This is a genomic window from Paraburkholderia solitsugae (assembly GCF_013177695.1).
GTDB classification, from domain to species: domain Bacteria; phylum Pseudomonadota; class Gammaproteobacteria; order Burkholderiales; family Burkholderiaceae; genus Paraburkholderia; species Paraburkholderia solitsugae.
Genome location: NZ_WOEY01000134.1, coordinates 113,753 through 169,175, shown reverse-complemented (window position 1 = coordinate 169,175; position 55,423 = coordinate 113,753). Strand labels below are relative to the sequence as shown.

55 protein-coding genes and 5 pseudogenes (1 of these 60 only partly in view) are annotated in these 55,423 nt (G+C 58.5%); 16 read left to right on the top strand and 44 right to left on the bottom strand.

Going from position 1 to position 55,423, the window contains the following annotated elements:
• From GNZ12_RS35180 to GNZ12_RS35095, 18 genes are all read right to left on the bottom strand, one after another.
• Positions 1–964, bottom strand: the 5' portion of a protein-coding gene (locus tag GNZ12_RS35180) for a PriCT-2 domain-containing protein (protein ID WP_172316565.1). It extends 860 nt beyond the left edge of the window; 964 of the gene's 1,824 nt are visible here — the first part of the coding sequence; it begins with the start codon at positions 962–964; the stop codon falls past the left edge of the window.
• On the bottom strand, positions 961–2,700 hold the full coding sequence (locus GNZ12_RS35175) for a type IV secretory system conjugative DNA transfer family protein (protein WP_172316564.1): 1,740 nt from the start codon (positions 2,698–2,700) through the stop codon (positions 961–963). The genes GNZ12_RS35180 and GNZ12_RS35175 overlap by 4 nt, the downstream gene beginning before the upstream one ends.
• A complete protein-coding gene (locus GNZ12_RS35170) occupies positions 2,697–3,071 on the bottom strand; it encodes a hypothetical protein (RefSeq protein ID WP_172316563.1) in 375 nt (124 codons plus the stop codon). Before GNZ12_RS35170 ends, GNZ12_RS35175 begins: the two co-directional genes overlap by 4 nt.
• A 12-nt stretch (positions 3,072–3,083) precedes the next feature.
• A complete protein-coding gene (virB11, locus tag GNZ12_RS35165; RefSeq protein ID WP_172316562.1) occupies positions 3,084–4,202 on the bottom strand; it encodes a P-type DNA transfer ATPase VirB11 in 1,119 nt (372 codons plus the stop codon).
• Positions 4,199–5,428, bottom strand: a complete 1,230-nt coding sequence (gene virB10, locus GNZ12_RS35160) for a type IV secretion system protein VirB10 (protein WP_172316561.1) — start codon at positions 5,426–5,428, stop codon at positions 4,199–4,201. Before virB10 ends, virB11 begins: the two co-directional genes overlap by 4 nt.
• A complete protein-coding gene (locus GNZ12_RS35155) occupies positions 5,421–6,245 on the bottom strand; it encodes a TrbG/VirB9 family P-type conjugative transfer protein (RefSeq protein WP_172316560.1) in 825 nt (274 codons plus the stop codon). The genes virB10 and GNZ12_RS35155 overlap by 8 nt, the downstream gene beginning before the upstream one ends.
• Positions 6,242–6,958 (bottom strand): virB8 family protein, encoded by a 717-nt coding sequence (locus GNZ12_RS35150; protein ID WP_172316559.1) that lies wholly within the window; start codon positions 6,956–6,958, stop codon positions 6,242–6,244. The genes GNZ12_RS35155 and GNZ12_RS35150 overlap by 4 nt, the downstream gene beginning before the upstream one ends.
• A 228-nt stretch (positions 6,959–7,186) precedes the next feature.
• Positions 7,187–7,882 carry a P-type DNA transfer protein VirB5 gene (gene virB5 / locus GNZ12_RS35145; RefSeq protein ID WP_172316558.1) on the bottom strand — a complete coding sequence of 232 codons (696 nt, stop codon included), beginning with the start codon at positions 7,880–7,882 and terminating at the stop codon, positions 7,187–7,189.
• A 16-nt stretch (positions 7,883–7,898) separates the two neighbouring features.
• On the bottom strand, positions 7,899–9,080 hold the full coding sequence (locus tag GNZ12_RS35140; protein ID WP_172316557.1) for a type IV secretion system protein: 1,182 nt from the start codon (positions 9,078–9,080) through the stop codon (positions 7,899–7,901).
• The gene (locus GNZ12_RS35135) at positions 9,077–11,545 is read right to left on the bottom strand and encodes a VirB4 family type IV secretion/conjugal transfer ATPase (RefSeq protein ID WP_172316556.1); all 2,469 of its coding nucleotides are present in this window, start codon (positions 11,543–11,545) and stop codon (positions 9,077–9,079) included. Before GNZ12_RS35135 ends, GNZ12_RS35140 begins: the two co-directional genes overlap by 4 nt.
• A gap of 1 nt (position 11,546) precedes the next feature.
• Complete coding sequence (locus GNZ12_RS35130) at positions 11,547–11,867, bottom strand: type IV secretion system protein VirB3 (protein ID WP_172316555.1); 321 nt, start codon at positions 11,865–11,867, stop codon at positions 11,547–11,549.
• A 17-nt stretch (positions 11,868–11,884) separates the two neighbouring features.
• Complete coding sequence (locus GNZ12_RS35125) at positions 11,885–12,226, bottom strand: TrbC/VirB2 family protein (RefSeq protein ID WP_172316554.1); 342 nt, start codon at positions 12,224–12,226, stop codon at positions 11,885–11,887.
• Between the two features lie 50 nt (positions 12,227–12,276).
• Complete coding sequence (locus GNZ12_RS35120) at positions 12,277–12,918, bottom strand: lytic transglycosylase domain-containing protein (protein ID WP_172316553.1); 642 nt, start codon at positions 12,916–12,918, stop codon at positions 12,277–12,279.
• A gap of 2 nt (positions 12,919–12,920) precedes the next feature.
• Entirely contained in the window at positions 12,921–13,466 is a 546-nt protein-coding gene (locus tag GNZ12_RS35115; protein WP_235993974.1) for a hypothetical protein, read from the bottom strand.
• A 1-nt stretch (position 13,467) separates the two neighbouring features.
• Complete coding sequence (locus GNZ12_RS35110) at positions 13,468–14,289, bottom strand: ParA family protein (RefSeq protein WP_172316552.1); 822 nt, start codon at positions 14,287–14,289, stop codon at positions 13,468–13,470.
• Between the two features lie 366 nt (positions 14,290–14,655).
• Positions 14,656–14,943, bottom strand: coding sequence for a hypothetical protein (locus tag GNZ12_RS35105; RefSeq protein ID WP_172316551.1), 288 nt, complete (start codon positions 14,941–14,943; stop codon positions 14,656–14,658).
• On the bottom strand, positions 14,930–15,181 hold the full coding sequence (locus tag GNZ12_RS35100; RefSeq protein WP_172316550.1) for a helix-turn-helix transcriptional regulator: 252 nt from the start codon (positions 15,179–15,181) through the stop codon (positions 14,930–14,932). Before GNZ12_RS35100 ends, GNZ12_RS35105 begins: the two co-directional genes overlap by 14 nt.
• A 103-nt stretch (positions 15,182–15,284) precedes the next feature.
• Positions 15,285–15,686: a hypothetical protein gene (locus GNZ12_RS35095; RefSeq protein ID WP_235993973.1), complete on the bottom strand. Its 402-nt coding sequence runs from the start codon at positions 15,684–15,686 to the stop codon at positions 15,285–15,287.
• Between the two features lie 568 nt (positions 15,687–16,254).
• On the opposite strand from GNZ12_RS35095, the gene mnmH reads away from it, so the two are divergent.
• The gene (gene mnmH / locus GNZ12_RS35090) at positions 16,255–17,313 is read left to right on the top strand and encodes a tRNA 2-selenouridine(34) synthase MnmH (RefSeq protein ID WP_172316549.1); all 1,059 of its coding nucleotides are present in this window, start codon (positions 16,255–16,257) and stop codon (positions 17,311–17,313) included.
• On the opposite strand, the gene GNZ12_RS45635 is transcribed toward mnmH, so the two are convergent.
• Together GNZ12_RS45635 and GNZ12_RS35080 are read right to left on the bottom strand one after the other, a co-directional pair.
• Positions 17,239–18,270, bottom strand: a complete 1,032-nt coding sequence (locus GNZ12_RS45635; RefSeq protein WP_172316548.1) for a fatty acid desaturase — start codon at positions 18,268–18,270, stop codon at positions 17,239–17,241. The genes mnmH and GNZ12_RS45635 overlap by 75 nt on opposite strands.
• Positions 18,254–18,994: a helix-turn-helix transcriptional regulator gene (locus GNZ12_RS35080; protein ID WP_172316547.1), complete on the bottom strand. Its 741-nt coding sequence runs from the start codon at positions 18,992–18,994 to the stop codon at positions 18,254–18,256. The genes GNZ12_RS45635 and GNZ12_RS35080 overlap by 17 nt, the downstream gene beginning before the upstream one ends.
• A 1,302-nt stretch (positions 18,995–20,296) precedes the next feature.
• Here GNZ12_RS35080 and GNZ12_RS44710 point away from each other — a divergent pair.
• Positions 20,297–20,638 (top strand): annotated as a pseudogene (locus GNZ12_RS44710) (fatty acid desaturase); the annotation flags it as partial.
• Between the two features lie 190 nt (positions 20,639–20,828).
• On the opposite strand, the pseudogene doeB reads toward GNZ12_RS44710, so the two are convergent.
• The 4 genes and pseudogenes from doeB to GNZ12_RS35060 all read right to left on the bottom strand — a co-directional run bounded on the left by doeB (position 20,829) and on the right by GNZ12_RS35060 (position 25,293).
• Positions 20,829–21,854, bottom strand: a pseudogene (doeB, locus tag GNZ12_RS35075) (N(2)-acetyl-L-2,4-diaminobutanoate deacetylase DoeB).
• Positions 21,855–22,036: 182 nt separating this feature from the next.
• Positions 22,037–23,245, bottom strand: a complete 1,209-nt coding sequence (gene doeA / locus GNZ12_RS35070) for an ectoine hydrolase DoeA (RefSeq protein ID WP_172316546.1) — start codon at positions 23,243–23,245, stop codon at positions 22,037–22,039.
• 152 nt (positions 23,246–23,397) lie between these two features.
• Positions 23,398–24,552, bottom strand: a complete 1,155-nt coding sequence (locus tag GNZ12_RS35065) for a branched-chain amino acid ABC transporter substrate-binding protein (RefSeq protein ID WP_216673471.1) — start codon at positions 24,550–24,552, stop codon at positions 23,398–23,400.
• 171 nt (positions 24,553–24,723) lie between these two features.
• Positions 24,724–25,293 (bottom strand): ureidoglycolate lyase, encoded by a 570-nt coding sequence (locus GNZ12_RS35060; protein WP_172316545.1) that lies wholly within the window; start codon positions 25,291–25,293, stop codon positions 24,724–24,726.
• 703 nt (positions 25,294–25,996) lie between these two features.
• Here GNZ12_RS35060 and GNZ12_RS35055 point away from each other — a divergent pair.
• Positions 25,997–27,475 carry an NAD-dependent succinate-semialdehyde dehydrogenase gene (locus GNZ12_RS35055; protein WP_172316544.1) on the top strand — a complete coding sequence of 493 codons (1,479 nt, stop codon included), beginning with the start codon at positions 25,997–25,999 and terminating at the stop codon, positions 27,473–27,475.
• Between the two features lie 10 nt (positions 27,476–27,485).
• On the top strand, positions 27,486–28,883 hold the full coding sequence (locus GNZ12_RS35050; protein WP_216673470.1) for an aspartate aminotransferase family protein: 1,398 nt from the start codon (positions 27,486–27,488) through the stop codon (positions 28,881–28,883).
• A 278-nt stretch (positions 28,884–29,161) separates the two neighbouring features.
• Here the strand turns inward: GNZ12_RS35050 and GNZ12_RS35045 are convergent, their stop codons facing one another.
• The 7 genes and pseudogenes from GNZ12_RS35045 to GNZ12_RS35015 all read right to left on the bottom strand — a co-directional run.
• Complete coding sequence (locus tag GNZ12_RS35045) at positions 29,162–29,638, bottom strand: Lrp/AsnC family transcriptional regulator (protein WP_172316543.1); 477 nt, start codon at positions 29,636–29,638, stop codon at positions 29,162–29,164.
• A gap of 813 nt (positions 29,639–30,451) precedes the next feature.
• The gene (locus GNZ12_RS35040) at positions 30,452–31,309 is read right to left on the bottom strand and encodes an SDR family NAD(P)-dependent oxidoreductase (RefSeq protein WP_172316542.1); all 858 of its coding nucleotides are present in this window, start codon (positions 31,307–31,309) and stop codon (positions 30,452–30,454) included.
• Between the two features lie 216 nt (positions 31,310–31,525).
• Complete coding sequence (locus GNZ12_RS35035) at positions 31,526–32,371, bottom strand: SDR family NAD(P)-dependent oxidoreductase (RefSeq protein ID WP_172316541.1); 846 nt, start codon at positions 32,369–32,371, stop codon at positions 31,526–31,528.
• A 59-nt stretch (positions 32,372–32,430) separates the two neighbouring features.
• Complete coding sequence (locus GNZ12_RS35030) at positions 32,431–33,000, bottom strand: TetR/AcrR family transcriptional regulator (RefSeq protein ID WP_172316540.1); 570 nt, start codon at positions 32,998–33,000, stop codon at positions 32,431–32,433.
• A 241-nt stretch (positions 33,001–33,241) separates the two neighbouring features.
• Positions 33,242–33,991: a hypothetical protein gene (locus tag GNZ12_RS35025; RefSeq protein ID WP_172316539.1), complete on the bottom strand. Its 750-nt coding sequence runs from the start codon at positions 33,989–33,991 to the stop codon at positions 33,242–33,244.
• Positions 33,992–34,037: 46 nt separating this feature from the next.
• Positions 34,038–34,328 carry a hypothetical protein gene (locus GNZ12_RS35020; protein WP_172316429.1) on the bottom strand — a complete coding sequence of 97 codons (291 nt, stop codon included), beginning with the start codon at positions 34,326–34,328 and terminating at the stop codon, positions 34,038–34,040.
• Positions 34,329–34,435: 107 nt separating this feature from the next.
• Positions 34,436–34,689: pseudogene (locus GNZ12_RS35015) on the bottom strand (DDE-type integrase/transposase/recombinase); the annotation flags it as partial.
• 86 nt (positions 34,690–34,775) lie between these two features.
• On the opposite strand from GNZ12_RS35015, the gene GNZ12_RS35010 reads away from it, so the two are divergent.
• Positions 34,776–35,117, top strand: a complete 342-nt coding sequence (locus GNZ12_RS35010; protein WP_328806108.1) for an adenylate/guanylate cyclase domain-containing protein — start codon at positions 34,776–34,778, stop codon at positions 35,115–35,117.
• A gap of 6 nt (positions 35,118–35,123) precedes the next feature.
• Here GNZ12_RS35010 and GNZ12_RS35005 read toward each other — a convergent pair whose 3' ends face one another.
• Both GNZ12_RS35005 and GNZ12_RS35000 read right to left on the bottom strand, forming a co-directional pair.
• On the bottom strand, positions 35,124–35,909 hold the full coding sequence (locus GNZ12_RS35005) for an anti-sigma factor family protein (protein ID WP_172316538.1): 786 nt from the start codon (positions 35,907–35,909) through the stop codon (positions 35,124–35,126).
• Positions 35,909–36,448, bottom strand: coding sequence for a sigma-70 family RNA polymerase sigma factor (locus tag GNZ12_RS35000; RefSeq protein WP_172316537.1), 540 nt, complete (start codon positions 36,446–36,448; stop codon positions 35,909–35,911). Before GNZ12_RS35000 ends, GNZ12_RS35005 begins: the two co-directional genes overlap by 1 nt.
• Before the next feature lie 595 nt (positions 36,449–37,043).
• On the opposite strand from GNZ12_RS35000, the gene GNZ12_RS34995 reads away from it, so the two are divergent.
• Both GNZ12_RS34995 and GNZ12_RS34990 read left to right on the top strand, forming a co-directional pair.
• Positions 37,044–37,289: a DUF4148 domain-containing protein gene (locus GNZ12_RS34995; RefSeq protein WP_172316536.1), complete on the top strand. Its 246-nt coding sequence runs from the start codon at positions 37,044–37,046 to the stop codon at positions 37,287–37,289.
• Between the two features lie 139 nt (positions 37,290–37,428).
• On the top strand, positions 37,429–37,749 hold the full coding sequence (locus tag GNZ12_RS34990; RefSeq protein ID WP_172316535.1) for a DUF4148 domain-containing protein: 321 nt from the start codon (positions 37,429–37,431) through the stop codon (positions 37,747–37,749).
• Positions 37,750–37,891: 142 nt separating this feature from the next.
• Here GNZ12_RS34990 and GNZ12_RS34985 read toward each other — a convergent pair whose 3' ends face one another.
• From GNZ12_RS34985 to GNZ12_RS34970, 4 genes are all read right to left on the bottom strand, one after another.
• Positions 37,892–38,236: a cupredoxin domain-containing protein gene (locus tag GNZ12_RS34985; RefSeq protein ID WP_172316534.1), complete on the bottom strand. Its 345-nt coding sequence runs from the start codon at positions 38,234–38,236 to the stop codon at positions 37,892–37,894.
• Between the two features lie 35 nt (positions 38,237–38,271).
• The gene (locus GNZ12_RS34980) at positions 38,272–39,216 is read right to left on the bottom strand and encodes a metallophosphoesterase family protein (RefSeq protein ID WP_172316533.1); all 945 of its coding nucleotides are present in this window, start codon (positions 39,214–39,216) and stop codon (positions 38,272–38,274) included.
• 368 nt (positions 39,217–39,584) lie between these two features.
• Positions 39,585–40,049, bottom strand: coding sequence for a hypothetical protein (locus tag GNZ12_RS34975; protein WP_172316532.1), 465 nt, complete (start codon positions 40,047–40,049; stop codon positions 39,585–39,587).
• A 375-nt stretch (positions 40,050–40,424) separates the two neighbouring features.
• A complete protein-coding gene (locus tag GNZ12_RS34970; protein WP_172316531.1) occupies positions 40,425–40,742 on the bottom strand; it encodes a DUF4148 domain-containing protein in 318 nt (105 codons plus the stop codon).
• Between the two features lie 731 nt (positions 40,743–41,473).
• Between GNZ12_RS34970 and GNZ12_RS34965 the strand changes: the two genes are divergently transcribed.
• From GNZ12_RS34965 to GNZ12_RS34955, 3 genes and pseudogenes are all read left to right on the top strand, one after another.
• The gene (locus tag GNZ12_RS34965) at positions 41,474–41,776 is read left to right on the top strand and encodes a hypothetical protein (protein WP_235993980.1); all 303 of its coding nucleotides are present in this window, start codon (positions 41,474–41,476) and stop codon (positions 41,774–41,776) included.
• Positions 41,777–41,982: 206 nt separating this feature from the next.
• Positions 41,983–42,714, top strand: a complete 732-nt coding sequence (locus tag GNZ12_RS34960; protein ID WP_172316529.1) for a YceI family protein — start codon at positions 41,983–41,985, stop codon at positions 42,712–42,714.
• 316 nt (positions 42,715–43,030) lie between these two features.
• Positions 43,031–43,381, top strand: a pseudogene (locus GNZ12_RS34955) (patatin-like phospholipase family protein); the annotation flags it as partial.
• Positions 43,382–43,700: 319 nt separating this feature from the next.
• Here the strand turns inward: GNZ12_RS34955 and GNZ12_RS34950 are convergent.
• Entirely contained in the window at positions 43,701–44,078 is a 378-nt protein-coding gene (locus GNZ12_RS34950) for a copper resistance CopC family protein (RefSeq protein WP_172316528.1), read from the bottom strand.
• Between the two features lie 504 nt (positions 44,079–44,582).
• A complete protein-coding gene (locus tag GNZ12_RS34945; protein WP_172316527.1) occupies positions 44,583–45,752 on the bottom strand; it encodes a porin in 1,170 nt (389 codons plus the stop codon).
• A 77-nt stretch (positions 45,753–45,829) separates the two neighbouring features.
• Here GNZ12_RS34945 and GNZ12_RS34940 point away from each other — a divergent pair, with 77 nt between their 5' ends.
• Together GNZ12_RS34940 and GNZ12_RS34935 are read left to right on the top strand one after the other, a co-directional pair.
• On the top strand, positions 45,830–46,162 hold the full coding sequence (locus GNZ12_RS34940) for a hypothetical protein (protein WP_172316526.1): 333 nt from the start codon (positions 45,830–45,832) through the stop codon (positions 46,160–46,162).
• A gap of 110 nt (positions 46,163–46,272) precedes the next feature.
• Complete coding sequence (locus GNZ12_RS34935; protein ID WP_172316525.1) at positions 46,273–46,593, top strand: DUF4148 domain-containing protein; 321 nt, start codon at positions 46,273–46,275, stop codon at positions 46,591–46,593.
• A 659-nt stretch (positions 46,594–47,252) separates the two neighbouring features.
• On the opposite strand, the gene GNZ12_RS34930 is transcribed toward GNZ12_RS34935, so the two are convergent.
• Entirely contained in the window at positions 47,253–47,762 is a 510-nt protein-coding gene (locus GNZ12_RS34930; protein ID WP_172316524.1) for a DUF1269 domain-containing protein, read from the bottom strand.
• A gap of 364 nt (positions 47,763–48,126) precedes the next feature.
• Here GNZ12_RS34930 and GNZ12_RS34925 point away from each other — a divergent pair, with 364 nt between their 5' ends.
• From GNZ12_RS34925 to GNZ12_RS34915, 3 genes are all read left to right on the top strand, one after another.
• On the top strand, positions 48,127–48,666 hold the full coding sequence (locus tag GNZ12_RS34925) for a cytochrome b (protein WP_172316523.1): 540 nt from the start codon (positions 48,127–48,129) through the stop codon (positions 48,664–48,666).
• Positions 48,667–49,518: 852 nt separating this feature from the next.
• The gene (locus GNZ12_RS34920; protein ID WP_216673479.1) at positions 49,519–49,845 is read left to right on the top strand and encodes a DUF4148 domain-containing protein; all 327 of its coding nucleotides are present in this window, start codon (positions 49,519–49,521) and stop codon (positions 49,843–49,845) included.
• Between the two features lie 67 nt (positions 49,846–49,912).
• Entirely contained in the window at positions 49,913–50,293 is a 381-nt protein-coding gene (locus GNZ12_RS34915) for a DUF4148 domain-containing protein (RefSeq protein ID WP_172316521.1), read from the top strand.
• 202 nt (positions 50,294–50,495) lie between these two features.
• Here GNZ12_RS34915 and GNZ12_RS34910 read toward each other — a convergent pair.
• Positions 50,496–50,741, bottom strand: a pseudogene (locus tag GNZ12_RS34910) (IS3 family transposase); the annotation flags it as partial.
• A gap of 1,031 nt (positions 50,742–51,772) precedes the next feature.
• Between GNZ12_RS34910 and GNZ12_RS34905 the strand changes: the two are divergent.
• Entirely contained in the window at positions 51,773–52,942 is a 1,170-nt protein-coding gene (locus GNZ12_RS34905; RefSeq protein ID WP_172316520.1) for a porin, read from the top strand.
• 389 nt (positions 52,943–53,331) lie between these two features.
• On the opposite strand, the gene GNZ12_RS34900 is transcribed toward GNZ12_RS34905, so the two are convergent.
• The 3 genes from GNZ12_RS34900 to GNZ12_RS34890 form a co-directional block, all read right to left on the bottom strand.
• Positions 53,332–53,691 (bottom strand): DUF4148 domain-containing protein, encoded by a 360-nt coding sequence (locus tag GNZ12_RS34900; protein ID WP_172316620.1) that lies wholly within the window; start codon positions 53,689–53,691, stop codon positions 53,332–53,334.
• Positions 53,692–54,051: 360 nt separating this feature from the next.
• Entirely contained in the window at positions 54,052–54,261 is a 210-nt protein-coding gene (locus GNZ12_RS34895; RefSeq protein ID WP_171925975.1) for a hypothetical protein, read from the bottom strand.
• Positions 54,262–54,406: 145 nt separating this feature from the next.
• Entirely contained in the window at positions 54,407–54,733 is a 327-nt protein-coding gene (locus tag GNZ12_RS34890) for a DUF3331 domain-containing protein (protein WP_172316519.1), read from the bottom strand.
• Between the last annotated feature and the right edge of the window lie 690 nt (positions 54,734–55,423).

The following is a 55,423-nucleotide window of genomic DNA, read 5'->3' as shown; positions in this document are numbered from 1 at the left end:
TCGGCACCTTGCCGTTGATACGCTTGTCTTTGGTAAAGACCGGCCAGGCCAGATGCGCCATTGCACCTTCTGCCGCCCGCCGTGCATCCGCTTCACCCCGCCCTAGTTCGCCAAGCACTATCAGATCGCTATCGGGAAACCGCTCACGCAAGGAGGCGGCGACCTGTCCGAGATTCCCACTCGAGAGTGCCGCCGCCGCAAACCAGCCCGTCGCACGGTATGTGGAAAGAGCCGTCGCCATGCCCTCACCGATCAGGATCGGTGTGGATGCCTCCTCCGGAGTCGGCGCAGATCCGGTCGTCCAATACCCGCCCTTCTTCGCGCCCCCCGCCAGCGACGATTTCCGGCCGTTCTCGTCGATCAACTCCAGCGTGGAGATTGCATTGATCCAGACCGGCACAATCAGGACGCGCCCGACCAGCGGCTCTTCCTCGCTCATTGGCGCGTATCCAAGAAGCGAGCGTAGCTCCTGCGCATCCAGTTCACGTAAGGTCTCGACCGGATCGAGGCGCTTGCGCGTCAGGTAAGGATGTTGCGGCCCCACTGGACGCGACCACTGCCAGAGTGCGTCCGCCTCGCGGGCCACCGCGACATGACGGGCACGCCTGCGTTCTTCCTCGCGCGTGCGGCGCTCGAGCACCTCGGGGGAAGGCACGGGGGCAGTTGCCATCCGGTCCGGGTACTGCGAACGCTTCAGATCGAAACCGTGCTGGCGCGCGAGCCAGAACAACGAGGCAAGGGTCTTGCCGCCTGATGCATCGGCTGAGCGCCACGTGGTGCGCGCGGCACGTTCGCTATAGTTACCAGCGGTGCGGCTCCACTCATCCCAGATCTCGAAGCCCTCGTCGCCGAATCCCTGCTTGAGCGCGAACGCCATGTCCACCCACGTCCCGTAATCGTCCGCAGGAATTACCGCTAGGGCTGCGCGTGCGCGTGCCGCCTCATCTACATGTGGCGCGTTCATTGACCGCCTCCCTGGATCGGCACAACGTTCTCAGGCACGCGCCGCGCAAACATGCGGCGGGTTCGTGATGGTTCAACCGTGGCAAGCTCCGCCGCATCGAGATCGGCAACCGACAGGCGGCGGGCGGCCTTCCGGACCCTTTCGGCAGGCACCCCAAGCAGCATAAAATGCCGCTCCACATACGCCACGGCATCGTCTTCACTGATGTCCGCGAGGCTCGGCGGGAGATCGCGAGGATCCCATGCCTCCAATACTTCCAGATACTCGGCGGCTGGATTAATGAGCCCTGTGCCTTCCGGATCGATCTCGTCTGTCCGCAGATCGCGCAGCCGTCGTTCGACCACGACGCTGAAGCGCGCCAGATTCATGGCTGGCACCGAGGGTGCCGCCATCACACGCGAAACAAACTCGGGATCGCGCCAGTAGCAGATCTTGTCAGCCAGGATCGGCTTGGTGTTTTCGAGCACGATGATTTCCTTTTCGCGCCCCAGCTCCTTCAGTTCCTGCGGCAGCAGGAGCGGCCGGCGCTGCTCGGACACGCTTTCGCTCGACCCACCGCGACCACCGAAGATCGCGTGCGAGCGGCTGACGCTGCGTGCCTGGTCGGTAAACGTGCCGAGCATCTCCGAATAGTCGTTCGCGTCCTTCTGCTCACGCGGCGCGTAGAGAATCTGCATTGCATGATTAGTGACGAAGGTGCGCGCGTCGGAACGGCCGTAGACGGATTCGAGTTGCGCGATCGACTGGACGATAGACAGCAGGCGCAGGTTATATCCCGACATGTAGGCAACTGCTCGCGCGATGATGTGGATTTTTCCGATCGCCGTCATTTCGTCAAGCAGGACCAAGCACTGGAATTTCAGCGTGGGATCGGCCTCGGGCAACTGCTTCGTATTGAGATTGACGAGTTGCGAGAACACGAGATTTACGAGCAGCGCAGCCTCCGACAGATGATCGGGCGTGATGCCGATATAGACCGACATGCGGCGTTTGCGCACATCACGCAGATCGAAATCGTTGGCGCTCGTCGCCGCGTCGACGATGGGATTAGCCCAGATTGTCAGCGGTGCATTGAAGGTCGCGAGAACGCTGGCGAGAACCTTATCGTCGTTCGAGAGAAAACGGTTCAGCGCATCGACACACGGTCCGGTCAGCAGACTACGATGCTGAACGAGTGCCCGCTGAAGATAGGCTTTCACTGGCATGCCATTGCCCGAAGACTGCCGCAACACCTCCCCCATCGTGACTGGATAGTCCAGAGTCGACGCTCCCTTGCCAGCGCGGCGCGCATCACGCCACTCGCACAGCAACAGCACGATGCCAAGGAAAAGATTCCTTGCCTGATCCTTCCAGAAATCGTCGTGCCCACCAGGCGGATAGAGGGCGTAACCAATCGCGAGAATTTCACCAACGCGGAACAATCCATCCGAGATCGCCGACAGCGGGTTGTACCGATGCGTGCGACAATCTTCCGCGAACGGGTTGAATAGATAGACGTCCTGCCCGCACGCATGCCTGAAACCCGCGGTGATGGCGTAATTTTCCTGCTTGACGTCGAGCACCACCACCGAATCCGGGAAACTGAGCAGATTCGGGATCACAATGCCAACGCCCTTGCCTGAACGCGCGGGTGCCGCAAGCAGGACGAACTGCTGACCGGTGAATCGCAGATAACGTCCACGCCAAACACCAACAACAATGGCAGGCGTCGATTCCATGCTTGCGAGCGTGCTCATAGCAGCCCTGCATTGCGGATTTCCGCGTCGCTGGCAAACCGCGCACTGCCATAGAGGCGCCGCCGGCCGGACCGCTCCCACAAAGCATGCAGGCCGAACGCCGGCCCACCGAACGCCAGCAAAACGCCGAAGATAGCCGCACCGGCCAGTCGTCGGCCGTCATTCGGTATCAGACCGTCGTGTCTCGCGAGTGCCGCGTCGAGCCACCCCCACAAGCCAGCATGCAAGGGATTGATCCGCAGGCTAGCGTACAGGAAAAACGACGCCAGCCAGAGAGCGGCGGCCAAGCCTCCGAGCAGGATTGCCAGCACGGTCACCGTGATTACGGCCGTTCGCACTTGATGGGAGATGAAAAGAGATAGCTTCGTCATGACCGTTACCTCCTACGCAAACGCTGTCCGGACCCTGCGAACCGGATCGAACCAGATTTCGGTCATGCCCCAACGCTTGCCAGTCTGCTCACCTGCCCCGTTGAAAATCGGCTGCGCTTCCATGTGCGCGACGATATCGATGGTGAGAAAAAGCAAACGCTTCAGCGCGGCATCGTCGTAGACCGCAGCCTCGGGGTGTTCCTTCGCCATCAATGCAAAGCGCTCAATCGCGACCGTCGCATTCGAGGCGTGATAGCTCGTAATCGAACCAGCGTGCCCCGTCGTCAGGAGCTTGAGGAAGTCGTAGGCTTCAGCGCCGCGCAGTTCGGCCAGCAGCACGCGATCAGGGCGCATGCGCATCGTGCTCGCGATCAGATCGGCCGGCGTGACGCGCGCCTGACCTTGACCGCCCTTGCTGTACAGCAGGTGCACACAGTTTTCGATGTGCCGGATAAAAAGCTCGCGGACATCCTCGATCGTCACGATCCGTTCGGTCCGCGGGATAAAGCGGGAAAGGGTCTTTATGAAACTGGTCTTGCCACAACCCGTGTTACCGACGATTACGATATTCAGTCGCCCGGTGACGGCCAGTTCAAAGAATGCTCCCCAATCCCGTGCCTCCAGGCACTCCACGAGTCTGCTATCCCCGGGCCGCAGCAAAGGCAACGCATCGTCGAACCCGTTTGGGCGATGCCATACCGTTTCGTCGAACAGTCCCTCGTCACGGTACGTGCCGATGGTCTTTTCCTCCGCGGACGGCCGACGGATTGTGATCGAGACCGTGCGCGGCGGCACAACCGGCGGCACTACAATTTGGATCCGTGCGTCGCCTGGCAACAGCGCCGAGAGCACAGGATGCAGGGCTGAAACCTCTTGGTTTGTGAGCGTGGCCACTGCCACCGCAAACGACATCAGGCGTTCGAAATCGAGCTCCCGATAGTCGTGACCATGCCAGCCACGATGTGTCTCGACCAGCACGCGCTGTGGCCGGTTGATGACGAGTTCGGTCACATCCGCGTCGTCGAGCAGCGGCGCGAACGGGCGCATCAGCTCCCGCACCGACGCATCGTCGGGCAGGCGCGCCAGCACGGCGTCAGTTGCCCGATTCGATCTGTCCGTGCAGGCATTCATGGTGCAAACTCCGGCTGCAGCGCATAGACCGAACCGAAATCCAGATCGCGTGCGATCACGATCGTGAACTCCGCGCCCTGGTTCTTGGTCAGCGTCGGCGGGATGTTGATCGTGCTGTCGAGCACGCGCGTGGCCATGTCATTGCCCTGCTGCTGCGTGTTCGCGTAGACAACCGAACCGTTGCTGTTCCCGCCGCGTGTGGCTAGATAGCCGATCGCATCCTGGGTGATGCCAAGCGTCACCGCGGCACCGACGCGTGGCCTCCAATGATTGTCGACAAAGCCATCGATGCCCATGCGCCCGAGCGCATCGGCTACTGGCGAATCGATCTCAACCGTCACGCCTAACGGCGTCTTGACCAGTGCCGACAAGACGAAGATCCGTTTCTGGCCCGGCGAAAGATTCGAGCGGTACTCACTGTTGATCTGCGAGCCTCGTTCGATCAGCACAACCCGGCCATCGTCGGAATACACGTTCTTCGTCACCGTGCAGGTAGACATGCCCGCATCTGTGGAATCGAACGCCGTATCGCCCACGCAATCAATCTTGGCGCCCTGCGCGAGCATGAAGCTGCGATTCCCCAGCATCCCAGCGCGCACGCGCGGTGTGGCGGTCGGCAACAGCGCCTGCGCCAATGCGCCGCCTGCCTGAGCCAGCCTCTCTCCTGATGGCTCGATTCCACCAGAGACAGTGGCCACGACCGACGACGCAACACCCGAAACCTCGGCCGCCGCGTCCTGACTGCCCGCGCCGCCTACTGCGAGCAACGGTGCATCGTAATAGCTGCGCCGTGCCCCAATGTGCACGGCGCCGACCGGCTCCGGTGCTGTGCCCGGCCCCGGAACATGTACGGGATGCACGGCAATGGCGCTTGCAGCAATGGACGCGACGGCGGCGACACCCACCGCGGGGGCGGGACCATCCTTGAACACACGCCCCTGGGTCGACGTGTCGGCCTCCGCATCGCGGTGCGCCTTCGCATCTGCGTCGTGACGCGCAAGGAAACCATGCACGGTCCACACCGCGCCGGCGCCGACCATGAGAACGATCACAATCGGCGTCAGCCACCAGACACGCGGGCGAGCTCTGCGGTATTGGCCCAGCGCCGGCATGCCACGGTCCGCGCCCATCCCTGGCGAATTGATACCGCCCATTTCCAGACCGGACTGCGCACGATCTGACGGGCCATCGGGCTCAATCGTATTGCGAGGCGTGTCGTCATTCATCGCCGTGACTCCGCAAGACGCGTTTCACGCCGCTGGCAGTCGTGCCGCCTTGGGGCGGGACGCCATCCATGTCATAAGCGTCGTTCCAGATTCCGACAACTTCGTCCGCGAGCCGCAGCACGAAGCGCTTCGCGACCTCGTGCACGACGATCGTGTCGCCCTGCACGTGTTTGTCCACAACGCTCTCCGTACCGTCATCGGCCACCCGGAAAACCGCCGGCATTCGCCGGTTGTTCGGGATACGGAGGTAGGTGAAACGTCCGTCATCCCACGCCGCGGTCGGCGCAATGTCATCGGAGTGCGGTGTCACCTCCATCGAGTAGTGGGCGTTGCGCACCACCGGCGGCTGCGCGAGACGTTGCTCAACCAGCGCAGCATCCGTGTTCGCACGTGCCAGCGCCTTCACTTCATCCGGATAGGTGAAGGTCACCCGGTACATTACGTCGTAGTTGCCGAACTTCGCCTTGAGCGGCAACACCACCAGATCGAAGCTGTAGCTGCGGCGGTCAGTACGGATTTCCAGATTCGAATCGTGCGCAGCGAGTTGCGGTTTCAGGTACACGTCGTGATCGCCTTTGTTCGCCACAACCTGCCAGCCATCTCGATCACCAGGTGCTACCACCAGGATCCGTTCGTGCGGGTCGAGAGCGATATGGGTGGCAATGCCCCGTTGTGCCTGAATACGAACGACATCGTCCGGCTCGTACACCACCTGCCGCACGCGCGAATCGACGAACCAGCCCGGCAAATCGGCAGCACTCACGGAGTAGGTGAGCAGCAGCCCCACGAGCGCGACACCATGAGCGAGCGCTTTCATGGGGTGCCTCCCGCCGTCGAGGCTGGAGCTAGAGAGGCAGCCGGCGGCGTATATTCGAGATCACGGCTGTAGGCTGTCACCTTGAACCCGAACGGATTGGCGATCGCAACGCTCTCGCGCGTGAATACGGGTGGCCGGTAAGTAAAGGCGAGCGTGATCACGAAACGCTGCGTCGGCTCCGCGTTCGCGACCCCGCTCCTGAACGACGTGCGCTCGATGTGCACGACGGCATGCCCGGGTTGATCGGGCGGCAGCGTGGTCGAGAGAATGCGGATGCGCCGCTCGATGCCCGGCCCCAGTTGCCGGTCCAGTGCATCCGGACCGCCATAGATGCTGCGAAAATCGCGCGCAACCACGTCATCGCTCATGACAAGCACGCTGTCGTAGTCCATCTGCAGCAGCCCCCAGTCATACCGCTCGCGCGAACGCACATATGCCTCGACCCAGTGCTTATCCTGGATATCCTTCGTGCGTACGTGGCGGGCATCCAGTACGTCGATCATCTGGGATTCGCCGGTCAGGCGATCGACCTCGATCGGTAGCGGCACGACGCGATAGAACGGCACCATCAGCGCAAGCGCCGCGGCGCTCAATACGGCGACCGCGAGCGCCGCATAGGCAACATGCCACGCGCGCCGCTCGGATCGCTCCTGCAGGTAGGTCAACGATGCCTCGATATCGAGCACGCGCCCATAGTCGTGCGGTGCGCTCATGATCGGGCTCCTGCGCCCGACGGCACGGGCAGAGCTTGGGAAGCCGGCGCTGCAGGTGCCGGGGGCACAGAAGTTGGGACTTCAGGCACCGGCAGAATGCGGTTGACGGGCACGCGGTGCAGACCGTCCGGCAATACGGGCTTTGACAGCCCGCTGCTGCAGGCCGCCAGACTCCAGGCTAGGCACCCCGCAAGGACGATGGAGGTAAGCGCAGGCATGGCATCCTCCTCAGTTCCCGAACGATGCAGGCACCATCTGGTCCTGCAATCGGGCCGTGTTGCCAGCCCGAGTCAGTGCCAGTTCACTTTGTTGCTCGGCCACAAGCTTGTCCTCAGAATCGGCCAGCATCCGGAAGAGCTGCAGCTTCGTCATCTCGTTGCCGACCGTCGTGGTCTCAGCCTGGATACGCGCCTGCAACTCGGCCACCCCCTTGGGGTCCTGCGTCACGTCGATCTGTTGCATCAAGCTCTGGATCTGGTTCAGCTCATGCAGTTCGGTCTGGTACGCCTGAAGGCCGAACGCCTTGTCCTGAAACGGCTTGTTCAGCATGCGCTGGCATACCTGCTGGTCAATGCCGGTCTGGTCCTGGCAGTTGTAGATCTGGTTCGCCGAGCGCAACTCCTGGGCGCTGCCCGTCAAGCCCGCGTAGCCACCGTTCTGGATCGCCGTATAGACGCTCTGCCAGTTCGAAGGCAGCGAGCTGGCGACAACCGGATTGCCTAGCAGCGCACCGAAGCCACGCGTGCCGACCGTCGACTGATAGATCTGGATTTCCTGCTGCACCTCCTGCTCAAGCCGGGCAACCGTCGCGATAGCCTGCACCACGTTCTGCGCGTCGAACACCGGAATGCCCTGTGCATGAGCGCCGGAACAGAGCACCACCCACACGATTGCGGCCCTCGCCAATCTGGTTTGTCCTGTCATGGTCACCACCTCACATTCATTCGCCCTGCCGACCCAGGTTTGCGCGCGCTGCGCGCTGGTAAGCGGGCATGGGTCCGTTCGCCGAACCCCCTCCGCCTGATCCGCTGCTGCCGCCACCACTTGAGCCGGTGCTGTTGCGAATCTTTCCGCCAGGCGATGAGCCGCCACCGCTGCGAGAAAACGCCTGAGCGAGTGCGCTGGCCATACGTCGTGCGGCAAAACCCGCCACGAACGCGCCAAACCCGGACAGCGTGGCCCCACCGGAAAGTCCCGATGCAACCGATGGCAACTGCCAGCCGACCATGGCGAGAAAGACCCCGGTTGCGAACAAGCCGATCGCTGCTGCACCCGCCGCGGCATTGTTGAGAGCAGCGGTAATGCCCTGCATCACAGCCGACGGGTCTGCACCGGGTGAAGCACTAGTGGCATTGAGGGGAGTTAGATCGGCAGAGAATGCCGTGAGCGCCATGCCGAGAAAGGCGGCGACGAGCACTTGCAACAAGGCGTAATTGGCGACCTTCGCGGTCCAAGCCTCGAAGAAGCGCGCGGTTGGGGCAAATGCCGCGCAGACAATGAAAATAGGACCAAGCCCAAGCACGAGATCAAGCAGCATCCTCGCCATCGCCACTTCGAAGGCGAGGACGATGAGGAAGATCGAACCACCAAGTGCGGCGATGATCCCGCACAGGAAATCGCCGACGGCTGCGGCAAGTCCACTGACACTGATCCCCTCGTGCGTCGCCTTGTCGAAATAGGCGTCCATCACGAGGTCGATCTGCTGGTCGTAGCAATCGAGCGTCTGGTAGATACTGGTCGCGCTCTGCGCTGTCACGCTGCCGCCGTTGACCGACCCGCATCCTGAATTACCGCCGCCCGACGTATTAGCCGCGTTCTGGATCGTCTGGGCAAGCCCAGCCGTTGCACCATTGATCGCCGTTACGACCCGCTGCTGGTAGATGCCGGCGCTCAGCGCAAACACGAGCGTGATGGCGACCTTTAGCCCCCGCCAAGCAAACGCCGGGACAGCTTCGTGGGCTTCGCCCCGCACCACTGCCAGACCGTAGGCGACAACCCAGATCGTAACGGCCGTGGTCACGACGGGCACGAGCGCGCTGGACAAGGCCGATGACACGTTCGTGATGTAGGTGGACATACCATTTTCGAGAGTGCCACCTACCGCGGTAAAGAGGCCGCTCATCGCAGACCTCCCGCTTCCGGGGGAAACGGCGAACGCAGTCCGCCGTTCGCCGTGCGTCGCCGGGCAAGCTGCTCGTGGAAAACCGGCAACCAGTCCTCCGGTGCATCGCCCACCTGCGCACGGATCGTGTCGAGAAGCTCGACGTTATCGGTCGTACCCGACAGCACGTCGAGTACGTCTCCGAGGCCCGCGAGATCAAGGCGCCCAACGGCCGAGCGATGGCCCTGCTTGACCAGGAACAGCCGACTGTTCTCGCCGAGATTGCGCACGATGTTGAATTCGGCTTCGGTCAGCTTGAAACCACAAACGTAATCGTCGTAATCGGCCCGTGGGTTCGGCAGGAAGAAGAACGTTGCGCTCTGCTCGATCAGCGCACTGGCAATCTCGCTGCGCAGTACGTCCGCAGGCGATTGCGTATCGAAAATCCCGAGGCCATTCTGCTTGCGGATCGTCTTCTGCTTGTTCTTCGCAAAATCGGTGAAAACGGGATCGGAGAGACGCTTCCAGAATTCGGTCATCACGTAGATGAAGCGCCGGCCGTCGATCAGATTTTCGGTCAAGTGCAACAGGTACATCGTGACCGGCGTCGAGACCTCCGCATCGTCAAGCAACTCGGTATCGTCGAATCCGAACAGTCCCGAGCAGGCGAGATCAATACGGTCGGTCGGGTTATCGAATACCCAGCCGAGACGCCCGCCCGCGCACCATTTGGCGAGGCGAGCATGGAGGCTGTTCTCACCCACGGTCGGCAGGAGTTGCCGCACCATTGAAAGCCGTCGCAGCGGCTTGTCCATGCGGGCAACTTCCCGTACGGCGCGCGAGATATCGAGTTCGTCCCTCGCGGGCAGCGGCACGCCGATATCGACGAGCTTGCGCACGAGCCTTTCCCAGAAGTCGAGCACAGCCTCGGTTGGTTCCATCTGGAACGGGTTCAAACCGGTCTGCTCCCCTCGGCGGAACACGGTGTATATGCCGCCCATCGCGCGGATCGCAATCTCGGTACCGCGATCCTTGTCATACAGCACGGCAGTGATGCCGTACTTCATCGCCATTGCGAGTAGGAACAGCTCAAGCACCGTCTTGCCCGCGCCGGCCTGACCGATAATCTGGGTGTTGGCGAGCGCCTTCTCGTCGAGCGAGTCCTTCTTGTCGGGCGTGACGTGGAAATTCAGATAAAGTGGCTGACCACTAGGCGTCTTGACAATCGTGATCGCCTCACCCCACGGATTACCATCACGCTTGCCCGTCGCGAAGTTATGCAGGCATGCCAGTCCGCAGAAGTTCCGCGATGTAAGCTTGGCCTCGCGCGGCCTGTAACGCCAGTTGCCTGGCAGTTGCGCGAACCACGCCGCGTCCGCAACGAGATCGATGAGTGCCGTCTGAAAACCCGCGTCGGCCAGCTGCGTACGCGCCTTCGCCACACTTTTCGAAACTTCATCCAACGTGTCGCCGAGCACAGCGAGCGAATAATGGTATTCGCCCAAGACGAAATCTCCGTTGATCAGGTCGTTAAGCGCCCCTTCCATCGCCTCTACCTGGGACACGGCAACATCCTCGCCGGCAATCAACTGGTTACGCTGACGCTCCAATGCCTCTTTCGCGCTCGGCTTGTCGAGGACGGTGAAGCTCTGCGTCTCGATGTACTCAAAGTCGCCGTACAGCAAGCCGTTGATCATTCCGGGCTCTGTGTCCTCCGGGTAGTCCTTCAAGTCGAGCATCGCGGCAAAGCGGGTCGCGGCCGGCATGCGGATCTCGATCTTCTCGGCCCCAACAAAGAGCCGCGACGTTGGCAGCCCCTCACGGATCGGGCCAGCCGGAACCGGCTCGGGCTCCCATGCAGCGTTCACCAGATAACCAAGCAACTCCAGCGTCGACGAATATCGGCGCGGGCGCCTGGTATAGCTGCTTTGTCTGGTATAGACGCCGAGCGCGATCGGATCGTAGGGCTTTAAACTCGATTCAACCTGGGCGGCCAGTTCTGCTATCGCCTTCAGCGCGTCGTGCTGATCGCATCGGATATCCTCGCGCGTGCGGCGCGCAGCACGGCGAAAGGCGCGACCGAGCTTCGTGCAGTTCGGCCGGTAGACAAGGGTCAGATACAGCTCGTTGGCCATCATGCGATAGCCGGAAAAGCTCGCGTAATAACGCGTCGCCAGCTCCTGGCAGAAGCGGTTGCCGTAGGGCATCGCGAAGTGATCCGACACGCGCCGGCGCAAGCGGTGTGACCAGAGCGCTACGTGGCCGCCAGCGAGCCCGCGCACGAGTTGGTTGAATCCGTCGTGCCGCGCGAGGATGTTGGCCGGATCGGCTGCCTCGAACGCGATGCCGGCAATCCTCCAGATCTGGAGGTAGTCGCCCTCGCGTGTTTTGATAACGTGGTCCGTCACATGCGTCGAGTACGGGATGTAGCCCGCAAGCGGGACTTCACGGTTCGCCAAGGCGACGAGTTGGGGCTCGGATGGCATATCACGCCCTCCTTTTCAGGCGGACGGGCACGTAGGCATGCGCCCCCCAATACCAGCGATTGCGCTGACCGAGCATCATCCGAAGGCGCAGCGCGTACTGAGCGAGGCGCTGATCGTCATGGCGCGTGATCACACGCATCGCCACGAACACCGGAATCATCAGGAAAAGGATGGCGACGCCCAGCGGGGGACTCGCCAGCAGCGCCCAGATGGCCGGAATCAGCATGCCGCCACCGGCCATCAGGAACGGCACAAGGGGTACGCCCCACAGCATCGCAGGACGGGTGCAGCCCTTAAAAACCGGATCCTTGAGGGGGTTCATGATTCGACTCCCAAGGCTCAGCTCGCCGGGATCAGCATGCCAGCGATCACCGTCGCACAGCCGACGAAGAGTCCGCCGATGAAGACGTTCGCAATGTCGCCGAACCGGGCATGCTGGAACATCATCCGGAAACCTGCCCAGATGATGGAAATCGAGCAGATCACACCTCCGACGCCAAGCAGAGTCGTCTGGATTGTGTTCAGTAGCGTATTGACTTGCGAGAGTTGTGCCCACGCCGATGTCGAGAGCAGTAGCGTCGAAGCTGATACGGCAAGTTCCTTCACCAACTGACGCGCCAAGACAATACGACGCAACAACGAGCATTGATGATATGTTTTTTTACGCAATCCTAAATACATGATTTACTCCTTCTCGCCTGCTATCTACCCGCCATCATCTGAATCGCGGTTTAGAACACCACCGCGCTACTGCCCGGCTCACCTCCCTGCTCATCCGTTAATGCACCGTCTCGATCGGGCAACAGCGGTCGGCGAGCCACCGGATATGGCCGGATGGGGTTAGCAGACATTCTTGAATCGGCTGGCAACACCGGGATCGGAGCGATAGAAGGAACCGTGATCGGGAACGTGGGAACGGGCTGCTGCGCGTTCTTCACCACACGTTGTACGTAACCGGTGCGATATCCCGTCGAAAAATCGCCACTCCCATAGCAGGACAGACTTGCCCGAAGCGCCACCTGCGTATTGGCTTGTGCACGATGTGCGAACATGAAACAACGCTGGAGAATTGCGGCGCCGACGGCCACATTGCGGCAGGGCTCGAATGCGTTTTGCTCCGTCAATCCGTACGCGCGCCAATTGGCGTGGTTTACCTGCGCGAGCCCTACGCTAAAATTCCAGCCAGCGGCCTCAAGTGCGCGCATTGTGGCGATCGCTTCGACCCAATTCGATGGTTGCCGAAGCAGCCGGCCATGCACGACGCCAATCGCGAAAGGGTTGAATCCGGACTCCGTGCGCACAAGCGCCGCCATTGTGATCGGGTCAATTTGCGGTGCGCACTGCTGGGCAATTGCCATGAAGTCGATCAGCATTTTCAGTGCCTCCCGCCGAAGCCGTTCTCCTGCTGCTCCGCCTGCTGCAGGAAGAGCGCTGCGGACTTTGTCGGGTTGTAGGACACCTGCGCACTCCCGGCACCATAGAATTCGGTGATTGTCAGCACCTGCCCTCTTACGCCCCACCAGACACGGGTATAGAGCTGATCGTCGATATCGACATTGATTGCGCCGGAAGCGTCACACCGCAGTTCACTCTGCTCTGCTTCGCCCCAGTACAACAGGTCTTCACGGCAATAACCACTGCATGCAAAGGTGTTGGTCGCAAACGTTCCCTGCGAGCTGCCAGCACGGAAATTGCAGGTCGGAAACGGATCGCCGTGACGCAACGCCCGCCATAGTCTCTCGATCGGCGGCACGCATTCGCTGTACTGCTCCGGGCCACCGGGGTTCGACAGACACAGAATCACCTGGCAACCCCAGTCGTCGGCATGAGCGATTCCCGAAGCAAATGCGCAAGCGGCAATAAGCGCGAGCGCAGCGAAGGACCGGTAACTTGCGGCGTGTCGTATCAAAGCGGCGCCCATTTCAGGCCTCCACGTCGCAGGCAATTTCATCGAGACGCAAGTACCCGGTCAGCGCCTGGAAACAAGCCAGCATGGTCTGCCATGCCCTACACGCAGCCGGTTCCCTCCCGACGACCTCCACCACTGGCACACCCTCCGCCTGTGCCCTCTGGACTGCGACGAAGCGTGGAATGCGCAGATACCCGCCCGGTCTCCCCGGATCAGCAATTAGCCAGGGTCCGAACTGGGTCTCGATGGCGCGGGCGTTCGCGCGTCCCAGCGACGTCGCTTCCACCATGTTCGGGAGAAGACCGACGAACTGCAGTGCGGGGTTCAACTTTGCACGTATCTGCCGTACACCATGTGGGCCATTGATCAGGTCCGCGAGGTTGTCAAGCGACTCCCGATTGAGTTGAATTGGGCTCAACATTGCGTCGACTGTCGATTCGATGCAAAGTGCACGCAGATCCGGAAGGGGCGGACTGTCGATCAAGCAGACATCCGCCAGCTTCGCCACAACGAAAAGCAGATGCCGGACATTGGCGTAGTATCGAGCCCCGTCATCGCCAGGCCCCAGCGTCAACGACGGCACGGTACCCGTCGGCAACACCCAGAATCCCGGAGCCTCTACGTCGCCCCGCTCGGATTCTGTGATCGACTTTTCTCCGCGCAACACGACTGCTCTACCCCCCCGCACCAGCGAGGCGGTGCTACATGGCGGCTCGGCCGCGTCGATAACGAGCACCCGCAGGCGCCGCACCCGATGCAGGTAATGGGCGAACTGACACAGCATCGCCGTCTTGCCGGCACCACCCTGTTCGGTGGCGATTAGAAGCGTTTTCATGGTCAGTCACTCGCCTCAGGTGATGCGCCGAACCACCAACCTGTATCTGAGACGACGAACAAGAAGCCCGCGGTGCCGGGAGACAAACCGCGGTTCAAAGGGGAATCTCGAGATGCACTGCGGTAGAACGCAAAAAAGCCTGCGAATGCAGGCTTTTCCCATATTCAGGCAATTACGCCATTGGCAGATAGGTCAGTACTTCGGGGCCGCTAACGCGTACTCGGTCGTGCCATGCACGTTGACCGGGGCAGATTGTTGAGATCAACTTTAGGATGAATCTATCCGTGTTGCAAGACCTCTCGGCCGGTCAGTTTTTTCCTTAACTCCAACCTGCTCCAGATCATTCCGAAACATTCCTAAATATTTTTAGACTCGTTCTTCATGCAGCAATCGAGCGAGCGCGGCCTTCGCTTGCGTGACCTCGAGTTCATATCGGTACCAAGGCCGTTGGGGAATTTTCAAACGCCTGCAAATAACGCCACGACCAGCGCGCCACACGTACGCCATACGCAACAATTCTTGGTGATGTGTTGCAAGCCGACGCCACGCCACCTCCACGCGTGCAGCGTCTGCGGCGTCACTCCAAACCTTGTCCGCATTGGCCCAGTTGCGTAGACGCTCGTCGAGCCGGAGTGCGCCGTCAGTCTCGCTCATGAGTCTTCTCCGCTCCGCCGTTGTCAGATGCCAGTGGCGAACGGTAGCCTGCGGGATCACGCAAAAAGCCATCGATGTCCCCCGCACGCCAGCCCACAGCGCGCGCACCCAGCCGGATAGGCCGAGGAAATGTTCCGTCCTTGATGCGTTGATAGATCGTCGATCGCGACAGCCCCACTTCCCGTTCGACCTGCTTGCGCCGCAAAATCGCAAGCGAATGACGTATTGTTTCGCTCATGACAAACCCTGTTGTTGTCGCCGACGAGGTACCGGCCTACAGGGTTCATTCAAGCAAGGGAATCAAGCGACGGGCAAACCCGTCTTACCGTCTGGGTGACCCGTCAGGTCCGCGACCGCACGTGATGCCGACTGTCGGCTTCCTTGAGCCAGTCTGGCCGAATCGCTGACGCGTACGTTTGTCCGCTGCGCGACGCTTCGCCACCGGGCTGGGCTCTGAGGTTTAAACGTTGGTCGATCGCCTGTGCGACCACAGACGATTTGGGCGGATTGTTCTCGTCATAACCTGACCAGAAAGTGTGCATGACATCGAACATCCCCGAAAGAATTTCGGTAATAAAGGGCAGGTGAACTGTGATCCCGTCGGAATGCTCCGACGGCCCGTCGCTTACGCACGGGCAGATTTTCCACGCCGGAACCATCGCACGCAAAGACTCAAGTTCCTCCTCCTGCCGTTCCTCGATCGCATGATGCAAAGCCACTGTGCGCAAGAGCGCCTTCCCCATTTCGCCTAACTGTCGGTCCTTTCCTCTTAACCGCTCCGTTAGCCGACGAACATCAGCCTCTGCCTGATCAACACGCCGCTGCAATGCGTTGGTGTCAGACGCTGAGGTAGCTCCGTCACGAGCGCCTGGAGGCTGGCATGCGTTATGTGAGTGATCCATGACACGTCCTCATGCAGCGTTACGCCGCATCACTCTTTGCCCCCGATTGCTCTTCGAACCCGTCACGGAATGATCGCAGCGGCTAGCGCCTGCATTGACGGGGCACCGGCCTATCGCATCCTGCGATAACGCGCCCAACGTTTAACTTCTTCCTAGAGATCCGATCCCGTCGGCACAAAACGGACCTATATTCCAAACAAAATATCCACTGCCCCCGACGTCCAATGCCGTACGCTGGGAGCGAAGCGCAACGGCCGTTCCGTCGATACAAAAATTATTGCCAACCCGAACCGAAAGTTGCGGCTATTGGCTGCCCAGTAAGCGAAAGTTTAGTCCGGCATTTCCAGGATCGGGGTAACGCCATCTTGCATTGACTTTCCGCCAGCATCGTGATAAGGGGGAGCCCAACATGTATGATTTGGATGCTCTGAAAAAGTTTGATCTGGTCATCGACGCGCGAAGCCCGCGCGAGTTTGCCGAAGATCATTTGCCGGGAGCCATAAACCTTCCGGTCGTCTTCGACGATGAGTACGCGGAAGTCGGGACTACGCACCGCACCGACCCTATGCGGGCGTATCAGATTGGTGTTGCTTACTCCCTGAAAAACATCGCCCGGCACCTCGAGCTTCCGTTTTTTCGGACCAGTCGGCGAATTTCAATTCTCGTTTATTGTTTTCGCGGTGGAAAACGAAGCAAGCTTTGGACAGACACGCTGGAAACGATCGGCTACAAGGTCGAGCGGCTCCCGGCGGGTTGGAAAGGATATCGAAACTGGGTGCGTCAAAGCCTTGACGAAGTCCCTACGCACTTGCAACTCAACGTGCTCTCCGGCCCCACCGGTTGCGGAAAAACTCGCTTGCTACTTGCGTTAAGGGAGGTTGGTGCGCAGGTCATCGACCTGGAGGCTCTTGCCTCGCACCGCGGGTCAATCATAGGAGCGATTCCAGGTCGAGCGCAGCCAAGTCAAAAATTGTTCGACAGCCTCCTGCTTGCCGAGATAGGTCGTCTAGACCTAGCAAGGCAGGTATGGATTGAAAGTGAAAGCAAGCGAATTGGGCGCGTTCAATTACCAGAAGCGTTGTTTCACAGAATGCATGGCGGACGTCTATTCGCAGTCGAGACTCCAATGCCCGAAAGAATCGCCATGTGGCGCCGCGAGTATCCCCACTTCGAGAGAGACCCCGTAGGTCTGGTCGCTCAACTTGGTCATCTGAAAGCACTCGTAAGCGGAGTGACGTTGGAGAAATGGGTTTCAATGGCTGAACGTCGGGATATCGACGCTCTCTTTAAGAGCATCATGCTGGACTACTACGACCCCGCGTATTTTCGTTCGACGAAGAAAAATTATGTGCATACCGAGCATGCCGTCAAGATCCGACTCGAAACGCTTGACTCAGCGCATCTCATAAACATCGCGCGAGGTCTGATTGCAGAGGCAGACGTTCCGGCGTCGCCACCGCCTGAGTAAGACCTTTGCTCGCCGGTCCATTGTCGAAAACCAAAACGGCGGGAAAAGCGTCAACAACAGCATCTGAAAGTAGCCACCGGGTAAGGTGAATCGTTGCGCGGCAAGGCCCAGAAAGGACACTTCACTGTCCAGATGATGAGCGTTGTGGAATCCGTTGTTCACCAGGAGGCAGTTGGACAACCAGAAGTCAACATCCCACGAAGTGATCGAGGTACGCGAAAGGTCCGGGTCGAACCCGTAATGCTGCATGTACCCAACGGCCTCAACGACAAACACGCTGACAATAGCGTATCCGATGTAGAAAAGAGCGATCCTCCATTGCAGGAACGCGGCCAGCCCCAGCAAAAAAATTGAGAAAAGTGCATTTCGAAAAAGACTACGCGGTACCCTACCGCACGGGTAGGAATGCCGAGAAAACGTTGCTATCAAGGCCGCTGCATAGGAGCGCCCAACATGACGCCAGACCGACGTTCCCAATGACGCCGTCGAGCCGAACTGCGGATTTCCAACGTGTTGATGGTGCAATCGGTGTGCAACCCGGTAATGCGGATAGCCGACGATGACAAATGCTACGTCACTAACGTGTTGCCATATCCTGGCTTGTCGGTGCGTTAACTCGTGGAGGTGTGCCATTGCGGTCGCGCTTAGCATTCCGCACGCGACAGCAAGCCCGATCAGATTTATCCAGGACGCGGCTGACGCACGGTACGCACCGATTGCCACTGCTAAGGCCCAAGTGAGTGCGAACCAGCAGGGTACCTGATCTTCATCTGTCTGCTCGGTGGTTTTCCCCGATCGTGGGGTGCCTCGCCCTATCGTCGCGTCCAGTGCAGGAAGAACGAAAAGGACCACAGCCACAAATGCCCACGGGCGTCCTACGGAAAACGAGACGCCCGCGACGATCGGTAAAGTGAGTGCGAGCCAAAACGCTCCACCCGTGTTACGCCAGAAGGTCATTCACTTCCGCGAACTTAACCGCTTCTGAGATGTGCGAAACCCCAAACTTATCCTTTATTTTTTTGTAGTTTCCGTAGACGGTCTGGACCGAGACGTCAAGCTCACGAGCAATGTCCTCAGCGGTAAATCCACTTTTAAGGTAGCCCACTACGCGAAGATCCATCTCAGTAATACCGTGCGCCTCAAGGACCTCGCGTTTCGCCATTCGGATGGACCAATCAAGCAATTCCATGGCGAGCGCCCTGAAATACAAGCGCTGCGCGGTAAGCCTTTTTTCCCCTACTGCCTGACTATCGTCGGATCCGATGTACAGAACGCCCATGCGTTCTGTAGTGCTGGTATGGACGGGCACAACGATCCCGCTTCTGAAGCCGTTTTTGCTTGCCGCCGCCAGCATTTCGCGTTGGCCCTGCGTTTCGACGACGATCTGCGATCCAGTGATCGGTTCAGTGTTGCTTCGCGCATACTCCAAAAATGGATCAGTCATGTACCATTTATTGGCGTTATACATCTGGCACCATTCGGGGCGGCAGCCAATGAGAAAACGATGCGTGGCGCGGCTAGCCGTTGTAGCACCGGGATGGAGGGAAACGAACACATATGACTCCCCGCCAAGCACTGTGACGAGCGATCTGACGTAATCTGCTAATTCAGAGTCGTCCTTGGCGACCATGATTTTTTCGAAAAGTCTGCTTACTTCAGGGGACATCTGTTGGGCAATCATATCCTCACCCTCCTCAACCCCTTCACGCGCTCGCCTAGCTATTCGACCACGCGATTTTCTACAAGGTGACGCCTAACTTCGTAATACAACGGAGCCAGTTCTGCGGAATAAGGGTCCGCAGTTGCAAACCGGTGTAAATCCCGCAAGGCAGTTATCGGAAGGACCTGAATGGACGCCGTTTGATCCCTTTCAATGAGCCGTCGCTCAAGAGAAAAACCGCGCGCCGTCCTGAACAGAGTAAGCACGATGTGCTCCCCGCCGATATTAAGTCCACGCTCAAAAACAAGACTCTTCATCGTCGGCCCCGCTGAGACGATTGCGATGGCCACACGAAGAGCAGGTGATTTCCTCGGGATCGATTTCAGAGACGCTCGTGATAAAGTCCTCGGACCCACAAGCGAGACATTCGACAATCAAACCGTCGAACTCAGTGCCGCAGCACTGGCAGGTGAGGCGGTGAACCTCTCCTGCAGCCAACACTTCCCAACCGTCTTCCATTGGGACGCTGCACTTGGGGCAAAGAAACCCCAATTCGGATATTACGTTTGACATGTTCGAAAGCTTTATGAAACAAATCGCTTTGCGACAAGTATCAATTCAGCTTAGCACTGTCCGATTTCGTCTGTGCAAATAGCGTGGGCGACGTCAAGCGAACGTCCATCAAGTCCCACTTCTTGACGGCCCGCAGCGGTCCGGTCGGTAGGCGGAAGATCGCGGTCCCATCAGCGGTACCGACGTCGAAGCTTGGCTTGCTGGCCACAGCGAATCGAGAAAGAGAATCACCTCATTTTTTAAATGGAAAGCATGAAAAGCCAGCTTTCCAGAGCAACTTGGGAAGAGTTTGGGTCACTTTCGCTCAACCTTTAACGGACATTAATATCCCGACGTTTTGCGTATACAAGTGCGTATATTTCGCACAGAAATTAATATTTTTTCTTTTTAATTCAAAAACTTACATCAGCCTTCGAGTCCTCTCCTGACCCCGCGAGTCTAACGGGCGCCCATTACCGTGCAGCCGGGCTAGCCCGTAGGACTTGGTGCGATACCGAGTTGCTCCTCGAAGATCCTCTTCGAACCTGGCTAACGGAGCCTGGTGAGTCCCCGGTCAGACAATCCACTGCCCCAGCCGCCCCACAACTGACTCGCAACGATCGAAAATTCTTGATCCCAGCGGACCGGACCTTCAAAGCGTCCCGACAGGCATCGGTAGCGACCTGCGGGTAAATTGCGGGTAAAAATGAATATTTTCACTTACCAATGAGCCATCAAGTTCCAATCAGTAAGGCTCTGCGCGATCCTAAGTTGGTCCTGAACAACAACTACCATCTAGTCCACCATGACTTGCCTCATGTCCCGTGGTTTGCGCTCCGGGATGTCTATGAAACGTCCCGCCGGCAATATATAGCACGCTCAGGAGGGTTTCTGGTAAAGGGCTACAGCGAATGGTTGAGGCTTTATGCGTTCGCTTTGGTTGCGCCTCCGGTTTATGGGGATCGATCCGGTTTGATCCAGAGTAATCCGCAAGCTTCCGACAGTTTTGCGGGTAAATTGCGGGTGAAATTCATGGTAGTTGTCCGTCGAGGAGAACTCCATGAAGCTCACCTATCCGCTACTCCTGAACGCCAAACCGCAAGACAAACGTGACCGTCCGACCCTGACCGTATAGACGCCTGATGAAGGCGAAGCCATGCTTTCCCGGGGCACAAATGTGACTGTGTCCACAAAGGGTGCAAGTTGAGACATCGAGATTGTTTTACAGAAGAGGTTACAGGTTGAACGGGCCCACGCGAGCCCATAGCCGGGATAGCAGCAATCGCGAGTCTCCGAGCACAACTCAGCCGGCCACTACCACATCACGCTCGACGACTATTGCAACAACCGCGATCGTGTCGCCAACTTTCACCAACCCAGGAAAGTGTCGGGCAACGACAATCCCGTCTCGCCGTGCTCTGTATTCGACCGCCGGCACGCCGGTGCGACTCGTGTCGTAGATGCGTGCCAGGACATCGCCGCACGTAACCGTTTCGCCCAGGTCGCGGCACATTTCCAGCAATCCGCCGTGTTCGCTGGCGGTGTAGCAGGATCCGTCCGGCATATCGAGGAGTGTCGTCGTGCGCCGCTCCGTACCCGGTTGCCCATCACCCTCCAGGATGCCGGCGTACCGCAAGAAGCCACGCACGCCCCGGTCAGCAATAGCGACACTTTTCGCCGTTGACGCACCGCCGCCGCCGAGTTCCGTCGATACGAACACCTTGCCAGCCTCCTCGACTGCCGTGTCAAACATCCCGACGCTGTCGAGTTCGAGAAGCCGCAACGATTACGGGGCGCAGAATGCTCGCATCGCGGCCTCGCAGCGTGCCTGCTGAGCCTTGTCGTCGAGCACGTGGATCGCGGCAAATGGCACGAAATCGAGCGTGCGACCGCCAGCGTGAATGTCGAGCACGTAATCCGCAAGCGGGAGCAGGTACCGCTGGAAGTAGTCAGCGATTTTCTCCGTCACGGTGCCGTCGGGCCTGCCAGGGAAGCTGCGGTTCAGGTTGCCCGCGTCAATCGGCGAAGTGCGTGTACCGGTCTGGAACGCCGGATAGTTCATGAACGGAATGATAATGACCCGTCCACGCACGTCATGTGCGCGAAGCTCGCCTGCAAGCTTCGACAACGCAACGGGGCCTTCGTATTCGTCCCCGTGGTTGCCGCCCGTAAGCAAGACGGTTGGCCCCTCACCACGTTTCACGACCGCAACCGGAATCATGACCGCGCCCCACGCAGAATCGTCCCGTGAGTACGGCAGTTTCAAGAACCCATGTTGCTCGCCATCGGCATCGAAATCGACAGTGGGGGTTATTGGTGAAGCCCGCATCGGGTCACTCCATGATAAAAGTTCGTGTGGCGCCTCGCGGCAGATCAGGACACCTTAATTTGACATCACCGGTGCCCCGGTCGTCACCGTTTCGCACAACAATCAACTCACAGCGCTCCGGAGAAGTTGACTAGCAATGCCCTCATCCACTCCTCCCGAAACACGCGTCAACTTAGAACAAATCAGTTTTTGACAAAGAGTTTCCGCGGAACATCGCACAGACATGATGAACCTGTCGGTGTAATAACGATGCTCTCGGTAATCTCCAGTCCCCAATCCTCGAACCACAGGCCAGGCATGAAGTGGAAAGTCATGCCCGGTTCCAGCACTGTCTTATCCCCGACGCGCAGGCTCGTAGTACGCTCGCCCCAATCTGGGGGATAGCTCATTCCGATCGGATATCCCACGCGACCACCTTTCTGAATACCGTGCCGATTCATGACAGAAAAGAAGGCCGTTGCAATATCCTCGCACGTGTTTCCCGGCTTGGCAGCTTCAAGCCCAGCCTCAATTCCTTCAATAACCGCTTTTTCGGCGTCCAGGAATTTCTGCGGAGGCTGACCGATATATACCGTTCTCGACAACGGGCAGTGGTATCTTCTATAAACCCCTGCAATTTCGAAGAAGGTCCCCGCACCGCGCTGGAACTTCGAATCGTCCCACGTCAAATGAGGAGTAGCAGCCTCAATTCCGGTCGGAACCAGAGGCACAATCGACGGATAATCCCCACCGAAATCATCCACACCCCGAATCGCAGTTGCGAAAATTTCAGCAACCAGATCGTTCTTCCGCATACCCGGCTCGATCAAATCGAGGATTCGAGCGTACATCTTCTCCAGGATGCGCCCCCCGATCCGCATATAGCGCAGTTCGGTCTCCGACTTCACGGCGCGTTGACGGTTAACGAGCCCTGTCGCATCCACCCATGAGTTCTTCGGCAAATGCTTCTGCAGTGTCGTAAGCGACGCCGCAGAAAAGTAGAAGCTGTCCATTTCCACCCCGACAGCCAAACCTTCCCAGTGACGACCCGCAATCACTTCGCGAGCAAGGTACTCCATCGGATGCAAGTCACGCTGGACGTACTCCTCCGGGTACGCGAACAATGCGGAATCGGTCATGTAAGTGGTCGCTTTGGCACCGTTGAGATCGATGCCGCGTCCGAACCAGACGGGTTCGTTATCCATCGAAACAACCACACATTGATGGTTGTAAAACGAATATCCATCGTACCCCGACATCCAACCGATATTGGCGGGGTCCGACACGATCAGCAAATCCATGCCTCTCGCGACCATCTCGGTACGCACTTTTTCTAAGCGAACCAAATATTCCGCGCGATCGAAAAACTTTCGAAGCTTTGGAAATCCGGCGTCACTTGATATTTCGCTCATTGCCAATACCTCATAAAATTAATTTTCGCTCCTTCAATAATCCAGTTTTGAAAAATAGAATGTACGAAAGTCCTCTCTTTACTTTACGTCTCAAACTTGAGAGACAAACATCCGGGAGCTCGACTCGACCAATTGCTCCCGGACGGAACCGCTTACATCGTCACTTGGTCGACGAACGTCTTCTTTCCGTTTTGATAGTCAAAGATCGAGATCACACCGTTCCGAAGATCCCCTTTCTCATCAAATTTGGTTTCACCAGTAACACCGCGATAGTCGGTGGCCGGCGTCGCAGCCAGAATCTTTGCTGGATCTGTCGAATTCACACGACGCATCGCATCTACCACGATATACACAGCGTCGTAAGTGAACGGTGCATAGATTTCCATCGCATGCCCAAAACGCTTTTGATATTTGGCCTTGAACGCGGCGCCTCCCGGCATCTTCTCCGGGGACGCTCCGGGCTGAGAGCACACTACGCGATCAACCGCGCTTCCCGCCAGCGCCTCCAATCTGTCAGAGCATACGCCATCACCAGAAAGAATCTTCGCCTGCAAGCCGAGTTGTGCGGACTGTTTGGCGAAAGGCCCCCCGGTTGCATCCAGACCGCCATACATGATTGCGTCAGGTCTTTCACTCTTGATTTTCGTCAAAATGGCGTGAAAATCGACAGCTTTATCATTCGTGGTGTCTCGAGACAGGACTTGGATACCTAGGTTTTTTGCCGCCTTTTCGAACTCATCCGCCAAGCCTTGGCCGTATGCCGTAGCATCGTCAACGATCGCAACGGTTTTGATCTTCAGTTTCTCGCTTGCATAGTTTGCCAGCGCAGGACCTTGTTGCGCGTCAGTGGCAACCAGGCGGAAGACGTTTTTGAAACCCTGTCGCGTGAGCGTCGGGTTGGTCGCCGATGGTGTGATCATCGTAATTCCCGCGTCGCTATAAATTTTTGACGCCGGTATCGAAGTGCCCGACTCCATGTGACCAACGACCGCCACCACTTTCTCGTCAACGAGCTTCTGTGCCACCTGGGTAGCCGTCCTCGGGTCTGCGCCGTCGTCTTCACCGTCCAATTGCAGGACGACCTTCTGACCACCAATCACGAGGCCTTTTGCGTTGATCTCCTCGACCGCGAGCCTTGCACCATTCTCGTTGTCTTTACCCAACTGTGCGACAGGGCCAGTGAGCGGAGCAACATGGCCGATCACCACTGTCTCATCTGCGACCGCCGGTGCCGGGTAGACGGCCGCGAAAGCACATGAAAGCGACGAGAGCGCCGCAATATACGAAAGGGATTCAATTTTGCGCATGATCACCACCTGTTATTGAACGTGAGATAACTCAAAATGTAGCGTTATAAGCGTATGTAAAGCAAAAGGCACAACCACGCCGTTCGAATTGAATGCCTTCAATCCGCACGCAACCACAATCGAAATAGAGATTCAGAAAATCACTGCGCTTTTTGGTATTAACGAAAAGATTTATGCGACATCGACAATTTCGTTTGACTCGACCTCCCTCAAGACTACCCGACGCGGCACAATTGAATTCCTTGAACTCTCTGCTGTTGGACATCCCGTGTGCAGGTGGACAATCAAATCGTAAGTTGTCGATTGCCGAGATAGCAGAAGAGCCATAACCTCGCCTTTCGACACACGGATTGCGTGCCAACATCCCGGGCGCACGAATGTCCCCATGCCTATTGGAATTTCAAAGGCTCTGATTGAGTCAATGTCAGGGCCACCAGATTCATTGCTGGCAGCAACAATTTGGATCAACGGCCCGGTCAGTGGCACAACCGCTTGCTGAGTCAACAAGCGTGTCTCGAGGGTGCGCACAATCGGGTCGTCATCGCTGAAGCTGCCCCACACTATTTCGGTCTCGTTCGGAGCCCCCGTATCGAACAGGTGCTCCCGCCACATCGACAGCGTGGCGCCTTTGAAGAACGGCTTGTCGCCGGCAGTCGCCATTGCTTTACCCAACACCCAGCCAAACGGAGAAAAAGACGCGGGTGTCAGTTGCTTGACAGTGAGTAAAGGTGCTGTGCTCATTCGTGCTCGCTGAATTTCCAGGATGCATCTTGCCGGTCTGCCAGGTTCCAAAAAAAAGCGCCGTCGTGAATCTTTCGAGATTATGGGTAACTCAAGGAACCATCCGTCACACGCTCTTCACCATAGAAGGCCGTATGCACATCCAATTAAATGTGCCTCTGCTGAAGCGCCAAATAGCTGTTTCCCTTCCGTTCGAGCGTACGCGAGGCCACTGAAATCGGAATGGTGGCCAGTGGACTCCGTCGTCACGTTGCGTTGCGAAGCACTGTCGGCAGCGGGATGTCCAATCTGGACGACTTCGCAACGTGAGCCAGGTTTCATGCCGCCTCTCCTCGAGTTCATCTGGAATGGAGAGAGTTTCCGCCGGCAATAAAAGCGCAATACGGCGTTTGATCGCTACATCACGCAGATAATCTGCAATTTTGTCTTCGTCGCGCACAATTTGTGCGGACCGTCAACTGGCAGGGAATCGTTGGGCGTTTGACTACCCGGAGGTGTTGTGCGCCGGGCCAGGAGCCGTAGGTCGTGCGGTCGCCAGTCGCCTCGACGGGAATACATCCTCAATGCCACGCGGCGTTGAAAAGCTGCGTAGCGAGAGGAACATCGCCGGAATTCGACGTCACAGTCAATTCAAGAGCGCTTTTTCAGCGAGGCACCGACGCTACCATGTATACGTCGTTTGACGAGCTTATAAGGACACGTCGTGAAAGAGTTAGCAAGAAATGCACTGGCTTCGCTGAGCCGCGCGGACCTGTTGGAACACCGGTCCTACGTGAACGGTTCGTGGAAAGCCGGCCAGGAGAAGATAAGTGTCATCGATCCCGCAACCAGCGAGGTGATTGCCCAAGTGGACATGCTTTCCGCGCACGCCATTGATGCCGCGGTCGATGCTGCGCGAGCTGCGTTTGAAGGCTGGCGCGAACTTGTTCCGACCGCGCGTGGCGCGATTCTTCGAAGGTGGGCTGCATTGCTGCGGAGCAACTCCGAAGACCTCGCCGTAATCATGACGTCGGAGCAAGGCAAGCCTATCAAGGAATCGCGCGGGGAGATCGAGTACGCCGCGAATTTTCTCGACTGGTTTGCAGCCGAAGGTGAACGTGCCTATGGGGAGACTATTCCGAGCCACCTGGCGGGTAGCCGGCTGACAGTCACCTGGCACCCAATCGGAGTGACGGCGGCGGTTACACCCTGGAATTTTCCGATCGCGATGATTACGCGCAAGGCCGGCGCTGCGCTCGCAGCGGGTTGCCCGATGATCATCAAGCCCGCGCCGGAAACGCCGCTATGCGCGCTGGCCATCGCAAAACTGGCTGAAGAAGCAGGTATGCCGGCGGGTGTGTTTCAGGTCATCAACGGCGACGCGGCCGAGATGTCCAAACGTCTTCTTGAAGCTACGGAGGTCCGTTCCTTCAGCTTCACCGGTTCGACCACGGTGGGCCGAATCCTGCTGCGCCAGTCGGCAGAGACGGTCAAGAAGGTCTCGATGGAACTGGGCGGTCACGCACCTTTCATCGTATTTGATGACGCGTCTCTCGAGGTCGCGGTCGAGGGCTGTATTGATGCGAAGTTTGCGACGTCTGGCCAGGATTGTCTTGCTGCAAACAGAATCTACGTCCAGCGATCCATCTACGAGCAGTTTGTGGAGAAGTTTTCGACCGCTGTCAAAGAGCTGAAGGTGGGACATGGTCTGGATCCCAGCTCCGACATCGGCCCAATGACTCGTCCGTCTGTGTCTGCGAAATGTCGCGATCAGATTGGGCAGGCAGTAAGCGCGGGAGCCCGCGTCGTTGCAGGTGGAGGCATCTCTCCGCTGGGGCACCAGTTCGTTCCTCCGACAGTTCTGGCTGACGTTGCAGATGACATGGATATTGCGAAGGAGGAGACGTTCGGTCCGGTCGCCGCAATCCTGCCGTTTGATACCGAAGCTGAAGTACTGCAACGCGCAAACAATTCCGAATACGGTCTCGCTGCGTATGTATACACGAGCAACCTGAATCGTGCGATGCGTATGTCCGATCGACTGGAGTACGGGATGGTGGCCGTCAATACGCCAAAGTTCACGGGTGCATCGATTCCGTTCGGGGGACGGAAGCAGTCGGGCCTTGGGCGGGAAGGATCGCGCTACGGCATGGGTGATTACATGGAGCAGAAGTACACCTGCTTCGGCAATTTGAAGGATTAAGGAGATAGACATGGATATCAAGAAGATTTCGGAAATGGATCGCAATTCGGTCCTCCATCCGTTCACGCAGCTTCACGATTTTGCTGCCGGGAAGGCCGGAGATCCCACGATCGTTGAAGGTGGCAAGGGCATTCGCATTCGCGACGCCGAAGGCCGCGAGTACATTGACGGGTTCGCCGGCCTCTACTGCGTCAACGTTGGTTACGGCCGCGACGAAGTCGCCGAGGCGATTGCGCGGCAAGCCTACAAGCTCGCCTATTACCACACGTACGCCGCACACACGACGGAGGAGCTTGCCAAACTGTCTGACCGCCTCGTCAAGATGGCGCCGGGCAAGATGAGCAAGGTGTTCTACGGCCTTTCCGGCTCCGACGCCAACGAAACGCAGGCGAAGCTGGTCTGGTACTACAACAATCTTCGCGGGCTGCCGAAGAAAAAGAAGATCATCGCGCGTGAACGCGGATACCACGGGTGCTCAGTTGTGTCCGGCTCGATGACGGGTATGAGCTTCTATCACGACCACATGGACCTGCCGGTCTCAGGCATTTTGCATACGGGCGTACCCCATTATTATTGGGGTGCAAATCCGGGTGAGACGGAGCTGGAGTTCTCGGCACGTCGTGCTCGCGAGCTGGAGGAACTCATTCTTCGTGAGGGCCCGGAAACGGTCGGTGCATTCATCGCTGAACCTGTGCTCGGCACGGGCGGCATCACGCCCCCACCGGAAGGCTACTGGGCAGCGATCCAACCGGTTCTGGCGAAATATGATGTCCTGCTGATTGCAGACGAAGTGATCACAGGCTTCGGTCGTACCGGCGCGATGTTTGGATCGCAAAAGTACGGGATAGAGCCGGACCTCATCACCGTCGCGAAGGGGCTCACGTCGGCGTACGCGCCACTGTCGGCATGTATCGTGGGCGAAAAGGTCTATGAGGTGCTCGACGCAGGTGCACAGAAGGTCGGTGCCTTCTCGCATGGCTACACGTACTCTGGCCATCCGATTGGCGTCGCAGCTGCAAATGCAGTCCTCGACATCGTCGAGCGTGAGGACCTCCCCGGAAATGCCGCAAACGTCGGCGAATATTTCCAGACGGCACTAGAGGATGCGTTCAGCGATTCGCCGATCGTTGGTGAGGTTCGTGGTGTTGGCCTCATGGCAGCGGTTGAATTCGTTGCTGAGCCGGCGACCAAGCAACGCTTTGACGCGCAACTGAAGGTCGGGGCACGAGTGTCGAAAGCAGCTCGAGACCGCGGGTTGATCGCTCGCGCGATGCCGCACGGTGACATTCTGGGTTTCGCTCCTCCGCTCACGATTACCAGGGCGGAGATCGACGACATCGTTGGCATTGCTCGTCAGGCGCTCTCACAGGTTGAGAACGAACTGGCCAAAGATCCGACGCATTCCTAAGCTTCTATGACCGTTCTTAGGTCCGGGAGTTAGCTCCTTTACGTCGCGCGATGTTTAGGAGCTCTTTTTACTCCGTGAGACGTCCGTATCCGCTCGCACGCCATGTCACCCTCTCGATCGATTGGACAAGAAACCGAAATCGGGAGCACACGAAGCTATCAATATTTCCCAATCATCGAGAGAATATTTGTAGACCGTCGATGCCAGTTCACAACACCATCCCAGCGGTCAAGGAAAAATAGACATGACTTTGCCGGTGCCTTCCTTTCCGAACCAATCTAAATTGACGCACCTAAAGGCATCGGCAGAGTAAAGCCAGCTTTAACGCGATCCATAACAACCATCGTTTTGAAAGACTTAATATCCGTATTCTCGTAGAAGAAACGCCTGGTAAATTGCTCGTAGTCTTCCATATTGTTTGCAGTAACCAGTAGAACAAAGTCTGCATCACCAGTGACGTAGAAGCCGCTCATTACCTCGGTAGTATTGCAGATCGCCTGTTTGAACCGGTCAACGATGTCCGCCCGCTCCCGCTCCAAGGTGACCAGGACCAACATCGTCACGTTCCGGCCAATCGCCTTGGGTGAAACGATTGAAATGTCTGCTTCAATCACGCCCTCTGATCGCAACCGCTTCAGTCGACGCTGGACCCCAGTTGCGGACAATCCGACCTTGTCTCCAAGCTCGTCGCTGGTCAGGCGATTGTTACGTTGCACAAGGTCAAGAATGCGAGCGTCGATTTTGTCGAGATCCATGGTCATTATGGTACGGCTATTAAACAACTGACAGAATAGCGGAAGTCCTCTCGAGCATCTAGCACGCGACACGGCGTGGTCAATCTCGACGTTGCGCGACAGAGATCGTGATAGGCGCAACCGTCTGTTGACTAGATAACCAACTCCTGGCCCCTAGGGTCGGGACTCGTCGAACGCAACTGCGACATGCTCCCGTTTCCTGCTGCCACTCGCCTCGTTCATGTTGAGACGTGGGTGGCCGTCCGACCAAGCCCCGATTCACAGCTCTGCAAGTTTCCAGAAATCAACAAGAACAAAATCCCCAATGGCAACCAATCGCCACCAAACGTCTTCGCCAACGAAACCCCAATCAACGGCGTCGTACCACCGAAAATTGCGCCACACAGCTGGAAACTCAGAGAGATGCCCGTATAACGCATCTCCACCGGGAACGCTCGCAGCAGGAAAGATGGCAAGACAGAGTAGTAGCCACAAATGAGAGCGATGGCTACCAGGATGGTCGACGCGCATCACCCCACCGTCGTGGAATTCGAACCGCCAGATGGTCCAACCTCGAGACTGTGCCTGCCAGTGCGACTTCAAGACTCGGTGGTCGGGTTCATTTGGCTGGATCTCATCGCAGGCAGCAGCCACGAGCTAGACTCGCGCGCGATCGAACATGCGAGCGTTGTCGCCGTGCTCCATTTGATGCATCAGCGACAACTTGTCCAGCGGGAAGAGAGACTGGGTAATGCACTCGTAGCGGGTCTGCTGGACGTTGAGTTCAATCCAACAACCATGCCGGTCGCGCCGATCAGGACAACGCGCATGGTGTCACTCCGACGGCCACTCGGGCGATACGGCTCCAAAATCGGCAGCGAGGGTGACGGGCTTCCAGCGCTGCATCGTCTCGCGGCGTGCCTGTTCCTCGGTTTCCACGACCTGCCAGGCGTCTGAGCCCAGCACAAGGCGCGCTGGAACCATTGCACGCGATGCTAGCGCCACGATCAGCTTCGCGATGCGCTCAGGATCCCCCACTTCATGGCCGACGTAGGCATCAATGAGCGCCTTGAAGTCTCCCAGCGATGCCTGGTAGTCCTGCGGCAAATTCTGCAGCGTCGCGCGAGCCTCATGACCCCATTCGGTGCGCATGCCGCCGGGCTCCAGCGTGCAGATGTGGATCCCGAAGGGCGCGACTTCCTTGCCGACTACGTCGCTGAATCCGCCCACCGCCCATTTGGCCGCCTGATAAGCCGACAGTCCCGGAGTGCTGATGCGGCCGCCTGCCGACGAAACCTGAAAAATGTGGCCGCCGCCCTGTGCTCGCATGACCGGAATGGCCGCACGCGTGAGATTCACCACCCCAAAGAGATTGGTCTCAATCTGCGCGCGGAAATCCTCAGCGAACGTGTACTCAAACGGCTCAATATGGCCATAGCCGGCATTGTTGACCAGCACGTCCAGCCGTCCGAAGAGGCGCACCGCTTCGGACACGGCCTCCTTCGCCTGCTGTTCATTCGTGACGTCCAGTTCAAACGTTGCCAGGAGATCGCCGTACCGCGCCTGCAAATCGGTGAATCGCGACGTGTCGCGCGCGCTCGCCAGTACCTTGCCGCCATCCTGCAACGCGGCTTCGAGAATGGAGCGGCCCAAACCTCGGGACGCACCTGTAATCAACCAGACTTTGGACATGATCGTTCGACCTTTGAGATGCACCGATCCCGGTGCGTTTTTGACAGAGCCGCGGGCGATCCCAAAACTAATCGGCTTCACCCGCAGACACAGGCCGCTGCAAACCCGACGCGCTTTTCGTCTCTGCCATGCGGCAGTCTTCGAGCACGCTCCTGGCTACCGCCGTCGGCAAAACGCATTGCTTCACGGCGGCTTGCGATGCAGCGGTCACCATGCTTACTGCGGATTGAATCCAGCCTTACCTTCGAACATCACGGATTCGGCAAGCTCCTTTTGCGCCTGCAACGCCGTGAGGCTTCGCGAGTAACCAGCGTCCAGCACCGCATAGGCATCCCCGCCAAGGACAGCACGCAGCGGCGGCTCCTGCATCTGGCTGACCGTATAGATGGCGTCGGCCATTTTCACGGGGTCACCCGAAGCCTGTTCCTCACCAACCGCCACAATCTGGCGGCGAAGCTGTCCAACTATGCCGTCCTTGTAGGCGTCGAGTTCCTGGGTCCAGCGGATATTGGCCACAAAACCCGTCTTGATCGAGCCCGGCTCGATGATGATCGTCTTGATGCCAAACTCGGCGACTTCCTGGCTCACCGATTCAGCAAAGCCTTCCAGACCGAACTTCGCGGCGTGATACATGGAACCGCTCGGGAAGGCTGCACGCCCACCGACGCTACTGACATAGAGGAGCGTGCCGCTGTTCTTCGCACGCATCGCTGGGAGGAACGCACGCGTAACATGAATGGGTGCGAGCAGGTTCAGAGCGAGCTGCTGCTGGATATCGGCTTCAGTCATTTCCTCCATTGCGCCGATAACTGCGCCACCGGCATTGTTGGCGACGACGTCGACATCTGCGTGGCGCTCAACGACAGCCTGCACCTGCTCGCGATTGGTCAAATCGAGCGACCCCACCTCGAGCAGCACCGGGTATTTCTGTTTCAACTCCTGCATCGCGTCGACACGGCGCACCGCTGCAACCACACGGTGCCCCTCTGCGAGCACCTTTTCAGTGAGGGCAAGCCCCAGACCACTGGACGCGCCGGTTATGAACCACTTCTGACTGGACATGATTCTGTTCTCCTTGCAAATAAATGAGCGACTACGCGCTCAATTAAAGTCGAAAATTTTTACTCCGTGATCGCCCGCCATAGGACCCGAAATCCCAGCGCGCGGTGACGTTCAGCATCCTCTGGATACTTGTTCACGTACTCAATTGTGGTATCGGCAATGTGCTCGATCACCGATGAAAGAAAGGTGATTGGCGCATCCACCAACACACCGTCACGCACTCCGGCCTCCATCATCCGGGACACCGCCAGAAACGCCTCCATACCCCGCGCCCTCGTCTCGTCCAGTATATGCCCCGAAGCCGAGAGCCGCGCGACGGCAAACCGCCCGGCGGCATTGGAGAGCCCCCAACTCACATAGCGCTGGAAAACGTGCTCCATGCGTTGCCGGTAGTCCGCCTCATCAGGATAGTCCGGCATCACGGTTTCCGCGAGGCTCCGCTTGAGGTGCAGATAGACCTCCTGAAACAGCACTTCCTTATTCTCGAAGTACGTGAACAAGGTACCCTCAGCCACGCTGGCGCCCCGGGCAATGCTCGCCGTGGTGGCCTGCACACCCTGCTCAGCAACGGCCTGCGTTGCCGACATTAACAGGGCGTTGTGTTTTTCCGGACTCAACGGGCGTGCCATGGACTTTCTGCATATATAGAGTGAGTAGTCACTCAATTATACGCGTTTTTTGACGTAAGGCAATCTTTCGGTTTGCCCAAAATCTACTGGGAAGATGCTGGGTACCCTTTCAGAGCACGCTTTACTTCCCGAAACATGAATCCGAACCTCTGAACGAAACCATCCGGTGCAGCCTTCGCCAGATGTGCCCGATCTTTGACGAATATGCGGGCGTGGGGATCTCGCGTGCAGTCCCAACCCGTCAGGAACTCAGTGAACTCTTTCGCAGCCTTCGACGTTCAAGGCCGTTGCGCCACTGGCCCAGGATCAACGCACTGGCAACCAGGGCGAGATACAGGGTGAGAAGATTGTGGCGCCAGGCACCGAGTGCTGCCTGATGGGCGACGAGCGTCGGATCGGCGTGCGGAAGTCCGAGGCGCTTCCCCTCGACGGCTCGCATCATCCGCACAAAGCCCGCTGCGGACAGCAGCGGCAACAGAACCATGAACGCCAGCAGCGCGGGCTTCACGCGGCGCGCCCACACATAGTGGCGCAGGCGGAACCACAGTCCGAGGCATCCGTGTATCCAGCCCGGTGCAAGCAGCGCAAGCTGCAGACCCTGTGTGCCGCTCGTGAGCAGCACGGCGATGACGCGCTCATAGTCGGGCTCGAAGCCATAGAGCGTAGACGCAAGCCGGGTCGTCACCGCATGGCGGATCAGCAGCATCGGCAGGCTGAGCCCGGCCCAGAGGCGGATCCATTCGGCGGGCGGCAGCGCCCAGTGACGCCGCCCGTATAGCGTGTGCAACGCCAGCGCAAAATGCAGGGACGCGGCACCGTACAGCGCGATCGTTCCAGGCGTGCTGCGCCACAGCCGCAGCGCGAGTACGAGACCGCGTCCCGCAAGGTCGAGCGACCAGATCCCGAGCGCGTGATTGACCAGATGCAGAAAGAGATAGGTCAGCATCACGAGGCCCGAGGCGAGTTGAAGACGGCGCAGAACGGCTTGCATCCTGATCCTCACCTCGCCGGTGGGGTGGGCGTCCCGCCGAAGCCTCTCACTTCTGTCTCCGATGAACGAGGCGCGACATGCGTCGGGAGGGCGTCGCCATGGCGCCCGCTATTCTCGCAAGTCTGCTGATGCGCCGGCGTAACCGGCCAAACACGCTGGCCGCCGATGACCGATGCGGGGCGCTGGCATGCTGATGCGCCGCGCATAGCCGTAGCGACGCGGCGAATCGCTGTAACGCTGATACCGAACCGCATACGCTCTGGTATTCCTCGCGGCCAATCCTGCCATCGAGGATAACGGTCAATCCCGACGCACGGGCCATGTCGATGATGTCCATTTTGATCTCCCATTTCGGATGCCATGCCTATAGTACCGTGAGCATGCGCCGGTTATTCCCTGACTCGGCGGGATGCGGGGTCGTGGTGCAAATTCGGCAGGCGGGCGAAAATCGATCGTTTTTCCCGCTCGGTCAACAGCGCGGTAAAGATAGGCCCATTTGCCACGAATCTTCACATAGGTCTCGTCGACTCGCCACGATCGACCGGCTGTCGTGGCCAGCTGATTCCAGCGTTTGACGAACTCTGGCGTGTAGCGCTTCACCCAACGCAGGACCGCAGTGTGGGCGAGGGACAAGCGCGTTCAGCCATCATCTCCACAAGATCGCGCAGACTGAGCTTGTAGCGCAGATACCAACGCAGTTCATGGGCGACGCTGTGCTCGCGATCTTGGCTTACGCGGCGAGCCGGCTATTGCGTGTCGCCAGGCGCTCTGCGCGGTGCCGTTGGTGGCAGCCAACATTGATCAACTCAACGCTGCGCTCGGACAGCAGCTGCAAACGCCCATCCGGTTTGGCATTGGATTGCATTGCGGCCGGGCTGTAATGGGTGAGATTGACTTTCGCGAGCATGTGACATTCACGGCAATTGGCGACCCACTGAACGTGGCCTCAAGACTTGAGGAACTGACAAAAGAAGTCGCTTGCGACGCTATCGTGTCCGAACAGGTGTTCCAGCATGCCGGCGTTTCAGCGGCAGACCTGCCGCAGCTTGATGCACACCTGAAGGGCCGCCATGACCCGGTTCCCGTCCGCGTGCTGTCCAAGGCGTCCCAGATGCCTCAGGCCTGACGCCAGCTAGGTAGCGGGATGCGCTCGCAGGTCCGTGATGAAGCCGTTCAGTTCCATGTCGCCCGCATCGGTAATCGCCCAGTAATTCATTCCTACAGCACTCCAGTGCGCCAGATGATAGCCCTGCCGCTGGTAGATATGAGGCGTGGTACCCGCGTCGTCCCCCGGCCATACATAAAGATTGATCGGGTGCAACTTGTAGCGATAGACCATCACGGCCACCGGCCGCCCGTCCAGGTAATCCAGCCGCCCACCAACCAGGGGATATCCCTGCTGCGCCAGATCGACCACCGGCGGCGCAAAGTCCAGCTTGCCGTCAAACCACGGTTTCACCGTGTGCCGGTCGGTTGAAATCACATCCGAGAGGTGGTTGAACTGCAGCGAGCGGATATGGTTGTCCACGAGTTCCTGGCTCAGGCGTGTCTCGCTCGACGGCACCGAGAGGTACAACCCCGCGCTCCACGTCAGCGCGACCACACTCATCACCATCGCGCCAACCGGTGCCCAGCCCAATGACCCACCGCCGCTGCGCGAACCGGACAGCTCAACCAGCCGTTGCCAGAGCGATGGCCGCCCCGGCAACGCCGCCTTGATGCGTTTCACCAGTTCAGCGGGCGCCTCGACGCGCAAATCCGCCTGCCTGAGCTGCGCACTCACCTGGCGGTGCTGCGCGTAGACCTGCTGACACTGCTCGCAGCCTGCCATATGGTGCTCGAATTCGAGCGCCTCGGACAGGCTCAATTCCTGGTCGAGATAGCCTGGCAGTAGTTCGAAGGCCTGTTCGTGATCCATCATGCCTCCTGATCCGTCGGGGCGAGCAGCGCCGCAAGTTGCTGGCGGCCGCGTCCGAGGCGCGACATCACCGTCCCCATCGGGATGCCCACAATGGTGGCGATTTCCTTGTACGACAACTCTTCCAGCTCCCGCAGCACGATCACCTCCCGGTATTCCAGACGCAGACTCTGCAACGCCTTGTGCACCCGCTTCTGGCTCTGGCTGCGTATGAGCATCGCTTCAGGACTGTCGTCGTGATCAGCGGTACTTGTCTCGAGGCTATGCATGTCTTCCTCAAACTCCAACGTATCCGGTGCGTGGCCCCGGTTCTGCTGATACCAGGTGTAGAAGGTGTTGCGCACGATGCTTAGCAACCAGGCGCGGGCATCGTCGCCGCGGAATCCGCCAAAAAACCGGAACGCGCGCAGATACGCCTCCTGCACCACGTCCTGGGCATCCTGGTCGTTATGCGTCAGCCATCGCGCAACATTGAAGGCCGAATTCATATGAGGTAACACGAGCTTCTCAAAGCGCTGCGCGCTGACTGGATCGGTCATTGTGAAATTCCTGCAGTAACCGCAATCCGTGACCGACAGTTATAAGACCGTCAGCACGTCGTTTTTATTCCGCGCCGGTCAAAATCGCTCCGTATTACTCTGGCGTAGCTCGTGGAGGTCATGTGATCAATACGCGCGTGCGGAGTAATCCTGGGGAAAAGCCTCGGCTGACGCAGATTCATCAAGCTAACCAAGCCTGTCGCTGTGGATTATCTCCGGCTTGAGCCGCCAGTCAAGTCCTCCCCTTACCCGGTCCGGTGCACGATCCGACGCCCCTCCTCTAATTCTCCCCATACCGGCTGGCGACGCCCTCGAGCGCGGGCAGACGGATGAGTGATTTCAGAGTCATTGTATTCGCGCTGAAGGTCACAACGGCGCACTCTCTCTCCCGCGAACGTAACCATGCCCGTGGACCGGCGCCCCCTCCCCCCCCCGCGGACGGCCGACATCACCGCGACCAGCCATCCGATATATGTCGCCCATCGCAAGCTGACGCGAACAGTCAGGCCAATGCTTTTATCGAAGATTCGGGAATATCTGATGACGAAGCAGCGTCTACTCATTGCATACCGCACACTATTATCAGGAGTCTGAAATGAAGAAGATCGCCATTGCCGCCATTTCTCTGGTCGCTCTCATGTCATCGGGCGCATTTGCTCAGAGCAAGACACGCGCGGAGGTCTATCAGGAACTGATCGAAGCGCAGCAGAATGGCCTGAACTATGTCACCGATACCTCGTACCCGGATGTCAATCCGATCTTCGCGGCGCAGGTCGCTCGCATGAAGCAGGAGCGTCTTGCGAAACAGCGCGCAACCATGACGGACAGCACTACCAATTGAACCCGCGTTTCGTCCCGGCTGAACTTCCCTGGTGGATGACGGCACGCATGCGTCCCGTCCTCTCACCACCGCTCGCATCATGTTCAGCCCAGGCCGATCCTCGCGCGACGCAGCACCCCAGGAAGCAAGGAGCGCTATTATGAAATCGGATTCGATGAATCAGTTTGTTGACCAGCCACTACGCGCGCTGGTTGTCGTGGGCGCGGTGCTGATGGCAACTTCGGCCAGCGTGTATGCGCAAACTTCGTCTGCCCCTGCCGCACATCAGCTCACTCGCGCGGAAGTGCGACATGAACTCGAAGAGCTGGAGGCGGCCGGGTATAACCCGGCCCAGGGCGACGATGAGGACTACCCCGCCGACATTCAGGCCGCAGAAGCAAAGGTTGCCGCCAAACATCAAGCGGAAAGAAGTGCAGTGATGGGCCTGGGGCAGACCGGGCAGACGAAGCCGACACCTTGAGTCGGCGCAGCGTCACAGTTCGGAATGTGATAATCCGTTCTGCGCACCAGCATTGATAGTGTGCAGCACGGAGCTCCCCCTCGCGCCTCCTTCCGGACGGTTACTCAACCTCTGGCGGCATGAACTCAGGGAGAGAGTGCACCTACTGGACGGTAATCGTCTCTTTCATGTACGGGTGAATGCCGCAGAATACCTTGTAGACACCGGGTTTATCGAACTTGAACTGAAAGGTGTCGTTCTGATCGAGCGCGCCGGAGTGGAACAGGCCGGTATCATTGACGACCGCATGCGGTTCGCCATCGAGATTTTTCCAGGTCACGGTCGAGCCGGCTTTGACCGTGAGCGACATCGGCGAGAACATAAAATTCTTTATAACGACGACATTAGACTCCTGCGCTTGCACGGCGGAGAAATCAGCCGATGCAGCCATGAAAATCGCGACTCCGGCGGAGACCGCCATGGCGCGGCGAAGGGTAGTGATTGGCATGATAGGGTTCCTGGTTAATAGCACGGTGTGGCAATTCAGGCGAGTGTCGTGTCGGTAAGTGTCGCCTTCAGCGGGTGACGCGCGATCTTGATGCTGGTCACGCCAAGCATCCTCGGAAGCTGATCGCTCGCCACCGTCAGCGGCATGGGGCCGGGGCCATTGCCGGCCGTCGGTTGGGGATACGCCGTCGAGCGCGCGGTATGGAAGGTGATATTGCCCTCCACCTTCGACACGATCTGATGGATATGCCCGTTCAGGACGGTGACCGAACCAAAACGCTTCAGATAGCTCATCGCCTGGCCAGAATCGCCGGTGCCCCACCCCCACGGTTCGTAAATCGTCCACATCGGCATGTGCGCAAAGACGACGATCGGCGTGCTGGACGAGCGCCCCTTCAGATCATTTTCCAGCCAGGCGAGCTGGTCGTCGCCCAGGCCTCCCAACCCGTTCGGCTTGAAATGCATGACGTTGACGAGCCCGATGAAGTGCACGCCGTTGTGGTCGAAGCTGTAATAGCCTTTGTTGTCCGAGGCTTGACCGAAACGGTTGAAGTATTCCGTCCCTGGCCCGTCTGTCACATCATGCTCGCCGGGAACGGTATGCAACTCGGTGATATTCAGGCCCGACAACAATTGGGCCGCGAGGTCGAACTCTGACGGTTTGGAAAGATGGGTAATGTCGCCTGTGTGAATCGTCAGCGCCGGTTTGATCGGCATGGCGTTGACAAAATCAATCGTCTGCTTGAGCGTACCGGCGACATCCGGATTGGCTTCCTTGTTGAAGCCTATATGAGAATCGCTGATCTGAAGGAACAGGGGAACACCCGAGGCAACTGACGAATCCTTCGCTGTGGCGGCGAGGGCCAGTTCCACCGGCGTGAGAATACCGCCGGCCAGGACAAACACGGTGCCTACGCCACCGAAGGCAAGACATTTCAACGCGCCGCGGCGCGACGGATCGGATGGAAGATCTGACGACATAGTGCCCTCTCGACTAAGGTTCAGGAGGTAGACCGCCAGATTATCCGACGGGCCTCCGGACTGGATTCAATGCATAGACTGCCGGGTCATCCGTTTTATTCCAGCCCGCTGCACATTTCGAATGTGGCCGTGGGATCGGCGCAACCGGTTCGCGCCCTGGTTGGCTGCGGTGCCCGCGCACCAGGATCGCATTACCACTCACGTAACCGCGACGTGATCAGAATCGGTGGCCAATACCGATCCGCCGCCTGATGCTGACGAGCCTACGACGAACTGATTTCGCTGCCGGCCAAATGTGTTTTATTGAAGGTGCGGGAATATCCAGCGACGAAACAGCGTCTACATAGCTAACCAATTGTGCACGTCGATTAGACATGCTCATGGCCATGCGAGGCCGCGCCTGAAAGTGCGAAGACCTGCAGGCCCGCCCCCCGCTCCAATTCAAGACAGGAGATGCGAAAATGAACCAGTTTGATCTTCGCGAAAGCCCGGTCCCCGGCGCGTACAGCGCTGGCGCAGCCCGCGACAACAAGGCGGCGAACGGCATTCCAGGTTTGCGCAGCCGGCCCGTAGACAGGAAGGTTTCGTCGCCCATCCGCCGCGCAGTCTGGCTCCCCGCCGCCTTCGCGGGACTGATGGCTGCGGGATGCACATCCCTGCCCCAGGCCGGCAGCAATGAATGCGTAGGTCCAGTCAGCTACTGCCAGCCGTTCTTCGGCTCCTGAATGGCAGTTCTCCTCATGTCTGGAATCACGGGCGACAAATGTGTATGGCAGATGGCTGGTGATCGCAGACAGGAGCGCATCGCAAAAACGGTGACGAAGTGCTTCCATTTTCGCCAGTTGCCCGGCGCGTGCGCACGCGTACCGAGCAAACTGGTCCTTAGCGGGCCGCGCAGTCCCCGCCAGCCAGAGCCGGGATTCACGAACGGGCCAATGTCAGACACGCTATAGTGAACGCCGGCTTTTGAGTCAGTAACGGGCCGAAACGCACCACCGGCCAACCCACGACCGGGAGGCGCCGATGAAGGGCTTCAGATCGCCCACCCTCACACACATGCATTCCTCTCGCGCTTCGGCATGAACCATCAGCACTTCACAATCAAACGGTGCGCCCCCGATACCGCTCACTATTGATGGGCGAACCTCAAACCGACCCTGCCCGGCCTCGAGAAACCGTGTGCGACCTGTACGCGCAATCCGTCGCATTCATGGCGTGTGCTTCGTCTGCGCCATCTGGTTTGCCCCCGTCAGCGCATTCTTTTCCGCTTGATGTTTGGCCTCCAACCTTTGTTCCGCCGCCTGAATGTCATCTGGGTAGTAGAGATCATTGGGAACAGGGCGATATCCGACCGCCGCCAACTCCTTGAGTTCTTGCCGCACTTCGGCACGGGTGACCTGATGCGTGCCGGGCTCCGCCGACGTTTGCGCGTACACACAGGCTGACGTTGCCATCAGCACCGCACTCACAATGAGCGAACCACGCGCGGATTGACCAACAAGCCGATTAAGCGAATTCAATTTCATGTTGCTACTCCTTGGTTTTCGAGCGCGTGATGGCCGCAATCCACTCGTCTCCAGCGCACGTCGCTCTGCATGGGTAAACCACTGAACCGTCATCCTTATTCCCTACTCTCTGGACCCGCCCCGCGGGTATCGCTCCATCCGGCCTGAAGATATGGCCGGATGATCCGTCAACGGAACCACGGCTCGGCTACTCACACCGCAATCGATTTTTTTTACGTGTTTCGGTCGTGGAAATTTCCATTTTTTCACAGGCTGCGGGAATATCCGGCGACGAAACGGAGTCTACTCATTGCATATCGAAAAACCGTCTGAGGTCTGCAATTAAGGAATTTGCAGTGGTCGTCCTTTCTCTGGCGGTTCTCGATTCGTCAGGTGCATTTGCGCAAGTCAAGACCCGCGTGGAGGTTTCCTGATGAACTGATCGAGGCACGGCCGAACGGCCCGAACAACGCCACCGAAATCTCCTGCCCAGACGTCAAACCGATCTTCACGGGGCAGGTTGCACGCATGAAACAGGCGCATCACCGCAACCGCTCAAGGGTACCGAATGTTGCGCGCATGAAGAAGCCGGCAGCGAACCGACGCTGGGAATGAGGAAGCAGGATCGGCCGCCTTGTTGTACAGCGCGTCTTTGTGAAGAACAAGGTCGATAGCAGGTCTCGTGCTTTCGCCACCTTAAGGAATTTGACATGAAAAACGTTTTCGAGAGAGTGAGCGTGTCGCGAGCACCGATGGCATTGAGAGGAATCCTGCTAGCGGTAGCGTGTATCGCCGCGGGCAGCGTCGCGGCGCAAGGTCTCAGCCCATATGACGATATCAACGCGCCTGAAAACAGCACCCGGTTGATGCCGCAGGCTGCACGCGGGAGCGAGTATCCCACCCACGGTGATCGGCAGGCGGGAGAGCTGAATCTGAATCCGACGGATCCGCGGGCACAACTCTCCAATGGTTTGCCGAACAATGCGCAGTCTGGTGGATACGGATCGCCACTAGCCGGCGTGAGGACCTATGTCGTGCCGCCGCCGAAGAATTGAGGGTCAAGACGAGCCGGGTTGGCGCATGAAGTACTGCAGATAGCTGGCTGCATTGAATCGGAAGTCTGATCGCCATCGAATCCAGGCATGTCACGTGGCTGATTCGAATGCGCGCTGGCGGGCCATCAACGGCACCCTGACTGGATCCAGTGTTGGTCGCGTCGCCTGTGCTCCTGTTACGCTGGTCAAGCCCTGGGATGAAAGCGATGAAGAAGCATTCCGTTCATGCGACTGTCGCGCGCGCGTTGTGGATTGCGGTGCTCGCGATAGTCGCTGCATGCACGCCACTCCAGGTGGTCACGCATACCGTCAGCCAGTCTGAAACGCGAGTGCCGCCAGGTCAGTACGAACTTGATCCGCACCACTGGAGCATTACGTTCGACGTCGATCACTTCAAGTATTCGCGCTTCACGATGCGCCTCGATCGCGCGACCGCAAAGCTCGACTGGAACGAAGGCGGGCTCGATAGAAGTTCAGTTGCGGCAACCATCGATGCCGCCAGCGTGGATACCAACGTGCCGCTCCTCGACAAGCTCGTCAAAGGGGCCGATATGTTCGACGTGGCGCGCTATCCGCAGATCCGGTTCGTCAGCACGCGTTTCGAACGTACAGGAGACGCCCGCGGCACGTTGACCGGCGATCTGACGATCCGCGGCACCACTCAACCGGTCACGCTTGACGTGACGTTCAACGGCTTCGCGCCCGATCCACTGACGAAACAGGACACGCTCGGCTTCTCGGCGGAAGGCCATTTCAGCCGCGCGAGGTTTGGACTATCGACGTGGTTCCCGGCCGTAGGCGACGACGTAAACGTGCGGATTCAGGCGGAGTTTGTCCGGCAATCCGCGGCGCCCGGGCGCGCTACGGGCGTGCCCGATGTGTCGTTCAGGAGAGGGATAGACGGCCCAGTCCGGGATCAGCTTGCCGCATTCGCCTAGGGGCACAACCGCGAACACGCACGGCCGTTCATCATCCACGGTCTCAAAGCCACCACTTTCGAGTTGGTCATCGATATGCTCCGCCTTAAAGACACGGGCAATAGAGACATGACATCGTGCGTCGCGGCGACGCAACGTAATATTTTTTTGGATTCCTTGGCTTCACCCGAATGTCTTCACAGGATGTGTGCATAGACGTGACAGGCCTTTATATTCAGAACCAGGCCAGGCTGGCATGGCGCCAACTGATCGTAGGCGTGCGAGAACGGCCGGGACAGGTAGGTAATCGGCGGCATTCATCGCACCTGCACTGGTGGCGATGAATGCCGCCGTCCTGGCCCACGGTCTACTAACGGGTGATTCCGAAGACGCGCGCGAGGCACTGCACGACTTCTGGCGCGCCGTTGCACAATCGGCGGAGAGCTACGATCCCTTCGGAAAAATACGAATCTTTTCGGGCCAGGAGCTGTGTACAGAGGCGGTGCTTGCTTCGGCCAGCCTCCCCACGCTGTCCCAGGCGGTAGAGATCAACAGCGAACATTACTGGGACGGAGGCCACGTCGGTAACCCGGTAATTTTCCCTCTGATCTATAACCGCGGAACACACGATGTCGTGATTGTCCACATCAATCCGATTGTGCGCACCGGTGTACCAACCACGCCAGCCAACGATCGAGCGTCGATATCAGCAGGGAATTCCTTTAAGGCTACGTTGAACAAGCCGCGCAATGTGAGCGCGTCCTCGGCATGCAGGAATTCATCGGACAGTCTTCGCCCCACCCTTCAGCCCCGATCTTTCGGGCATTACGGGTCGACTATTTGCCCGCTTCAGGCCTCTTATAGGTGCACCGATGTCATCACTCATCCGCATCCGCGACCGTCGGCGCTTCCATCGCGCGCCAATTGCGCAACGGACTTGAGCGCCGAAGATTGCAGAAAGAATCACTGAACTCCTAATGCAAACACAACGCCAGACAGGATCGCCGCTATTTGACCGTGAAGGTATATTCGGCTTCCGTACGATGCCCGTCGGCGGCGACCGCAACCCACGTGACCGTATACACACCGGGCGTTAGCGGGTTCAGAAGCACCGACATGTGCTTAGGGTTCGACGAATCGACCATCGACTTACCAAGCGTCACGGACCTCCGCTGCGCATCCGTCACCGTGATCGCGCTAAATGCCGCTTCGAGTCCGTCATCGAAATCGATCAACACCTCCCTGGGCGAAACAGACATGCTAGCCCCAGGGGGTGGCACCTGACGTTTTGGATAGGCATGGGCGTTCGCCAGTTGCGCGATCGCGAGACTCAACACGGCGACGACGCCGCGTGCAGTGGCGCCGTTCAGGAAGGAGTTTTTCATAGACGTATCGTCAATCTTGATCAAGGCATGGATCGGGTCTGCGCCGCGTCGTTACCGGCCATTAGCGCATTCTATTCCGCTTGAAGTTTGGCTTCGACCCGCTGCTGCCCGCCTGAATGTCGGGGGTAGTACGGATCGGCACCTGGAGAACGCGCTATATCCTGCTCACTTCGGCTTTTCGAACTCGTAAGTAACCTCTGAACGCGTTATGTGAAGTGTGCCGAATTCCAGCGACGTTTGCGCGTACACAGTTCGATGCTGCCAACAGCGCAGCGTTCACAATAAGCGGATCAGGTATGGATAGCACGACAAGTCGATTCGACGAATTCGATTTCACGTCACGACTCCTTGAGTAAACGAGCGTCTGAGATTGGCTGCCGGGTTGACCCGGCAGCATGACGCTCTGCATCGGTGACCGTCGACCCGGCGGCCTTATTCCCCTTCGCTCACGCCCCCAACGCCACTCGGTAGCGCGACAGTTACGTCACGCGTCGACATGTGACGTCAGAACCGCGTACGGATTCCCAACCGACCCACCGCCTGATGCTGATTAGTCGACGGCGATACGCCGTTCACGTCCGCGACGGCGGGTGCCCCCGTCGAATCCCGGCCGTTGACCGTCTGATAGACGACCGCTGCATAAACGTCGGTGCGCGGCGACAACGTGTAATTCGCACCGATGGCGAACTGGTTGTTGTTCACGCCGCCGACCTTGCCCGTCACTTCGCTGCCGCGCGTGTAGTTATAAGAAATGCCCGCAAGAAAAGCGGGCGTCACGTGATACTGGAAGCTCGCTTCGGCATCGTTGAAAACCGCCGTGCTACGCTCCAGAGCCCCAATATCGCCGAACCGGATGTTCGAATAGGTTGCGCCGAACGCAGCAGGTCCGAGCGCATAGGAACCGCCCCAGCCGATAACCTGATACGACTGCGCCGTAGCGTAGCCGCTAAACACTGGCGTGCCCGTCAGTCCATTGGATGTTGACGTATCGGACGGGTTGCTGCCGAACAGCGAAGCCGCCGGGTTCTTCACGTTCAGGTAAGCCACGCCCATGGCAAGCGGCCCCTGCTTGTAGCCCGCCCCGAGCGAATAGACCTGGTCAGTCGTGAACGATCCCGCCACGCCTCCCAGGCTGTATACGCCGCCGAACGTTAACCCTGCGTAGTCGATGCTCCTGAACTTGATCGCGTTGTTGGTTCGACGGCTGTTATTGAAGTTATCCAGATCGCCTGGGTGAGCCGAGTGCGCTGTACCAACATTCGAATCGCCGAATTCGAAGTTGCCCAGATAGTCCACCACGCTGTCGTACTGACGGCCGAGCGTGAGCGTACCGAAACGGCTGCTGCTCAAACCGACGAAAGCCTGACGGCCGAACTCGGCACCGCCTTGCCCGAGCTTGCCGGTATTGAGGTCGAAACCATTCTCCAGCGTAAATATCGCGGCAAGGCCACCGCCCAGATCCTCGGTGCCTCGCAAACCCCATCGTGTGCCGTTCAGTCCGTTGATGGCATCGAGCGCGTATTTGGTGCCGCCGCCGGTCTTGCCAGCCACCGGTACATTGCTGACGGCCTCGAATCCTTCATCGATCAGACCGTACAACGTCACGCTGCTTTGCGCATGGACGACACCTGCCAGCGGGCACAAAGTTGCCAATGCCAAAAGTTGCTTCTTCATTAAGTGATCCCCAGATTGCCTGCAATTAACCCGCAAGAAATTAGCGCATCCGCACCACGGATGTCCGTGTTCCAACCATGCGCGACCTGCTCGACGTCGCCCGACGTCCTGGTCGTTCGCGCGTGGCTCCATCCGACTGGACGACGAGGCCGAATGACAGCGTTTACCAGGTCGGCCGCACGTTTATTCCAAACTTGTTCGAAATTATTTCGGGCGTTCCAAAGGGCGCCCGTATTCTTTTTTTCAGGCCCGGGAATATTCGGCGATCAAACGCCGTCTACTCAATGTACATCGCACGATACTCGCGAAACACTCAGGAGTCTGAAATGAATAAACATCTTGTGATCGCCATTTCTCTGGATGCCCTCACATCATCGAGCGCGTTTATTGATGACAGCGCGACTCATTGAACTTGCGTCCTGCTAGCTCGAGCCAATGCTGACGCTTTATCACTTATCTGATTCTCGGTTCGCCTTGTCTGCCCTGCGAACAAGCACATTGAAACACCAGGAGTATCGCCATGAAATCAGTCTCACAAATTCGGTTATTCGACCAGTCGTTGCGCAACCTGGCCGTCGCCGGCGCGATTCTGCTGTCGACTTCGGCTGGCGTGTTTGCGCAAACCATGCCTGACCCGGCGACGCATCGAGTCACGCGCGCAGAGGTCATGCATGAACTCTACGAACTGGAGGCGGCAGGGTACAACCCGTCCCAGGGCGATGACGGTTCATATCCCGCCGATCTTCAGGCTGCGCAAGAAAAGGTTAACGCCAAACATCAGGCGGAACGAAACGCGATGATGAACGCTGGCCAGAATGGGCAGGCGAAGCCGGCGCCTTGAGGTGCGGACGGTCGTCAGTATTCCGTGTACATCGTTACTCGCGTACGCGACGTGATGCACGGTAGTCAGGTGTTGCTGCGGGCGATGGTTGTGCAACATAAAACGCAGCGTCCGGTGCAATTCTAGTTGACCGAACCGACCTGATCAGCGGCATTTTCACGGATTGAGAAGGCTCACTTGGAACCGCACGAGTATCTTTTTCCCCAGCCGCCTGCACGTTCGAGTCGCTGCAACGGGCCGCACGGGCCGAAGCCGAACTTCAGACCACCAACCGGCTCATCAATGAACCGAAAAAGACGCCGGCAGGACGCGCTGCAGCGAAACAGAAGCCGCGTTGACAACGCTCAATTGTGCCGCCCTCGTGCCGCATGCTTCGAGGTTCGCCTCTGAGTGCCTTATCTGGCAAATGGCCGATACCTGTGTGGGCACGAGCGCCGCAAAACCTGCATGGCTGGTCGCCTGGTATATCCGCGACGAGACCCACCAGTAAGGATCGGAAGAACTGGTCAACTATCTGCATGGCCTGCCCTGCACAACCTGCTGGGGCGCGGGCACTACCGCGCCGCCCCTCACGACGACGAGCTTTCTGTCGTTCATATTGGTCCGCACATCATGGCGGACCGCGTCATTGCGATGGAACCAGATGGCATTACGCAGCGTCACGGAAACGCCGGAATCGTCGGGTCCGTTCCCTGGATGTCGGCCTCGGCGTGACGCAGCTTGATCACCTCCTCGATTTCTTCGACGCGATCTTTCGCGACGTCGACCATCATCAGCAGTTCGCCTTTTTCTATAGCCTGTTCAAAGCGCTTGAGCCGCGTATTCGGTACATCGACGCCAATCATCGTCGCCGTCCATGCACCAAAGCCGGCGCCACAGAGCGTGATTGCCACGACTGCGCCGCCTGCAATTGTCAGGCCGGCCGGCGGGAACGCCAGTGCGACCAGCCCGACCAGCGTCCCCGTGAGGCCGCCCATCGCCGCCCCTCTCGCGAGGGCGGGCAACAGATCGCTGCGTTGCGCCAGGGTTGCTTCTGGCAAATCCTCGAGCGGCACATTGTGATTGGCGATCACGTGGACATGTCGCCACTCGACCCGCAATAACAGAAGTTCGTTGATGATCATCTGTGCACTATGCACATTCGGTAATAGAAAATAGATACGTCTCATGTCCTTCTCCCGAACGGTGGTTCACCAGTCCCGAAGCATCGGGAGGGTGTCCTTTCCATACCGCAACTCGAGTGAGGTTATTCCCGAAGGACTGGCGTGTTGGCAACCGACCCGGAATAGATCGCGCGTACTTGCGGTTGTGCTCCGGTCAGCATAATCGCAAGATTTACCTGTTCGCGGGTGTGTACTCGTGCGGGGAGCGCACCGCTGCATTCAGAGGTGGCTCAGCCACTTTGACGCGAGCGACGGGAATAAATCCGGCTTTGAGATGGTTCTTCAGTTTGCGGCCACGCAGTTTGCATTGCCGATTGATCTGGCAAGCGAGGTTCCGCCCGTCACATTATTTTGAAAAGTGAGATCTCTCATGTCCCGCGCCAACAATGACACTTACACACGCTTTGCCATCATCATGCACTGGTCCATTGCGCTCTTGATCCTGTTGAACCTGTCGATCGGACTCTATATGGATACATTCCCGCATAACTCACCTCGCTTCAACGGCATCTTGTTCTATCACGCATCGATCGGCAGCCTGATCTTCATGCTGATGGCACCACGCCTCCTGTGGCGCCTTATGCGTACACCGCCGGCACTCCCGCCCAGCATTCCGAGGTGGCAAGCGTATTCTGCGAGCGTGTTGCACGGAACGCTGTACGTACTGCTGTTCCTGGTGCCGCTTGCCGGTTACGTGCACCGACTGGCGGGCGCACATCCGGTAAGTTTTTTTGGTTTGGCGGATATGCCGGTCTTCATCGGCCGGGACGAACCTTTGCGTTTGCTGACTGACACGCTGCACCGCGGGTTGGTGCTAACGCTTGCGCTCTTGATGATTGCTCATATCGCCGCCGCGTTGAAACACAAGTTCATCGACCGCGACGGCGTTGCTGGACGCATGGGAATTTGATCTACAGGAACTCGGCGGGAGGCGCCCCCTGCCGGCAACCTTCGAGATTTTCGTCAACGTAGGCAATGGCGGGTCATCGAATTCACAGTGACTGACAAATCGCTTGTGATCGCCGTCACCGCTGCACGGAAGTTGATTCGTTGGCTCATGGTTATTGATCGAGTTCCTCGCGGGAGGGATTTATCGTGAGGGTTGGATAGGCACGTTCCACGGCAGCAGCGAGGCGTTGTCGTCAGCGTTTGCTGAAAAACGGTAGCTCCATCCCGGATCACGGATGAGCCTGGTTCCTCAACCGCCTTGAGGGTCACCGGCGAGATTCCGCTGCGACCAGCCTGGAACCTTCCTGGCCTTCCTCCCATCGTGGCCCATCGGCGGGTCCTCCAGGTTTCCTGGCGTCTGACAGAAATACCGGAGAGTCGGCCTGTTTATTCCAACGATGTGCCGCGCAGCGATGATGAATGTGAGGCCGGGGATGGAATGACCTGATGCCGTTGATCTGCACCAGCAACATGCCAGGCGACGCGGTCGCGAATGCATCATATTTTTCCTGCACCCTTGGTAACTTTGGGAATAAGCGGCGCCCGCTCCCGGTATACCGTAGTGTGAACACGCCTGATGAAGACTGCAGCGTTCCATCCTCTCACATTGAAGCGAGCAGAGAAAAGGGGAACGCGGTGTCCAACGTTCTGGATAGCAGCGAACGGTGGCTTTGCGTCGCGCCTGTCTCCGACAGTAAGGCCTCTACGACGCATGTGGTCCGACGGAACCCGGTTGAGTTTTTCGCTCGCGTCATGATGCCGAAGCAGCAACTTCCCGCCATTTATATTGGAGTCCAAAGTGAATAAGCGGACCATGATTTTCTCCCCGATCTTCGCCGCCGCAGCGGGCATTGCGATCAACGCGCAGGCTCAAGAAAAGACCCGGGCACAGGTGCGGCAGGAGTTGATTGAAGCCGAACGCAACGGTCTGAATTTCGTGAGTGACACGTCGTACCCCGACGTTGCGCCGATCTTTGAACAGCAGGTCGCGCGGCTCAAGCAGCAAAACAGCGACAGTGGGATGGGTGTTGCAACGACAGGCACAAGCGATGCCGGCCACATCAAACGGGAGACGCCTCCTTCAGATCCGTCAGCCTGCGTTGGACCTGTCAGCTTCTGCACTATTTATTCCGGCTCTTGAGCCACACGTCAACGTGCTTCACTAGTTCCCCGGCAAACCGGGTCCCTTGTTGGAAGGAGTCAAGATCATGAAAAAGCTCGCCCTGTTGGCACTGACGCTCAGTGCGGTCGTCAGCTCCACATCGACTTTTGCGCAGTCCGCGTCCGTCCCGCTCACCAGAGCGCAAGTACGCGCCGACCTCATCAGGCTCGAACAGGCCGGATACAATCCGTCGGCCAACGATGACGCGACCTATCCTACCGATATCCAGGCTGCGGAGGCGAATGTGGCCGCCCAGGACGCTGAACAGCAAGCCGCCATGCCCCAGCAGCAAAAAAGCGACAGTGGCATGGGCGCCGAAATGAAAGGCACGAGCGATGCCGGCCACATCAAACAAAAGACGGCTCCCTCAGTTCCGTCGACCTGCGTCGGACCTGTCAGCTTCTGCGATATTTTTTTCGGCTCTTGAGCCACGCGCCACCGCGCTACGCTAGAAGTGGTTTCATAAACGCCCCGTGTTAACTTCTCGTGTGCCGTGTTAGCTTGCCTGGCATGGCATGGCATGGCACGACGAGAAAAACTTGCAGAAGAGCAAGGGTACAAAGCTCGTGGATTTTGAGGTTCCCTCTGTTTTTCGTGTTCCGGGAGGCGAGCATCATGCTCGCCAGATTTTGCTGATTCTGTGTGACGATCCAGTCGTTCATGAACTGGGTCGGCGACACGTTCCCGAGCGTGGAATGACGACGTTTGCGGTTGTAAAACACTTCGATGTATTCGAACAGATCGACCATTGCTTCGGCCCGTGTGGCGTAGCGCGTGGCGTAGACCCGTTCGTTCTTCATGCTGTTGAAATAGCTTTCAGTCGGGGCGTTGTCCCAGCAATTTCCCTTACGACTCATCGAACATGTCATGCCGTATCGGCCAACAATTTGTGGCACTTCACGTCGCAGGAAAAGGAAACATGGGTCAACGTGAGTCCTGCGATCTAGCTTGCACACACAGCGTCTCAGCGACCGAGCGTTGATTGTTGTACCAATGATGTCGAGCGGATTAACCATCGGGAAACCAGCCATTGGCTCGAAATATTCGAGCTGCGCAGTCAACGCCCAGCATCCCTCCCCATCCTTAAATCCGAGGTCTTCAGGCCAGCTACGGATGGAGGGTGAGCCAGTGCGCGCACTCCCCTACGTGGGCCCAAAATCGGGCGCATACCCCTACGACACTTCAGAATGGCCTCGACAATTGGTATGTTTGGAACTGTTGCGTTTTTCGGGCTTCGGCGAACCGCCTTTCTACCACGTGCCCGACTGTTCGCGTAACGCGACGCGGGGTGCGTCTGCAGTCGCCCTACGACGCACCCCGCGTCATCGATTTCCTTCATCGTTTTGATCTCCAGATGCAATCCGGCATCGCACATCCTCGTACCGCCGTCAAACTCGCACCGCCAGATTTGTGCGGAGTTCTGAAAGCCATCGACACCCCAATAAGGTGAAGGTTGAGATCACCGGGGATGTCAGGGTAGCAAGCGCTTAAGCGCTTCCTTGGCACGCCGCAAGGGCTCGCTTTCTTCAGACGGTTGCTGAGCGCCCAGGCAGCAATGCTTGGGCGGAATGCTATCTTCTGGGCATCGGCTGTGAGCAAACCGCCCGGTTCGGCGAACGCTGCAGACAAAAAACGCGGCTGAAGCCGCGTTAAGCGTAGGCATCGGCTGTCTACGGATACGGCAAACGGCAAGCATGCTTTCTGCTTTCGCGGGACGGAATTCGGCCGCATTCAGGGACATTTCGAAAAATCCTTTATGACCACAACTCTGTTTTTCATTAATTGAAAGGATAGTTAATTATCAGGTGTCGCATATCGGACACGATCTGTATTTCAACTTTTTACATTACTGTTTTGCGCGATTAGTCTCTCTGCATGAGGATTGACGTCCAACGCAGGAGATGAGATGAAACGCACCACCTTTTCGATGATTTCGCTGGCCGTGCTCACGTCCGCCGGCGCCGCGCAAGCGCAAAGCAGCGTGACCTTGTACGGCGCGATCGACACGTCGCTGACCTACGTGCACAACGCACAGGGCAACAAGAATCTCTGGGCTCTCGGTAACAGTAGTGCAGGCAATCTTTCGGGTACACGTTGGGGCCTCAAGGGAACGGAAGATCTTGGCGGCGGCCTGAAAGCCATCTTCCAGCTCGAAAACGGCTTCGATCCGAGCACCGGCAAACTGGGGCAAGGCGGCCGGCTATTCGGGCGGCAGGCCTACGTCGGTTTGACGAGCGATTCGCTGGGTTCCGTGACGCTCGGCCGCCAGTACGATCCGCTGATCGATCTTGTACAGGGCATCACCGAGGACAACTATTTCGGCAGCGCATTTGCGACCGCGGGCGACGTCGACAACTACGACAACAGCTTCCGCGTGAACAACGCGGTCAAGTACACGTCGCCGGTCTGGTCGGGTCTGCAGTTTGAAGCGATGTACTCGTTCGGCGGCATCGCGGGCAGCACCGGCTCGGAGCAATCGTATTCCGCGGCGGCCGCCTATAACAATGGCCCGATCGCCCTCGCCGCCGGCTACTTCTATGCAGCGAACAGCCCGGCGTCGGCGGGCCCACGCAGTCCGACAGCGGGTTGGAACAGCACGTCGGACGGTACGTTCGATGGCCCGATCAACAGTGGATACCAGACCGCGCACTCGCTCGGGATTGCCCGCGTCGCAGGTCAATATACGCTTGGGCAGTTCACGCTCGGGGCCGCCTACAGCAACTCGCAGTACCGCCGCGACAGCGCCTCGGTGTTCGATTCGAACGAGAAGTACAACACGGGTCAGGGATTCGTGAACTATCAAGCCACCAAGGCCCTTCTGGTCGGCTTGGGCTACAGCTATACAAAATCGAGCGGTGATACCTCCGCGACGTATCACCAGGTCTCGCTCGGCGCTGACTATTCCCTTTCGAAGCGCACCGATGTGTATGTGACCGCCGCCTATCAGCATGCGAGCGGCGAAACCGGCAATGGCACGGGCGGCACGATGGCGGCGCAAGCCTCGATCGGCTCGTACGGATACGCTGGCACCAGCACGCAGGAAATGGTCAATCTCGGCCTGCGTCACAAGTTCTAGAAGACCTGTTGCATGTGCCGGGCATGCAACGAAATGGGCCAGCGACGGAACTGTGGGATGCCGTCAATGCAACTGTGATTTCTCGATCAGGCGCTCGAGCGAGCGCTTCAACTGGCGTGAGGGCGCTGGGCGAAGTCATTCGCGACACCCTCGACTGCGGCATCGTGGGTTCGCGACCAGGCAGTGAGCAAAAAGCGCCCGGACCGTAAGGGCCTAGGCGAAGCCATCGGGAGCCCGACGGCGGAGGTATCTAAAACGGAACTGGCCTGCTGGGCGTTACCTCGATAGCGGGCCAGTTCTGGGAATGCGGGCGTGCAGAGGTGCTGCGCGCTCAGAGGACGATGCTCGGCGACCGGATGGGGCGCCAGCGGCTCGTCCCACCTGACTGTTCAATGAGTGCCGAAGTAAATCGGCTTCATGCCATCATGAGCTGCGGGGCGGGCGGATGCAGGGGCACCGGATGCCGACGAACCGCTGACCACTCCACCCATTCCGCTGGTGTCAGCTACGGGGACCTGTGCGGTCGCATTTTTCGCATTTTGTGTCGCCACGCGAGCCTCTGCGGCCTGGATGTCGGCCGGATAGTCGGTTTCGTCGGCATTAGCCGGGTTGTAGCCTGCCTTTTCGAGCTGGACAAGCTCGGCGCGCACTTGCGCACGCGTCACAGGTGCGTTCGATTGCTGGGCGAACGATACGACCGGTGCGGCAAAAGCCGAAGCGAGAACGACGGCGGGAATGAGTGCTTTCATCATGGCGACTCCAATTCACAGTTTACTTAGCATTCCAAAATACAACGCGGAAAATTTCCACTTTTGGAACGTCCCGTCGCACGAGTTGCGTGGATCTCCTTGATCCTTGTCAACTGTCCGGCGTGTACTGGTTAAACCACGACAAAGTCCGTTTTATTCCCGATTAGCAACTCGAGGCCGCTGAAATCGGGGGCCGCTCGTTTTCAGTGCAATAAACGACGGTGCGCAAAGCCCGTAAGGACGCGGGGGCCGGTATCGACGCACGCCCTCTCGCTGGGAAACAGCACTCGCGATCACCGCGACGATCGGCGCCCACGACCCGTGCGCGGTCGCCGATTGCGGCTCGAACCAATTTGTACTTCAATCCGCTGTCATGCGAAGACGACGGAGTAGTTCCGCCCCAGCTGGCGTTACCCGAAATCTGCCATCGTCGAAAGCCGTAGGCACAATTTCGACGAGCCTCGCTTCTTGAAGAGCGATCGCATCTGGATCACCAGGTGCGACCTGGTTGGGCGCATCGAGCAGTAGAAACAGAATGGCGATCTCATGGTGACTCAGCAGCGATTTCATCATCGACCTCAGGCATACACGAGTGCTGGACAGGGAGCGCATCGGCGCGACGAACAACTTGGGTTTCGAATGACTTACATGTTGCGGCGAATCCGACGTGGCTCCCGTCAGAACGCTGTTCATCGGCTTTACGGAGCCCGTCTAACTACGTTATTGAAGTTTGGTTTGACATTGGCGGGCCGCGATCGATACTGATGTGTTCAGGCGCTTCGCTTTGCGGAATCATGTCACCGGCATTAAATGGCGGTGGACGTGTGTTTGGCTTGAATACGGAGTCGCCTTTGCGTATCGCTGTCGCGCTAAATGCACACGGGCCGGCGGTGCTTGCTATCCCGAGCCGCCGGACGTGCTCGCTATAGTGGCCCCGGCGTGCACCGCTCCAGCTGACCACCAGAAGGTCGGCTTTGGGTCGTTCAAACAAAACAGTACGATGCCCTGCCGCACAGGATTGGATGCCTACTGGTTTAGACATGGTAATTTCCAATGATTGCCCCGACGCCGAGTTATATAAGGTGAATCAATCCGTTACCGCCTGCGCCGCTTCGCCGACCGTACTTCGTAGCGGTGCCCGAATGACGAGTAGGAGAGCGACTAGGTGTGTCATCCACATCATGACCTGGAGGTCATTGATGTAACCGCTTTGGGTGGCGTGCGCATTGATCTGGTTGCCGAGTGCTGCGAGCGAGAAGGAAGATTCGTTCTCGCCCCGGACGGATTCTGAGGGAACGGATTGAAGCGCCGGATATGCTCTGCCCGAGACGACCGAACGGTCGGAGGACTGGGCTCTCTTTGCGGGTGGACCTGCTCTCGAGCATCGCGATGCTCTCCTGTCTCCAACCTCGCGCCGGATCGGCGCATTTCGTTCATGCACCGCGAATTTGCAGGCGGACCGTCTGCTCGATCGCTGGCATGCTCTCCTAGCCTATACCGAAGTCGCTCGAAATTTATTCCAGCTTCGAACTAAAGAAAATGGATGCGAATAACGCCGCTCTGGCGATGGTCCTACGGTTAGATCTACCGTGAGTTGAAGTACCCAGTGATTCTTACCGCGATCGCAGTGCCACCAGACAAAACATCGAGGGACGCATGACGAACGACGACCGAACCTGCGGCACTGCGGTGGCAGGACCGCAAGCCGAAGCGCTTGAAGAACACGGCTCAC

Excerpts from the sequence above, each read along its gene's own strand:
- GNZ12_RS35020 (WP_172316429.1), bottom strand. The coding sequence starts at position 34,328 with ATGGACATCATCGACATGGCCCGTGCGTCGGGATTGACCGTTATCCTC.
- virB10 (WP_172316561.1), bottom strand. The coding sequence starts at position 5,428 with ATGAATGACGACACGCCTCGCAATACGATTGAGCCCGATGGCCCGTCA.
- GNZ12_RS34950 (WP_172316528.1), bottom strand. The coding sequence starts at position 44,078 with ATGAAAAACTCCTTCCTGAACGGCGCCACTGCACGCGGCGTCGTCGCC.
- GNZ12_RS34960 (WP_172316529.1), top strand. The coding sequence starts at position 41,983 with ATGAAGAAGCATTCCGTTCATGCGACTGTCGCGCGCGCGTTGTGGATT.
- GNZ12_RS35155 (WP_172316560.1), bottom strand. The coding sequence starts at position 6,245 with ATGAAAGCGCTCGCTCATGGTGTCGCGCTCGTGGGGCTGCTGCTCACC.
- GNZ12_RS35025 (WP_172316539.1), bottom strand. The coding sequence starts at position 33,991 with ATGCAAGCCGTTCTGCGCCGTCTTCAACTCGCCTCGGGCCTCGTGATG.
- GNZ12_RS34930 (WP_172316524.1), bottom strand. The coding sequence starts at position 47,762 with ATGAGACGTATCTATTTTCTATTACCGAATGTGCATAGTGCACAGATG.
- GNZ12_RS45635 (WP_172316548.1), bottom strand. The coding sequence starts at position 18,270 with ATGACCTTCTGGCGTAACACGGGTGGAGCGTTTTGGCTCGCACTCACT.
- GNZ12_RS35140 (WP_172316557.1), bottom strand. The coding sequence starts at position 9,080 with ATGAGCGGCCTCTTTACCGCGGTAGGTGGCACTCTCGAAAATGGTATG.
- GNZ12_RS35130 (WP_172316555.1), bottom strand. The coding sequence starts at position 11,867 with ATGAACCCCCTCAAGGATCCGGTTTTTAAGGGCTGCACCCGTCCTGCG.
- GNZ12_RS34895 (WP_171925975.1), bottom strand. The coding sequence starts at position 54,261 with ATGAAATCGCTGCTGAGTCACCATGAGATCGCCATTCTGTTTCTACTG.
- doeA (WP_172316546.1), bottom strand. The coding sequence starts at position 23,245 with ATGAGCGAAATATCAAGTGACGCCGGATTTCCAAAGCTTCGAAAGTTT.
- GNZ12_RS35060 (WP_172316545.1), bottom strand. The coding sequence starts at position 25,293 with ATGAGCACAGCACCTTTACTCACTGTCAAGCAACTGACACCCGCGTCT.
- GNZ12_RS34890 (WP_172316519.1), bottom strand. The coding sequence starts at position 54,733 with ATGTCTAAACCAGTAGGCATCCAATCCTGTGCGGCAGGGCATCGTACT.
- GNZ12_RS34935 (WP_172316525.1), top strand. The coding sequence starts at position 46,273 with ATGAAATCAGTCTCACAAATTCGGTTATTCGACCAGTCGTTGCGCAAC.
- GNZ12_RS34900 (WP_172316620.1), bottom strand. The coding sequence starts at position 53,691 with ATGAAAGCACTCATTCCCGCCGTCGTTCTCGCTTCGGCTTTTGCCGCA.
- GNZ12_RS34985 (WP_172316534.1), bottom strand. The coding sequence starts at position 38,236 with ATGCCAATCACTACCCTTCGCCGCGCCATGGCGGTCTCCGCCGGAGTC.
- GNZ12_RS34965 (WP_235993980.1), top strand. The coding sequence starts at position 41,474 with ATGGCATTGAGAGGAATCCTGCTAGCGGTAGCGTGTATCGCCGCGGGC.
- GNZ12_RS34925 (WP_172316523.1), top strand. The coding sequence starts at position 48,127 with ATGTCCCGCGCCAACAATGACACTTACACACGCTTTGCCATCATCATG.
- GNZ12_RS34940 (WP_172316526.1), top strand. The coding sequence starts at position 45,830 with ATGCGCGACCTGCTCGACGTCGCCCGACGTCCTGGTCGTTCGCGCGTG.
- GNZ12_RS35100 (WP_172316550.1), bottom strand. The coding sequence starts at position 15,181 with ATGAGCGAAACAATACGTCATTCGCTTGCGATTTTGCGGCGCAAGCAG.
- GNZ12_RS35105 (WP_172316551.1), bottom strand. The coding sequence starts at position 14,943 with ATGAGCGAGACTGACGGCGCACTCCGGCTCGACGAGCGTCTACGCAAC.
- GNZ12_RS35000 (WP_172316537.1), bottom strand. The coding sequence starts at position 36,448 with ATGACCGATCCAGTCAGCGCGCAGCGCTTTGAGAAGCTCGTGTTACCT.
- GNZ12_RS35170 (WP_172316563.1), bottom strand. The coding sequence starts at position 3,071 with ATGACGAAGCTATCTCTTTTCATCTCCCATCAAGTGCGAACGGCCGTA.
- GNZ12_RS34945 (WP_172316527.1), bottom strand. The coding sequence starts at position 45,752 with ATGAAGAAGCAACTTTTGGCATTGGCAACTTTGTGCCCGCTGGCAGGT.
- GNZ12_RS35175 (WP_172316564.1), bottom strand. The coding sequence starts at position 2,700 with ATGAGCACGCTCGCAAGCATGGAATCGACGCCTGCCATTGTTGTTGGT.
- GNZ12_RS35125 (WP_172316554.1), bottom strand. The coding sequence starts at position 12,226 with ATGTATTTAGGATTGCGTAAAAAAACATATCATCAATGCTCGTTGTTG.
- GNZ12_RS35065 (WP_216673471.1), bottom strand. The coding sequence starts at position 24,552 with ATGCGCAAAATTGAATCCCTTTCGTATATTGCGGCGCTCTCGTCGCTT.
- GNZ12_RS35110 (WP_172316552.1), bottom strand. The coding sequence starts at position 14,289 with ATGAAAACGCTTCTAATCGCCACCGAACAGGGTGGTGCCGGCAAGACG.
- GNZ12_RS35045 (WP_172316543.1), bottom strand. The coding sequence starts at position 29,638 with ATGGATCTCGACAAAATCGACGCTCGCATTCTTGACCTTGTGCAACGT.
- GNZ12_RS34990 (WP_172316535.1), top strand. The coding sequence starts at position 37,429 with ATGAAATCGGATTCGATGAATCAGTTTGTTGACCAGCCACTACGCGCG.
- GNZ12_RS35095 (WP_235993973.1), bottom strand. The coding sequence starts at position 15,686 with ATGGGGAAGGCGCTCTTGCGCACAGTGGCTTTGCATCATGCGATCGAG.
- virB5 (WP_172316558.1), bottom strand. The coding sequence starts at position 7,882 with ATGACAGGACAAACCAGATTGGCGAGGGCCGCAATCGTGTGGGTGGTG.
- GNZ12_RS35040 (WP_172316542.1), bottom strand. The coding sequence starts at position 31,309 with ATGTCCAAAGTCTGGTTGATTACAGGTGCGTCCCGAGGTTTGGGCCGC.
- GNZ12_RS35050 (WP_216673470.1), top strand. The coding sequence starts at position 27,486 with ATGGATATCAAGAAGATTTCGGAAATGGATCGCAATTCGGTCCTCCAT.
- GNZ12_RS35035 (WP_172316541.1), bottom strand. The coding sequence starts at position 32,371 with ATGTCCAGTCAGAAGTGGTTCATAACCGGCGCGTCCAGTGGTCTGGGG.
- GNZ12_RS35080 (WP_172316547.1), bottom strand. The coding sequence starts at position 18,994 with ATGATTGCCCAACAGATGTCCCCTGAAGTAAGCAGACTTTTCGAAAAA.
- virB11 (WP_172316562.1), bottom strand. The coding sequence starts at position 4,202 with ATGAATGCCTGCACGGACAGATCGAATCGGGCAACTGACGCCGTGCTG.
- GNZ12_RS35005 (WP_172316538.1), bottom strand. The coding sequence starts at position 35,909 with ATGGATCACGAACAGGCCTTCGAACTACTGCCAGGCTATCTCGACCAG.
- GNZ12_RS35030 (WP_172316540.1), bottom strand. The coding sequence starts at position 33,000 with ATGGCACGCCCGTTGAGTCCGGAAAAACACAACGCCCTGTTAATGTCG.
- GNZ12_RS34915 (WP_172316521.1), top strand. The coding sequence starts at position 49,913 with ATGAAAAAGCTCGCCCTGTTGGCACTGACGCTCAGTGCGGTCGTCAGC.
- GNZ12_RS34920 (WP_216673479.1), top strand. The coding sequence starts at position 49,519 with ATGATTTTCTCCCCGATCTTCGCCGCCGCAGCGGGCATTGCGATCAAC.
- GNZ12_RS34995 (WP_172316536.1), top strand. The coding sequence starts at position 37,044 with ATGAAGAAGATCGCCATTGCCGCCATTTCTCTGGTCGCTCTCATGTCA.
- GNZ12_RS34905 (WP_172316520.1), top strand. The coding sequence starts at position 51,773 with ATGAAACGCACCACCTTTTCGATGATTTCGCTGGCCGTGCTCACGTCC.
- GNZ12_RS35150 (WP_172316559.1), bottom strand. The coding sequence starts at position 6,958 with ATGAGCGCACCGCACGACTATGGGCGCGTGCTCGATATCGAGGCATCG.
- mnmH (WP_172316549.1), top strand. The coding sequence starts at position 16,255 with ATGTATGATTTGGATGCTCTGAAAAAGTTTGATCTGGTCATCGACGCG.
- GNZ12_RS34980 (WP_172316533.1), bottom strand. The coding sequence starts at position 39,216 with ATGTCGTCAGATCTTCCATCCGATCCGTCGCGCCGCGGCGCGTTGAAA.
- GNZ12_RS35120 (WP_172316553.1), bottom strand. The coding sequence starts at position 12,918 with ATGCTGATCGACTTCATGGCAATTGCCCAGCAGTGCGCACCGCAAATT.
- GNZ12_RS35135 (WP_172316556.1), bottom strand. The coding sequence starts at position 11,545 with ATGCCATCCGAGCCCCAACTCGTCGCCTTGGCGAACCGTGAAGTCCCG.
- GNZ12_RS34975 (WP_172316532.1), bottom strand. The coding sequence starts at position 40,049 with ATGGAAGCACTTCGTCACCGTTTTTGCGATGCGCTCCTGTCTGCGATC.
- GNZ12_RS34970 (WP_172316531.1), bottom strand. The coding sequence starts at position 40,742 with ATGAAATTGAATTCGCTTAATCGGCTTGTTGGTCAATCCGCGCGTGGT.
- GNZ12_RS35115 (WP_235993974.1), bottom strand. The coding sequence starts at position 13,466 with ATGGGCGCCGCTTTGATACGACACGCCGCAAGTTACCGGTCCTTCGCT.